The organism is Actinomadura syzygii (assembly GCF_008085905.1).
GTDB classification, from domain to species: domain Bacteria; phylum Actinomycetota; class Actinomycetes; order Streptosporangiales; family Streptosporangiaceae; genus Spirillospora; species Spirillospora syzygii.
This window is the reverse complement of sequence record NZ_VSFF01000001.1, coordinates 393031-448889: the sequence shown is the minus strand read 5'-3', so window position 1 is coordinate 448889 and position 55859 is coordinate 393031. Positions and strand designations below refer to the sequence as shown.

Sequence of the window (55859 nt, the reverse complement as noted above, 5' to 3'; positions counted from 1 at the left end):
TTCCGACGACGAGATCGACGCGCTGACGGAGCGCGGAATCGTCTGACCCACCGGGAGACGGCATGGGATATCGGCTAGGCGTCGACGTGGGCGGCACGTTCACTGACGTGCTGCTCGTGGACGAGGAGACCGGCGTCAGCCACCGGGCGAAGACGGCGTCGACCCCGGCGGACCAGTCCGAAGGCGTCCTCAACGGCATCCGCAAGGTGTGCCGGGACGCCGGGATCGGCCTGCCCGAGGTGGCGCACGTCCTGCACGGCACGACGGTCGCGACGAACGCGATCCTCCAGGGCAGGGGCGCGCGGGTCGGGCTGGTCACGACCGAGGGGTTCCGCCAGGTGCTCCAGATCGCGCGGTCGTTCGTGCCGGGCGGGCTCGCCGGATGGATCATCTGGCCGAAGCCGGAGCCGCTCGCGAAACTGGAGCACACCGTCGAGGTCCCCGGCCGGATCGGGGCGGACGGCGCGGAGGTCGCCCCGCTGGACGAGGACCGCGTCCGGGACGCCCTGCGCCGCCTCGCCGGGCAGGGCATCGAGGCCCTCACCATCTCGCTGATCAACTCGTACGCGAACGACGCGCACGAAAGACGGGTCGCGGAGCTGGCGGCCGACGAGCTGCCGGGGATCCCGGTGTCGCTGTCGAGCCGCGTCCTGCCGGAGATGCGGGAGTACGAGCGGACCGTCACGACCGTGGCGAACGGCTACGTGCAGCCCGAGGTATCCCGGTATGTACGCAACCTGGACCGTTCCCTCGTCGGCAGCGGGATCGAGGCGCCGCTGTCCGTGCTGCGCAGCGACGGCGGGCTGAGCCGCGCCGCGAAGGCGGCCGAGGACCCGGTGGCGCTGCTGCTCTCCGGTCCGGCGGGCGGCGTGACCGGCGCGGTGTGGTTCGCCGAGCAGGCCGGTTTCCGCGACTTCCTCACCTTCGACATGGGCGGGACGTCCACCGATGTCGCGCTCGTCCTCGGCGGGCGTCCGCGCATCGGCCGGGAGACGACGGTCGGCGACCTGACCGTGCGGGCGACGAGCGTGGACGTCCGCACGGTCGGCGCGGGCGGCGGGTCGATCGCGCACGTCCCGGAGCTGACGAAGGCGCTGCGCGTCGGACCGCAGTCGGCGGGCGCCGACCCGGGCCCCGCCGCGTACGGGACGGGCGGCACCGACCCGACCGTGACGGACGCGAACGTCGTCCTCGGCTACCTGCCGCGGGAGCTGGCGGGCGGCGAGATCGAACTCGACGTGGAGAGCGCCCGCAAGGCCGTCCGGACCGTCGCCGACGCGATGGGACTCCCCAGTGTCGAGGCGGCGGCGGCCGGGATCGTCGACATCGTCAACGAGAACATGCTCGGCGCGCTGCGGCTGATCAGCGTCCAGCAGGGCTTCGACCCGCGCGAGTTCGCGCTCGTGTCGTTCGGCGGCGCCGGGCCGCTGCACGCGAACGCGCTCGGCAGGCTGACCGGGTCGTGGCCGGTGATCGTGCCGCCGTCGCCCGGCGTCCTCTGCGCCTACGGCGACGCGACGACCTGCGCCCGCGACGAGAGCGCCCGCACGATGGTCCGCCGCTTCTCCACCCTGGACGACGCCGAACTGCGCACCGCGCTCCTCGAACTCGCCGACTCCGCCGCGCAGCGGCTGGAGGACGAGGGCGTCCCGCGCGCCGACCAGACCGAGACGTACCAGATCGACCTGCGCTATCACGGGCAGGGCTTCGAGATCCCCGTCGAGGTCGACCGCGAGGCCGTGGACGGCGACCTGCTCGCCGAGCTGGGCGCCGCGTTCGACGCCGAGCACGAGCGGCTGTTCTCGTTCCTGCTCGGCAACGAGCGGGAGGTCATCAACCTGCGGGTGACGGTGAGCGGGCCGCGTCCCGAGGTGGCGTGGCGGACGCTCCCCGAGGGAACGGGCGACCCGTCCGGCGCGCTTGTCCGCGAGACCGAGCTGTGGATGGACGGCGCCACCGCGCCCGCCCGCATCTACGACCGTTCCAAGCTGCTCGCCGGGGACGTCGTGACCGGCCCCGCCGTCGTGACCGAGATGGACTCCACGACGCTCGTGCTGCCGGGGCACGCCGCGACCGTCCACCCGAGCGGCAGCCTGCTGATCCGTCCGCTGACCGAGGAGGGCTGATGGCCGAGATCCTGCAGAGCGACGCCGAGCCGATCGGCCGGGTCGACATCGACCCGGTCACGCTCGACATCATCGAGAACGCGCTGCGCAACGCGCGCCACGAGATGGACGAGGTGCTGTTCCGCACCGCGCTGTCGCCGGGCATCCGCGAGCAGCACGACGAGTTCCCGCTGATCGCGGACCCGTCCGGGAAGATGGTCGTCGGGCAGTTCGGGCTGTCCGTCCCCGACTTCCTGGAGAACTTCGACGGGACGATCGGCGAGGGCGACATCCTCATGACGTCCGACCCGTACGCGTGCGGCGCGGCGATCAGCCACGCGAACGACTGGCTGCTCGTCGTCCCGATCTACCACGAGGGGCGGCTCGTCGGCTGGTCGTCGATGTTCGGGCACATGTCGGACGTCGGCGGCAAGACGCCGTGCTCGATGCCCGCCGACGCCCGCACCATCTACGAGGAGGGCGTGGTCGTCCCGCCGTTCAAGCTCTACGAGGGCGGCGAGCTGAACGAGGACGCGCTGCGCATCATCCTCAACCAGGTCCGCATGCCCGACTGGAACCGCGCCGACCTGAACGGCCTGGTCGCGGCGTGCACGACGGCGGCGCGGCGCGTCCGGGAGCTGTGCGACCGGTTCGGCGTGGAGACGTACCTGTCCGCGCTGGACGCCCTGCTCGACCGCAACTACCAGGCGATGAAGATCCTGCTCGCCGCCCTCTTCGAGGACGGGAGGACGCTGGAGTTCGCCGACTACATCTGCGACGACGGCTGCGGCTACGGCCCCTACGAGCTGAAGATCTCCCTCACCCGGCACGGCGAGAAGATCCACCTGGACTTCTCGCACGCCGCGCCGCAGGCCGTGGGCCCGGTCAACTACTTCATCAACGAGAACCTCGTCCGGATGTTCTTCGGGATCTACGTGATCACCGTGGCGGACCCGCAGATCCTGTGGAACGACGGCTTCTATCCGCTGATCGACGTCACGATCCCCGAGGACTCGTTCTGGAAGCCGCGCAAGCCCGCCGCGCTCAACGCCCGCAACCACGGCATCGGCCGCGTGTTCGACCTGTTCGGCGGGCTGCTCGGGCAGACCAACCCCGACATCCTGAACGCGGCCGGGTTCTCGTCGTCGCCGCACTTCATGTACTCGGGGCACTACACGTCCGGGGAACGGGCGGGCGAGTGGTTCCAGCTCTACTCGATCGGGTTCGGCGGCGTGCCGGGACGCCCGGTCGGCGACGGCCCGGACGGGCACTCGCTCTGGCCGTCGTTCGTCAACATCCCCTGCGAGTACCTGGAGTCGTACTACCCGCTGCGCGTCGAGCGGTGGGAGACGATCGCCGACTCCGGCGGCGCGGGACTGCACCGGGGCGGCAACGGCGTCGACGTCGCCTACCACTTCGAGGAGCCCGGCACGATCGCGATCCACGACGACCGCTGGCTCACCTACCCGTGGGGCGTGAACGGCGGGCGTCCCGGCGAGCGCGGGCGTAAGTGGATCGACCGCGCGGACGGGACGCGCGAGGTGCTGCCCAGCAAGATCCACGACGTCGCGGTCGCGCCGGGCGACGTGCTCCACTTCGTGACGTGGGGCGGCGGTGGATGGGGCGACCCGCTGGCCCGTCCGGCCGATCTGGTCGCGGTCGAGGTGCTGCGCGGGCTCGTCACCCCGGACGGCGCCCGCGACGGCTACGGCGTCGTCTGCTCCGAGGGCGGCGTGCTCGACGTGGCCGCGACCGAGGCGCTGCGCGCTCAGCGGGCGGCGGAGCGTACGGAGATTCCGGTGTTCGACATGGGCCCGCCGCTCCCGGAGATCCTCGCCAACTGCGAGGCCGAGACGGGCCTTCCCGCGCCGCGCCCGCCGGTCGACGTCCGGTCGGCGGAGGCGCTGCGGAGATGACCGATCTCGCGGCTGATTACCGGGAGTCCGGGTTCGCCGGGCGGCTCGGGTGCGGGCGGTTCCCGGCGGTGCTGGTGGTCGACCTCGTCCGCGCCTACCTGGTGGACGGCTCGCCGCTGCGCGCCCCCGTCGAGGACGCGGCCGCCGCGTCCGCGACGCTGATCGGCGCGGCGCGGGCGGCGGGCCTGCCGGTCCTGTTCACCCGCGTCGCGTACCAGCCGGGAGGCGCGGACGGCGGCCTGTTCCGCCGCAAGATCCCCGCGCTGCGCGTGTTCGAGGAGGGGAGCCCTCTCGGCGAGTTCGCCGAGGGGGCCGCCCCCGCCCCGGGCGACACCGTCGTCACCAAGCAGTACGCGAGCGCGTTCCACGGGACGTCCCTGTCGGCGACGCTGACCTCGTCCGGGATCGACACGCTGCTGATCTGCGGGCTGACGACGAGCGGATGCATCCGCGCGACGGCGACCGACGCGCTCCAGCACGGGTTCCGCCCGCTGGTCGTGGACGAAGCCTGCGGCGACCGCGACCGGCGCCTGCACGAGGCGAACCTCCTCGACCTGGAGGCCAAGTACGCCGACGTCCTGTCCCTGGACGAGGCGCTCACCACGATCAAGGAGGCGCCCGGCCGATAGGCTCCCTCGGATGGGGGACGAGGATGGGACGCTTCCGGCCGCGGGCGACATGGAGCCCCGGCGGGTCCACGCCGCGCTGACCCTCCTCGCGGACGGGAGCTGGTGGACGCTCGCGGACCTCGTCCGGGAGACCGCCGCGCCCCGCCGTTCCGTGGAGGCCCTGCTCGCCGCCCTGGAGCTGGAGCGTGCCGGTGACCGGTTCCGGCTGACGGGCGACGTCGGGGATCTGCTGCGGTACCGGCCGTTCACGCCCGCCGATCCGGTGGAGCACCTGCTGCCCGACCACGCCGCTGTGGTCAAGCGGATGGCCGAGCTGATCGCCGGTGCGCCGCGCGGGCGGCACGTCCTCGACCATGTCGCCGCGACGCCCGACACGGTGGTGCGGCGGGCGCTGCTGCTCGGTGCGCGGTTCTGGCTGCCCGGGACGCGCCTGCTCTGCGTCGGCGACCACGACCTGACCTCGCTCGCCGTCGGGCTCGTCCACCCGGAGGTCGAGACCTTGGTCGTGGACGTCGACGAGCGCATCCTCGCCTATATCGACGCCCGTGCTTCCGATCTGGGGTTGCGGGTGTCGACGCGCTGGGCCGATCTGCGGCTGGGGCTTCCGCCGTCGGCTTCCGAGTACGCGGACCTGGCGATCACCGACCCGCCCTACACGCCGGACGGTGTCGGGCTGTTCGTGGCGCGTGCCGTCCAAGGGCTGCGCGAGCAGGCGCGCGGGCGCGTCCTCCTCGCGTACGGGGCGAGCGACCGGACCCCGGCGCTGGCGCTGAAGGTGCAGAACGCGCTGAGCGACCTGAACCTGGTGTCCGAGGCCATCTACCCGGACTTCAACCGGTACCACGGCGCGGAGGCCATCGGTTCGGCCGCGGACCTGTACGTGCTGCGTCCCACGGCGAAGAGCCTGCCCGCCGCGTCCGCCCGCGCCGACCGGTTCGGTGCCGCCATCTACACGCAGGGCCCGCAGTCGGTCGAGTCGCGGGACCGGTTCGCGCCCTCGGTGGACGACCTGGCCGATCTCCGTCCGGACGTGCTGGTCGGCGACTGGCCGAAGCCGGTCCTGCCGGGCGTGCCGCGCGCCCGGCTGAGCACCTGGCTCGCCAAGCCCTACGCGGCGCGGACGCGCGGGGTCGCCGCCGCGCTGCCCGCCGGGATGGAGCGGGCGCTCGTCCGCGTCCTGCTGGCGGCGCGGGCCGAGCGGGTGCGGGTGGTGCTGGCCGAGCCGCCGGACATGACGGCGGTCGCCGCCGTGCTGGAGCCGGTGTTCGAGGTGACGGCGGACGGTTCCGTGGTGGAGGCCGTCCGCAGGTCGCCGGGCGACGACCCTGCGCGGCGCGTCGTGCGGGCGGTGCTGGAGCGGGCGCACGGCAAGGTCGCCAACACCTGGCGGGACGCGCTGATCGACGTCCGGCCGGGGCTGACCAAGCGTCAGGCCCGCGCCCTCGTCGCCGACGCCGCGCCCTGGGCGCACGACGTGACGCCGCTGGAACTGCCGCTGCACCGGCTGCGCGAACTGCCGGACGCCGTCCGCGCCTCGCTGGCCTAAAGCGCGGCCAGGGCGCGCAGGGTGCGTTCGCCGCACGGGTCGTCGTCCGTGCTGCACGGCAGGACGGTGATCTCGTCCACCGCGTAGGAGGCGAGCCGTTCGGCGACCTCGTCCGCCGGGCCGATCGCCGCGACGGCGTGCACCAGCTCGTCCGGGACGGCCGCGAGCAGCTCCGACGGGTGCGGGCGGGTCCGCGCGAGCGCGACCACGTCCCCGAACCCGGCCTCCTCGAACATCTCCGCGTAACCGGGCGCGCCGAGGTAGCCGACGACCGCGCGGCGGGCCTGTTCACGGGCCTGTTCACGGGCCCGCGCGCCGCCGTCCACGGCCACCGGCACCCAGGCCGCGACCGGTGGGGCCGCCGTGCCGAGCGCGGCGGACTCGTCCCGGAGCCGCGCGGTGAGCCGTCCCGCCGACACCGCCGTGACGAGGCTGACCACCATCCGGTCGGCGTGCCGGGCGGCGACCCGGATCGCGGCCGGGCCGAACGCGGCGATCGTGATCGGCGCGCGGGTCGCGGGCAGCCGCAACCGGTAGTCGTGGACGCGGACGACCTTCCCGTCGAGGTCGGCCCGGCCCCCGGCGAGCAGCGTCCGCACCGCGGCGGCGGACTCGGCCAGCGCGGCGGGCGGGTCGCGCCGCTCGCGGCCGTGCCAGCGCTCCACGACGTGCGGGCTGGAACTGCCGAGCGCCACGCCGACCGCGCGGCCGGTCAGGTCGGCGAGCGACGCCGTGCCCATCGCGATCATCACCGGGTCGCGGACGGCGACCGGCAGCGGCCCCGGCGTCAGCGCGATCGCGGACGTCCGCGCGGCGACGGCGGTCGCGAGCGCGAACGCGTCGTAGGTCGCCATCTCGCCGATCCACAGTTCCGGAAAGCCGAGCGCGTCGGCGTGGACGGCGGTACCGAGCGCCTCGCCCGGCGGCCGGTCCTGCCAGAACCCCAGCGACACCGACAGCTTCATTGCGTCCTGCCTTTCTCTGGACGGGGACGGGTGCCGCGGATTTCCAGGCCGCCGTCGCTCGGGAGGACGGCGCCCGTCATGAAGCGGGAGTCGCGCGGGTCGGCGAGGAGGGTGTAGAGCCCGGCGTGGTCGGCCGGGTCGCTGACGAAGCCGAGCGGGATGTGCCGGGCCAGGCCGTCCGGTTCGAGGCGGCGCGCGGCCGTGCCGAGGGCGGACAGGCCGCCGAGCGCCGTGCGGGTCGCGCCCGGCGCGACGCCGTTCACCCGGACGTCCGGCGCCAGCTCGTGCGCGAGCTGCCGGACCAGCCCGACGACCGCGTGCTTGGACGCCACGTAGAGCGCCCCGCCGCCGCCCGCGTAAAGGCCGCTGGACGACACCGTGAGAATGACCGTCCCGCCGCTGTGCCGCAATGCCGGAAGGGCGGCCCGCACGCCGAGCAGATAGCCGAGCACGTTCGTCTCGAACAGTTCCGTGAACCCGGACGCGATGCGTTCGGCGTCGAGATCCTCGAAACGGGCCGAGTAGTCGTAGACGCCCGCGTTGCCGACGTAGACGTCGAGCCGTCCGTGGACGTCGAGCGTGCGGGCCACCGACGCGGTGTGCGCGGCGGGCGTCCGGACGTCCCCGACCTCGACCGCCACCCGGTCGCCGTGGTCGCGGACGAGCGCGGCGGCCCGTTCCGCGTCGCGTTCCAGGACGCCGACCCGCGCCTCCTCCGCGACATAGCGGTCGACGACCGCGCGGCCGATGCCGCTTCCGCCGCCGGTCACCAGTGCGACCCGTCCGGCGAGCCGTCCTTCCGTCATCGCTTTTCCCTTAGAAGAAGGTGTTGATGTTCTTGGCGGGGAGCACGGCGTGCCGCAGGACGACGAGCCGCCGCGCGATGCGCAGCCCGCCGTCCGGGACGCGGCGCAGGACGTCCTCGCGCCGCCCGTACAGCGTCGCCGCGTCGACGTCCCCCTGGCCCCGGTAGTTCACGAAGACCGAGCGTACGAGCAGCTCACCGGCCGTTTCGCCGTCCTCGACCTCGATGTTCGACACGACGTGGAGGTGGCGGGTCGCCGGGTCCTCGGCCCAGGCGGTCGGCGCGGTGAAGCGGGTGACGCGGCGGCGAAGGTCGTCCAGGGTGTCGTCGAAATAGGCCATCCGGGACGGCGCGTACGTCCCCTCCTTGTCCGACCTTCCGCGGTTCTCGACGCCCGGCGCCCAGTAGTGCGCGTCCTCGGTGAAAAGGCCGAGCCATTCCGGATAGCGCTCCTCGTCGAGCAGCCGCGCCTCGTACGCGAGGAACGCCTGCACCTCGAAATGCGTTTCCAGCGACGTCATGACGGGACCTCGTCCCACGTTCCGGCGCGTAGCAGTTCCGACCAGCGCCGGTAGAACGCCCGCTGATTGGCGTCGTTCACCTGCCCGCGATGCACGTTGCCGGGCAGTTCCGGGTGCTCGATCGCCGTGTCGGAGCCGAGCCCGTAGTAGAGCCGCTGCCGCCGCGTCACCACGCCCTGGTTCGCGCGGGTCGCCAGTTCCCAGTTCTCGCCGTCGTCCATCTCGAAGACGCCGGACGGGGAGAACGTCATCATCGCGCCCTTCCGCCAGGCGTCCTTCACCTCCTCGGGCGCGTCGCGGTTCACCAGCACCCACGTGTGCAGTTCCGTCCGGTGCGGGCCTTTCGGCTGCCACGTCCGGAACGTGTTCTGGCCGGGCAGGAAGGAGAAGTTCGGGAACACGTTCACCGAGCTGATCGAGCCGACCATCTTCGCCCGCAGCGGCCCGAGCCGCTCGGTGAACCGCGCCTCGTTCGCGCGCAGGTAGTCGATGATCCGCCGGTCCCCGAGCGTCGCGGCGTTGCCGACGCCGTCGAGGTTGAACTCCCAGCAGTGGCCGTTGACGTTGACGTGGTAGCTCTCGGTGTCGTCCCCGCTGAGGCCGGCGACGCCGCGGCCGAGCATCGCCTCCGCGCCGGACGCGTGCGTCCACCCGGCGTGCAGCGCGTCCCCGGCGAAGTTCTCCGCCGCGATCTTCCAGTTGCAGTCCAGGACGGACGTGATCGAGCCTCCTGCGAACTCCGTCCCGCCCTCGTCGTTGTCCAGCATGACGTCGAGGTAGAAGGCGAAGTCACCGAGAAAGTCGCGCAGCGGTGGCGCGTCCGGGTCGAACGTCGCGAACACCAGACCCTTGTACGTGTCGAGCTGCGCAACGGGTGTGAGGCCCAGTTTCGAGCGGTCGAAGGTGGGTTCCCGTCCGAACGCGGCGGACTCGTGCACCCCGGCGAGCCGTCCGTCCAGGTCGAAGGACCAGCCGTGGTAGTTGCAGACGAACCCGCGCGCGGTGCCCGCCTCCGCCGTGCAGACGCGGTTGCCTCGGTGCGGGCAACTGTTCAGGTAGGCGCCGATGGAGCCGTCCCGCCGCCGGACGACGAGCACGTGGTCCTCGCCCATCCAGGTGGTGAGGAACGACCCGGGCTTCGGCAACTGCGACTCGTGCGCGACGAACAGCCAGCAGCGGGCGAAGATCCGCTCCAGCTCCAGTTCGTAGACGTCCCGGTCCCAGAAGACGCGGCGGTCGAGCCAGCCGTCGTCCAGGTCGCGGAGCGCCAGCAGGTCATCCTTCACGGGAACCCCTGATGTAGGCGACGACCTGGCCGTCCTCCACGGCCGCCGGGTGGACGGCGAGCGCCCTGGTCGCCGGGAAGCACAGCGCCGCGCCCGTCGCGAGGTCGAACTCCGCCCAGTGGACGGGGCACACCACCGTCCGTCCCTCCAGGTCGCCCTCGCTGAGCGACGCCTCGGCGTGGGTGCAGGTGTCGGCCGTGACGTGGAACGTTCCGTCGACGTTGGCGACGAGCAGCGGGCCCGCCTCCGGGACGACCACGCGCAGCATCCGGCCCGCCGGGACGTCGTCCGCCGCGCACAGGACGACGCGGCACCCCTTCAATTCAGCGGCGCTCGTCACGTCAGCGGACATCGGCGGCCTCCAGCGGGAGCAGCTCCGCGAACCCGAGGCCCGTGATCCACTCCGGGACGGCCTCGTATCCGATCACGTCGCCCCGGCACGGGCCGACCGCCGACATCGCGGCGACGAACGTCCGGACTTCGAGGGCGCCGTTCCCCGCCTCGGCGAGGATCTCCGCGTCGTCCAGCGCGGCCAGCGCCTCGGTGTCGCCCGCCGCGACGAGGTCGAGCACCTTCCGGTCGAAGCCCGTGTTGAGGCGGCCCATCTCGGCCGTCCCCACCCAGTGGCCGATGCCGCCGCTGCCGATCACCGCGACGCGCTCGTCCGGCCCGGCCGCTTCGACCGCATCCCGGACCGCCTCCCCGGCGCGGGCGGCGCGCGGCAGCGGCAGCAGCGGCTCCACCCCGCACGCCAGGTAGACGGGGATCAGCGGCAGCTCCAGCGGCGCCGCGACGAGCTGGTACGGCAGGACGACGGAATGGTCGGCGGTGAACGTCGGCGCCACCGCCCAGTCGACGCCGTTGCGGTGCCCGTGCGCGGCGATGTGCCGGGCGAGCGGCGCGTTGTCCGGCAGCGGGCCGCGGCGCAGGCCGGGCAGCCGCTCGACCGGGCCGTCCAGGTCGCCGGTCGCGATCAGCAGCTGCGGCAGGCAGCCCGGACCGAACAGGATGTAGTGGTCCGTCCCGAAGATCACGACGGTGGTCGGGTCGAGCGCCGCGAGCCGCCGCGCCACCTCCGCGTACGCCGCGTGGACGCGGTCGCGCACGTCGGCGGGCGGCGCGTCCGGATGCGTGAGCATCATCGGGTCGTGGGGCAGCACGAAGCCGCCGACGACGGTGCCCATGGTCAGTCCTCTCCCTTCGTGTCGTGCATCCGGGGCGTGTCGCTACGCATCCGGGCCAGGTAGGCCGGGGTGCCGCGCTCGCCCTCGGGCGGCAGCATCAGCCAGAACCCCCACACGAGCATCGGGTTCGCGCCTCGCGCGGCGAGGCCGCGTACGTCTCGCTCGGTCAGCAGGGCCAGTTCGTCCCCGGTCAGCCGGTAGCGCGCGGCGAACCGGTCGGGCTCTGCGGTGAACGCCTCCCGAGCCCGCCGATCGACGTTCAGGTCGTAAAGCGCCTTCTCAACGCCTTCCTTGCTCACGGCAGGCGCCTTGCGAAGTCGCTTACGAGAGATATGAAGGCGTCCGGGCGTTCTAGTTGGACCCAGTGGCCGCAGTTGCCGAAGACGTGGAGTTCGGCGTTCGGGATGGTGCGGGCGAGACGCCAGCCCAGGTCGACCGGGATGACCCTGTCCTCGCGTCCGTGGACGACGAGGGCGGGCTTCTCGATCGTGCGGAGCCGGTCCTCGGGGACGCCCTTGATCTGCGTGTCCGCCGGGCCGGGCTCGGGGATCAGCTTGCGGAAGGCGTCCTGCGCGCCGAGACGGGCGCTCGCCTCGTACCGCGCCTTCACCATCTCGTCCGTGACGAGGCTCTCGTCGTACGGGAACAGGCGCAGGATGCGGCGCATCTCGTCGAGGTCGGGCTCGTAGTGCCAGCCCGCGCGCAGGCCCTCCGTCATCGTGAACGTCCCGGCGGGCGTGCCGAGCAGGACGAGCCCGTCCACCCGGGACGGGTCGCGCAGCGTGGCCGCGAGCGCGAGCCCGCCGCCGAAGCTGTTGCCGACGAGCAGCGCGGACGGGACGTCCACGGCGTCCAGGAACTCGAACAGGTGCCGCACCCAGAGCTTGATCCCGTAGGTCGCGCCGTCGTGGGCGCGCGTCCCGCCGAACCCGGCGATGTCGGGGGCGAGGACCCGGTGCCCGGACGCGGCCAGCGCGGGCAGCGCGCCCGACCAGTTCGACCACGCCGACACGCCGGGGCCCGAACCGTGCAGCAGCACGACGGGCCGCCGGGAGCCGGCCTCGTGGTACGCGGTCTCGTGCCCGGCCGCGACGACCGTCCGGACCCGGGCGGCCTCGTCGAGGAGCCGACCGTCCACTGCGTCCCTCCTTATTCGTTCGATCGATCAATTGAATAATTGAGACGGACGCTAGCAGCCGGTCCGGCGCGCTGTAAAGCCGATCGATCGGCCGATCGGCCGGTCGGCTAGCATCGGGCCGTGACGCAGGAGAACACGGCGCCGCCCGCGGACAACCGCCGGCGGCCAGGACGCAGGCCCGGCAGCCGCAGCGGAGACTGGGAGGCGAAGCGCCGCCGGATCCTCGACGTCGCCGCCGACGTCTTCTTCGTCCGCGGCTACGAGCGGGGCACCACCAAGGAGATCGCCGAGCGGGCCGGGATGAGCCAGCCGACGATCTACCACTACGTGGGCTCCAAGGAAGTCCTCATGTCGGAGATCGCGCGCCAGGTCGACCGCGACTTCACCGCGGCCCTGGACGAGGCGCTCGGCGTCCCCGCCGACCCGGCGACGCAGCTCCGCCGGGTCATCGACGCGTTCGTCCGCTCCCTCGCGATCAACCAGCGCACGTTCGCCGTGTACTGGAAGGAGTTCCGCTCGCTGCCGAAGGACGTCGGACGCGAGGTCAGCGGGCACGAGCGCGACTTCGTCGTCCGGGTCGAGGAGGTCGTGCGGCGGGCGCAGGACGAGGGCGTGCTGCCCGCCGGGCACCCGACCCGCGTCGTCAGCGAGGGCATCCTCGGGATGATGAGCTGGATGCACTGGTGGTACAAGCCGGACGAGTTCGACGCCGACCAGGTGTCCAGCGCCTTCTGCGATCTGATCGGGCTGCCCGCCGCGTCCGAGTGACGCCGCGTGGCGGTTATGTGTGCGTGACGAGGATCTCCGGGCGCTCGACGCAGTCGGCGACGAAGCGCAGGAAGCCGCCCGCGACCGCCCCGTCGCACACGCGGTGGTCGAACGCGCAGGTGAGCTGCACGACCCGGCGGAGCCGGACCTCGCCCTCGAACGCCCACGGCCGCTCGACGATCCGGCCGACGCCGAGCATCCCGGCCTCGGGATGGTTGATGATCGGGTCGGCGCCGTCCACGCCGAAGACGCCGTAGTTGTTGAGGGTGAACGTCCCGCCGGTGAGGTCGGCGGGGGTGAGGCGGCCGTCGCGGGCCGCGTCCGTCCGCTCGCGCAGCTTCCCGGAGAGTTCGGCGAGGGTGAGGCGGTCCGCGTCCCGGACGACCGGCACGACGAGCCCGCGCTCGGTCTGCGCTGCGAACCCGAGGTGCACGTGCGGAAGCCGGACGATCTCCTCTCGTTCGACGTCCACGTAGGAGTTGAGCTCGGGGAACCGGCGCAGCCCGGCGACGCAGATCCGGGCGAGGAGGGCGAGCAGGCCGACCCGCGCGTCCGGGTCCGCCTCGTTGATGGACTCCTTGAGCTCGACCAGCCGAGTGGCGTCGGCGTCCACCCAGGTGCTCGCGTCGGGGATCTCGCGGCGGCTGCGGGACAGCTTCTCCGCCGCCGCGCGCAGCGGCCCCTTGAGCGGGACGCGCACCGCGCCGTCCTGCGGCACGGGTGGCGGCGCGGCAGGCGGTGTGGACGGCTGGGCGGCGGTGATGGCGGCTTCGACGTCGCGGCGGAGCACGACGCCGCCCGGTCCGGACGGCGGCACCGCGGCGATCTCGACGCCGTGTTCGCGTGCCAGGCGGCGGACCATCGGCGAGATGACCCGGGGGGCGTCCGGCCGCCCGCGCGGTACGGGGGTCCCCGCGGACGGCCGGACGTCGGTTCGGTGGGCCTCGTTCCGGCGGGAGTCGTTCCGGCGGGCGGCGGCGCGGCGGCGGCGTCCGGCCGGGCGGGACGGGCCCGTCCCGTAGCCGACCAGCACGTTCCCCGAGCCGCCCTCGTCGGAGCCCGCGTCCTCGGAACCCTCGACGGCGACCGCGATGAGCGGTTCGCCGACGGTGACGACCGTCCCGGCCTCGCCGTACAGGCGGGTGACCGTCCCCGCGATCGGGACGGGCACCTCGACGGCGGCCTTCGCGGTCTCCACCTCGACCACCGCCTGGTCGACGGTGACGACGTCGCCGACCGCGACCTTCCACTCGACGACCTCGGCCTCCGTCAGGCCCTCGCCGAGGTCGGGCAGCCGGAAGACCCGCTCCGCCAGGGTCGCGGTCACGCGGCACCGTCCAGGTCGAGGTAGCGGGTGTCGGGCTCGTCGTCGCGCTGGAGCCGGTCGAGCGCGTCCAGGATCCGGTCGACGCCGGGCAGGTGGTGGCGCTCCAGCATCGGCGGGGGATAGGGGATGTCGAAGCCGGTCACGCGCAGCACGGGCGCGGCCAGGCTGTGGAAGCAGCGCTCCTGGACGCGCGCCGCGACCTCCGCGCCGACGCCCGCGAACCCGGCCGCCTCGCTGATCACGACGCACCGCCCGGTCTTCCGGACGGACGCCGCGACGCCGCCGTCGTCGAACGGGACGACCGTCCGCAGGTCGACGACCTCCAGGTCCCAGCCCTCGGCGGCCGCGGCCTCCGCCGCCTCCAGCGCGACCGGCACGGACGGGCCGTAGGCGACGAGCGTCGCGTCCGCGCCGGGACGCCGCACCTCCGAGCGCCCGAACGGCGCCGTCCGCGCGGGGAGCGCGACGTCCTTCTTCGACCAGTACAGCTTCTTCGGCTCCATGAAGATGACGGGGTCGGGGTCGTCGATCGCCTCCCGCAGAAGGGAATAGGCGTCGTCGACGGTGGCGGGCGTGACGACCTTCAGACCCGGGGTGTGCGCGTAGTAGCCCTCGCTGGAGTCGCAGTGGTGCTCGACGCTGCCGATTCCGCCGCCGTAGGGGATGCGGATGACGATCGGCAGTTCGACCCGTCCGCGCGTCCGGTTGCGCATCTTCGCGACGTGCGACGCGATCTGCTCGAACGCCGGATAGGCGAAGGCGTCGAACTGCATCTCGATGACGGGACGGAACCCGCCCATCGCCATTCCGACCGCGAACCCGGTGATGCCCGCCTCGGCGAGCGGGGTGTCGAAGCACCGGTCGTCGCCGAACTTCGCGGCGAGCCCGTCGGTCACCCGGAACACGCCGCCGAGCGCGCCGACGTCCTCCCCGAAGACGAGGACGCGCTCGTCCGCCGAGATCGCGTCCCCGAGCGCCGCGTTGATCGCCTGCGCCATGGTGACCGACACAGGCTCGGGTCCCGTCATGACTGGACCTCCTCGGCTTCGAGTTCGTCCCGCAGGAAGGCGCGCTGCTCGTCCAACTGCGGGGTCGGCGTGCCGTAGACGTGCTCGAACAGGTCCAGCGGCGCGGGGTGGGGGTCGGCGTTCAGCGCCGCGCGCGTGCGGGCGGCGAGGTCCTCGGCCTCGGCGGCGGCCGCCGCGACGTCCTCGTCCGTGAGGTGGCCGCGCCGCCGCAGGTACGCCTCCAGCCGGGCGATCGGGTCGCGGCGCCGCCATTCCTCCGGCTCGGAATCGGCGCGGTACCGGGTCGCGTCGTCGGCGTTCGTGTGCGATTCGAGCCGGTACGTGTGCGCCTCGACGAGGAACGGCCCATTGCCGGAGCGCGCGTGCTCGACGGCGGCGGCCAGCACCGCGAGAACGGCGACCGGGTCGTTCCCGTCCACCCTTTCGGAACGGATTCCGTACCCGACGCCTTTGTACGCCAGCGAAGGGGCCGCGGTCTGCCGCTCCAGCGGGACGGAAATGGCGTACTCGTTGTTCTGCACGAAGAAGACGGCGGGAGCCTTGAACACCGCCGCGAAATTCAGGGCCTCGTGGAAGTCGCCCTCGCTCGTCCCGCCGTCGCCGACGCAGGCGAGGGCGACGCGCCCCGTCCCCTTGCGCTGCTCGGCGTAGGCGAGCCCGGCGGCGTGGACGGTCTGCGTCGCGAGCGGCGTGCACTGCGGCGCCACCCGGTAGCGGTGCGGGTCGTAGCCGCAGTGGGCGTCCCCGCGCAGCAGGGACAGGGCCTCGGCCGGGTCGATGCCGCGCGTCACCAGCGCCACCGACTCGCGGTAGGTGGGGAACAGCCAGTCGCCGTCGTCGAGGGCGAGCACCGCGCCGACCTGGCACGCCTCCTGCCCGTGGCTGGACGGGTACACCGCGAGCCTGCCCTGCTTGGTCAGCGCCGTGGCCTGCGCGTCGAACCGGCGTCCGACGACCATCGCGCGGTAGGCGCGGCGCAGCAGGTCGGGGCCGGGCGCCGGGTAGCGGGGCCGCGGCCGGGCCGCCGCCCCCGCGTCGGTGAGGAACCGGACGGGCCGCGCCGACGGGAGCAGCGCCCCGGGACCGCCATCGGACGCCCTGCCGTCGAGCCGGACGTCCGTCATCGCCGTACCTCCCTCATCAGCCCTGCCCTCCTCAACCAGACGGTGGTAGGAATATGAATCAGGATTGCCATAAGTCTCAATAGCTACACTGATTTGCGGACATCTGGTCGAAACAAGGGGTCAGGATGGACCAACTGTCGTTCGAGCCGCCGTCCGGCCTCGCTCCGGTCGGACGTTCGGCCGCGCCGCTGGACGACGTCGACCGCGCGATCCTGCGGGAGCTGGAGGCAGACGGGCGGCTCTCCATGCGGGGCCTCGCCGAGCGGGTCAGCGTCTCCCGCTCCAGCGTCTACGCGCGGGTGGAGCGGATGGTCGCGGACGGCGTGATCACCGGGTTCACCGCCCGCGTCGACCCCGTCCGGGCCGGGCTCGGCACGTCCGCGTACGTCCTGATCAGCATCGAGCAGCACTCCTGGCGCGAGGTGACCGAGCGGCTGCGCAAGGTCCCCTACATCCAGCATCTGGCGTTCGTCGGGGGCGACGTCGATGTGATCGTACTGGTCCGTACGCCCGACAACGGCACGCTGCGGGACGTCGTCCTCGCGCGGATCCACGCGGTGGAGGGCGTCCGCTCGACGCGCACCTGGCTCATCTTCGACGAGGCGGCGGGCGGCGGCGGGCTGCACTGATCCGGCCCCGGGGTGACGGTCGTCCGACCGTTCCGACCAGCGCTTCCTAACGTGTCAACGGGTTTCGGGTGAACAGATGTTGCCCACCGTTCCGCCATTCTCCAGAAGATGTTGACGATTTCCTTGGACGTTTTGGACCGGTTCGGCTTCCGGCCTGCGGTGGTCATATGCCATGGCGGCCGCCATTCGGAGGTGGAACGGCGCGCAAGCCTTGCCCGCGCCGCGGACTAAGGGTTAACGTTCGACTACCAGATAGGAAAGTTTCCTATCAGATGGAGTACGCATGCCCCGCTCCCCTCCATCGCCCGTGCCACGGCCGTGCCGTCCCCTGGAGCCGCGGCGCTCCCCGGCCCCGGCAGCAGCCGGGCCGTACCCGCCGCGGGCCGACCGGCCCGAACCACCCCGACCGCCCACGCACGGCCGAGCACCGCGAGAACGCGAGGAAATCGACCACCCCAGAACGCAAGGACCCCCCGCATGAAGAAATCAACGCGCAAACTCGCCGCCGTCACGGCCGGCGTCGGAATCGCACCGCTGGTCGCCGTCGTCCTCCCCGCCACGGCGGCCCTCGCGCACGGCTACGTCTCGGCGCCGCTGAGCCGCCAGGCGCAGTGCGCGCAGAAGATCGTCCAGTGCGGAGCGATCCAGTACGAGCCGCAGAGCGTCGAGGGCCCGAAGGGCCAGCGGACGTGCAGCGGCGGCAGCCGGTTCACCGAGCTGAACGACGACAGCAAGCCGTGGAAGGTCACCACCGTCGGCCGGTCCGTCAGCTTCACCTGGACGTTCACCGCCCGGCACCGCACCACCAACTACGAGTACTTCGTCGGCGGCCAGAAGGTCGCCACCGTCGACGGCGGGAACACCCAGCCCCCGTCCACCGTGACCCACTCGGTCAACCTCGGCAGCTTCAGCGGTCGGCAGAAGATCCTGGCGGTCTGGAACATCGCGGACACCGGGAACGCCTTCTACGCCTGCGTCGACGTCAACATCCAGTAATGCGCCGATTCCTGCCCCTGATCGGGGCCGTGCTGCTCACGGCGGGCACCGCGTCCGCCGTCCTGCCGATGACGTCCGCCTCCGCCGCGGACTGCTCCGCCGCATGGAACGCGTCCAGCGTCTATAACGGCGGCGCCAAGGTGTCCTATGGCGGGCACAACTGGTCGGCGAAATGGTGGACGCTGAACGAGAAGCCGGGAAGTGGCACGATCGTCTGGGCCGACCAGGGAACCTGCGGCCCCGTCGATCCCCCCGACGACCCCGGAGATCCCGGTGACCCCGGCAACTCCGCGGATTTCGTGGTGAGCGAAGCCCAGTTCAACCAGATGTTCCCGAGCCGGAATTCGTTCTACACCTACCAGGGGCTCACCGCGGCGATGGCCGCGTACCCCGCGTTCGCCAACACCGGAAGCGACACCGTCAAGAAACAGGAGGCGGCCGCTTTCCTGGCGAACGTGAACCACGAGACCGGCGGGCTGGTCTACATCGTGGAGCAGAACACGGGCAACTACCCGCATTACTGCGACGCGAGCCAGCCCTACGGCTGCCCCGCCGGGCAGGCGGCCTACTACGGCCGCGGGCCCATCCAGCTCAGCTGGAACTTCAACTACAAGGCCGCGGGCGACGCGCTCGGAATCGACCTGCTGCACAACCCGTGGCTGGTCGAACGGGACGCGGCCGTGTCGTGGAAGACCGCGCTGTGGTACTGGATGACCCAGAACGGGCCCGGCACCATGACCCCGCACAACGCGATGGTCAACCAGCGCGGTTTCGGTGAGACGATCCGCAGCATCAACGGCAGCCTGGAATGCAACGGCGGAAACCCGTCCCAGGTGCAGAGCAGGGTGAACGCCTACAAGAGGTTCACGGAACTTCTCGGCGTCCAACCTGGCGGCAACCTGACCTGCTGACCGGACGTCGCGGACGCGCCATCCGGACGCATCGCCGAAAAGGACCCGCGCACGGCCACCGCCGTGCGCGGGTCTTTCGCTTTTCGCGGCGATTCAGCCGCCGTCTGCGGGGACGTAGAGGCGGATGTCGTCGACGTAAGCCTCGCCCTCGTAGTAGTTGAGATGAGGGTCGCCGATGATGAACGAGTCCGGATAGGCCGAGCCCTTCGGCCATGCGTGCTCGGTGGTGTACGTCCCGGCAGGACCCTTGTGGACGAGCCGCCGGTCGAACCGCCCGTCGTACTCCTCCGGCGTCTGGTTGTAATGCCAGATCGGACGCCCGTTCTCGATGAAGTCGTGGTGGACGCGCAGCGTCGCCTGCCCGATGTTCCGGAACGGACCGCTCATTTCGAGCGTGTACCCGGTGCGGTCGCGTTCCACGGCGAACCGGTAGGCGGCCTCCGGCAGCAGTTCCGGCCGGATCTCGGCGCTGGTGAGGTGTCCCTCGAACCGGTTGCCCGGCCCGTACGGCTTGTCCATCGAGACGTTTCCGCACCTGGTCTTGATGTAGTACTCGTTGCTGATGTTGTTGTTCGCCGTCTCGCGGAACAGGTCGCCGCGCGGGAACAGCGCGTTCACGCCGTTGAACGTCCCGTCGAAGGTGCGGTAGATCCGGCCGGTCCTCGGGTCGCAGGTGCCCGCGTTCTTCCAGCGCGCGTCGTCGCTGTAGTAGCCGTCCATGATCACCTTGCGGCGGAAGTGGATGCCCGGGTTGCCGTGCGGCGCGGGGGTCGCGTAGTCGAGGATCGTCATGTAGTAGAAGCCGTTCTCGCGCGTCACGTCCGGGTAGTCGCAGCGCTTCCTGCCGGGCAGCGCGCCCTGGAACGTCCAGGGATAGCGGGTCTTGCACGGCTCCTTCGTGTAGCCGTTGTGGCGGCCTTTGTAGTCGAACGTGCCGTTCCGTTTCCCGCCGAAGTCGATGCCGCGCAGCGTCATCTCCACGCGGTAATGGCGGGGGAGCGGGCGGGTGGGGCGGATGAGGACGCCCGCGTCCCAGCTCGGCTCCGAGATCCGCCCGACCTTGCGTCCGTCCGGCAGGGTCTTGGCCGACAGCCCGGGACGCGAGTCGGGACGGCCGTCGCGGTCCTTGTCGACGGCGGCGACCTCGGCGGTCAGCCACCCGTTCCGGCCGAACGCGACGCGCTTGCGGAACACGTTCAGCGTCGCGAGCCGCCGCGCGAACAGCGGCCCGCTGATCTTCTTCCAGGCTTCGCCGTCGTCGTCGAACGCGTCCACGTTCCACGGGCTGCGCGGCCCCTGCGGGTCGAGGCGCCACGGCGCCCCGTCGACGCGCGGCGGACGGTCGAAGCCCTCCTCATCGACCAGCCTCCAGCCGTTCCGGGCGGGCCCGGACGGCGCCGTCCCGGTGGCGGTCCCGGTGGCCGCCGCGGGCCAGGCGGCGACGGCCGCCACGGCTGCCGTGCCCGCGACCACGGCGGTGATCTTCCAGCATCTCCCCATGTCAGCGGACTTTAGGAGGGCCGTGCCGGGGCGCGAGGCGACCGCTGGCACCCGGGCGGGAACTTGCCCGTCCCTTGGCCGACTCGGGGTGGGCGGGGCATGGAAAGGGCCCGGCCGGGGATCCTCCCGGGCCGGGCCCTCGTCATGGGGGCGCTGTCGCGTCAGAGGTTCTTCGGACGGTACGCCTTGTACTCGCTGCCCGCGTTCAGGCCGTAGTCGCGCGTCCGGTAGTCGGTGCCGTACCGGCCGCGCTGCTCGTACGCCCAGTAGGACGTGTGGTCGCCGTCCGCCCACTTCTCGAAGATGACGACGTGCCGGGTGGTGTTGGTGCCCTGGGCGTCCATCACGAGGTCGCCCTTCTTCAGCTCGGACATCGTGATGCGCTCGGTGTAGCGCGACGACGTCAGGCCGACGGTGTTCGGGCCGGGCTTCGCGAGCCCGAGCGTCATGGCGACGAATCCCGAGCAGTCGGTGCGGTAGCCCTGGTAGCTGTTGGTCTGGCTGTAGCGGACGCGCTCATCGGTGCCGGGGCGCCACGTCTTCGCCAGCTCGATGACCCTGTCCCGCTTGGACTTGGAGTCGGTGGCCCGGGTTTCGGACGTCCTGCTCTCGGACGCCCTGCTCTCGGACGTCTTGGAGTCGGACTTCTTCCGGTCCGCCTTCCCGCTGTGGGAGGACGTGCGGCCCGGCTCGTCGCCGTCGCCGCCGTTCGCCTTGCCGGGGACGGTCGCCACCGCGGCGGCCGACTGCGCGGACTCGGAGTCGAAGACCCCCGCCTGGGCGGTTCCCGCGATCACGCCGAAGGCGGCGAGACCGGCCACCGCGCCCACGACGCGGGGCGTCGTGTTCAGAGTGTCACGGACTTTGTGCAGGGGGTTACGGTACTTGCCGTGCTTGCCGTTCAAGGGGGCTCCTTCTTCCAATTCGCCTGCCGGGTTAGCTGACGGGTTCGGGCTTGGAAGTCGCCCTACGGCCTGCGGACAGGCCGACTCACCCCAGTGCGAGGATGTGGGTCCCCGGCTCCGCGCGAAGGCGGACTCGGCGAAGCCGCTGCGATCCACCGGGGCGCGATGGGGCCCCTACGCGGGACCCGGTGTCCCGCGTGCGAAAGAGCGGCGTTTGAGTTGTGGCCCGATGCGACCGGCCCGCCTCGGGGCCGTGCCGGATGGGGCCCGCGTGTCCGGTGGGACACGAGGGACAAGAGCGCCTGGGGGGCGCCTTGAGAGCGACAAGCTAACGCAAAGCCCCAAAAGAAGGCAAATTACGACAAAATCATTATCGACCCAGTTCAGAAGGGTCACGTCCCGGAACGCCGGTCGGGCCGGGCGTCAGCGGGCGGACGGCGCGTCCGGCAGGCCGGGCACCGGACGTGCCTCGCGCTCCTGCGTGCGCGGCGCGCTGACCGCGAGATGGAGCAGCAGGATCCCGGCGATCTGGGCGAGGTGGTAGGCCGACGTCGGGTCCAGGCCGACGCGGCCGGTGACGCCCGGGTCGATCGCCTTCGCCGCCGCCGCGGCGCCGCTCGCGGCCAGCGCGGCGATCATCGGACCGGCCATCGGATGGCGCCGGACGGCGGCCCGCCCCCACAGCGCGAGGATGCAGACCATCGTCAGGCTCTCGCAGGCCAGCAGCGCGGTGACGCCCGCGTGCCCGGTGACCGCGAGGACGGCGTAGGCGCCGATCCCGATCGAGCGCAGCAGCCAGAACGTCCGGCCGTGCCGGGGGCCGAGCACCTCGGCGACCGTCCCGGCCAGCAGGTAGGACACCGCGACGACGACCATCGCGCTGATCACGGCCCAGCTCGGCCCGTCCAGCGCGGCCGAGTGCTTCACGAACCCGTGGTGGACGAACCCGGCGAGCGCCGCCGCCCCCGCCCACCAGAACGACGTGCGCCAGTGCCGGTGCGCGCCGGTGCGCCCGAGCCGCGCCGCCAGCGCGACGGTGACCAGGCCGAGCGCGAGATCGGTGAGGGCCGGCGCCGGTTCGGCAAGCATGCCTGCACGGTACCCGGCGATCCGCGAGAGGTCCGCGCCAAATCTTGACTGATTCAAGAAAATGGTCCAGCCTGTCTGCGTGACCACGATCTCGGAGTACGAGCGGCTCCTGCGCGGGGCGGCTCTGCGGGTGACCCGTCCGCGGGTGGCGGTACTGAGAGCGGTCCACGCCCACCCGCACGCGGACACGGACTCGATCATCGGCGCCGTCCGGCACGACCTGCCGAAGGTGTCCCACCAGGCCGTCTACGACTCGCTGCACGCGCTCACGGCGGCGGGGCTGGTACGGCGGATCCAGCCGTCCGGCCATGTGGCCCGGTACGAGTCGCGGGTCGGGGACAACCACCACCACGTCGTCTGCCGGTCCTGCGGCGCCATCGCCGACGCCGACTGCGCGGTCGGCGAGGCGCCGTGCCTGACCGCGTCCGACGACAGCGGCTACGCGATCGACGAGGCCGAGGTCATCTACTGGGGCGTGTGCCCCATGTGCTCCGCAACCTAGAGAGTTCCTGCATCCACCCCCGCAGTGTCCTGGGAGGGAACCACACATGTCAGAGAACAAGGAAACGACCGCCTACGACACGAACGCGGCAGGCGAGGGCGGCTGCCCGGTCGTGCACACGCGGGCCCCGCATCCGACCCAGGGCGGCGGCAACCGCGGCTGGTGGCCGGACCGGCTCAACCTGAAGATCCTCGCGAAGGACCCCGCCGTGACGAACCCGCTCGGCGCGGACTTCGACTACCGGGCGGCGTTCCAGACGCTGGACCTGCCCGCCGTGAAGCGCGACATCGCCGAAGCGCTCACCACCTCGCAGGACTGGTGGCCCGCCGACTTCGGCAACTACGGCCCGTTCATCATCCGGATGGCGTGGCACAGCGCGGGCACCTACCGGGTCAGCGACGGGCGCGGCGGCGCCGGGTCCGGGCAGCAGCGCTTCGCGCCGCTGAACAGCTGGCCGGACAACGCGAGCCTCGACAAGGCCCGCCGCGTCCTGTGGCCGGTCAAGCAGAAGTACGGCCAGAAGATCTCCTGGGCCGACCTCCTCATCCTCGCCGGAAACGTCGCCCTGGAGTCGATGGGCTTCACGACCTTCGGCTACGCGGGCGGACGCGAGGACGCCTGGGAGGCCGACGAGGACGTGTTCTGGGGCCCCGAGTCGACCTGGCTCGGCGACGAGCGCTACACCGGCGACCGCAACCTGGAGAGCCCGCTCGGCGCGGTCCAGATGGGCCTGATCTACGTCAACCCGGAGGGCCCGAACGGCAACCCGGACCCGATCGCGGCGGCCCGCGACATCCGCGAGACGTTCGGCCGGATGGCGATGAACGACGAGGAGACCGTCGCGCTCATCGCGGGCGGCCACACGTTCGGCAAGACGCACGGCGCGGGCCCGGCCGACAACGTCGGCCCCGAGCCGGAGGGCGCCCCGCTCGAACAGCAGGGCCTCGGCTGGAAGAGCAGCTACGGCACCGGCAAGGGCGCCGACACGATCACCAGCGGCCTTGAGGGCATCTGGACGAACACTCCCACGACCTGGGACAACACCTTCTGGGACATCCTGTTCGGGTACGAGTGGGAGCTGTTCAAGAGCCCGGCGGGCGCGAACCAGTGGCGGCCGAAGGACGGCGCCGCCGCCGACCTCGTGCCGGACGCGCACGACCCGTCCAAGCGCACCCATCCGACGATGCTCACGACCGACCTGTCGCTGCGGTTCGACCCGATCTACGAGCCGATCTCGCGCCGGTTCTACGAGAACCCGGACCAGTTCGCGGACGCCTTCGCCCGCGCGTGGTTCAAGCTGACCCACCGCGACATGGGGCCGATCGTCCGCTACCTCGGCCCGGAGGTCCCGTCCGAGGTGCTGGTGTGGCAGGACCCCGTCCCGGCCGTCGACCACGAACTGGTCGACGCCGCGGACGTCGCCGACCTCAAGCGGCGGATCCTGGCGTCGGGGCCGACGATCGCGCAGCTCGTGTCGGTGGCGTGGTCGGCGGCGGCGACGTTCCGCGGCACCGACAAGCGCGGCGGCGCGAACGGCGCGCGGATCCGGCTGGAGCCGCAGAGCAGCTGGGAGATCCACGAGCCGGACGAGCTGGCGATCGTGCTGCGGGCGCTGGAGGGCGTCCAGGAGTCGTTCAACGCGGCGCAGACCGGCGGCAAGCGGGTGTCGCTCGCCGACCTGATCGTCCTCGGCGGGGTCGCCGCGGTCGAGCAGGCCGCGAAGGCGGCGGGCCACGACGTCGAGGTCCCGTTCACGCCGGGGCGCACCGACGCCTCGCAGGAGAACACCGACGTCGAGTCGTTCGCGCACATGGAGCCGGGCTCGGACGGGTTCCGCAACCACCTGGGCAAGGGCGAGCGGCTGCCCGCCGAGAACCTGCTCGTCGACCGGGCCAACCTGCTCACGCTGAGCGCGCCCGAGATGACGGTGCTGGTCGGCGGCCTCCGCGCGCTCGGCGCGAACCACGGCGGGTCGTCGCTCGGCGTCCTCACCGACCGTCCGGGAACGCTCACGAACGACTTCTTCGTCAACCTGCTCGACATGGGCACCACGTGGGCCCCGGCCGAGGACGGGACGTACGAGGGACGCGACGCGAGCGGCCAGGTCCGCTGGACGGGCAGCCGCGTCGACCTCCTCTTCGGCTCGAACTCGGAGCTGCGCGCCGTCGCCGAGGTCTACGGCAGCGACGACGCGAAGGAGAAGTTCGTGCGCGACTTCGTCGCGGCCTGGGACAAGGTCATGAACCTGGACCGCTTCGAACTGCGCTGATCCTGGCGTCCCGCCCGGGACGACGTGAACGTCCAGGCCGATCCGCGAGGGTCGGCCTGGACTTTCGTCTTTTCGGGAAAGCCCGTCCCGCGGGGCCCCGGCCCCCCGGGCGGCCCCGCCCTCTCGCCTGGGGACGGTCCGCGCGGGCGGGCGGGGCCGGTCACCCGCGGCACCGCTCCCAAGGCGCGGGGTGACCCCTCGGCGACGGCTGGGGAAGTCACCGCCGGTATCTACCTCAGCGCCGCCGCCCGCGAACGTGTCACAGGCGGGGCGTCCTGACTCGGCCAAATGTCGTGGTCATTCGGGTTCCTGGGGATATGACGGGTATCAGGGTGGATGGACCACTGGCAGCTGGGGGCGATCATGACCGTGGTCGGCACGTGGAACGTGGAGAACCTGTTCAAGCCGGGCGGCGAGTTCGGACCGAAGGACCAGGCCGCCTACGACGCCAAGCTCGCGGGCCTCGCCGCGACGATCCGCACGTCCGGGGCGGACGTCCTCGCCGTCGAGGAGGTCGGGGACCCGGACGCGCTCGCCGAGCTGGCGGGCCGCCTCGACGGGGAGTGGTCGCACACCACGTCCGCGATCTTCGACGAGAAGCATCCGATCCGCGTCGGGTTCCTGTCCCGGCTCCCGTTGGAGGTGATCGCGGACCGGGCCGCGTTCGCCCGTCCGCTGGCCCCGATCCAGGCGGGCGACGACGGCGGGACGGCCGACCGGATGGGACGCGGCGCGCTCGCCGTCCGCGTCACCGAAGCCGACGGCCGGGAGCTCGTCCTCGTCGCCGTCCACCTGAAGAGCAAGCTGCTGTCGTTCCCGCCGGGACCGGGCGGGCACTCCCGCTTCCAGCCGCGCGACGAGGGCGAGCGCGCCCGCGTCGCCGCCTACGCCCTCTACCGGCGGGCGGCCGAGGCCGTCACCGCGCGGGCCCTCGCCGACGAGTTGCTCGCGGGCGAGGGCCGGGCCCGGCAGGTGATCGTGATGGGCGACCTCAACGACGAGCCGGAGTCGGCGACGACGCAGATCCTGCTCGGCCCGCCCGGCTCCGAGCTCGGCACGCCGGGGGCGGACCGTCCCGACAAGGGCGACGGGAGCCGGCTCTGGAACCTCGCGCCGCGCATCCCCGAGGGCGAGCGGTTCTCCCGCGTGTTCCACCAGCGGCACGAGCTGATCGACCACCTGCTGGTGTCGCACGCGCTGCTCGGACGCACGCTCGACGTCCACACCCTGCGGGCGCAGGACGGCGGCCTCCCGTCGGTGACCGAGAATCCGGCGGCCCGCCGCGACGACCCGGCGTCCGACCACGCGATGGTCTTCACCCGCCTCACCGCCTGACCAGCCCAGTCCGCCCGACCCGCCGCCCTAGGCGAGCGAGTCGAGGTGGGCGGCGACGGCGGCGCGCATGGCGGCGGGCGTGGCGACGTCCGGACGCGTCGCCGCGTGCACGGCGAGCCCGTCGACCAGGGCGTGCAGCCGATCGGTCTCGGACTCCGCGTTCCGGGCGCCGAGCGCTTCGACGAGCCCGCGGCAGCCCGCCCGCAGGACGTCGTAGCCCTCGTTCCGCAGCGCGCGCAGCTCGGGATCGACCATCGACCTGGACGTGAACGCGAGCCACACCTCGTTCTCGGCGGCGCGCTCGGCGTCCATCGGCAGCAGTTCGGCGAGGACCAGCTCGGCCCGCCGCCGCGGGTCGGGCTCGGCGGGCAGCGCCGCGATCCGCCGCTCGATCCGCTCCATGATCATCCGTAGCGTGAAGACGAACAGCTCGGACTGGGTGGCGAAGTAGTGCCGGAGCGACCCGGCCGACAGCCCGGCCTCCCGGGCGACGTTGCGGACCGACGCCCGCTCCAGGCCGTCCCGCCGGACGACCCGCCAGACGGCCGCCGCCACCTCCAACCGGCGCTCCACCGGGTCCACGACTTTGGGCATGGACTTTTTATAGCACACTCGTGTTACCATCGGCGTGATAACACAGGTGTACTAAAAAGGGGGCGACCATGACGGCGCGACGACGACACGAGACCCGGACTCCGGCCTGGCGGCGGCCGCTCGCCGCGGCCGCCGCCTCGTCCGTCCTGCTGCTCGCGGGCGCGGGACTCGGCGCGGCCGGGGCGCTGCAGGCGTCCGAGGGCGGCTACTTCTCGACCTCGCCGCACCGGTTCGGGACGCCGACGGCGGCGCTCAAGTCCGACGAGATCGACGTGGGAACGGACCGGGCGCACGCGGCGGACCCGAACCCCGACATCGGCGAGGCGGCGCGCGTGCGGATCGTCGTCCGGCCGTCCGACCCGTCCGTGCCGGTGTTCGTGGGGATCGGGCCGAAGGCGCGGGTCGAGGCGTACCTGCGCGGGACGGCCTACGACGACTTCAGATCGGCCGACCTGAAACCGTTCCGCGCGACGTTCGCGCGCGTGCCGGGCGCCGCGCGGGCCCCGGCCCCGGCGGGGCGGCGGCTGTGGGTCGCCACCGCCCAGGGCGCCGGGACGCGCACCCTGACCTGGGACAAGACCGGCGGCGCCTGGTCCGTGGTGGTCATGAGGCTGGACGGCCGTCCCGGCGTGGACGTCACCGCCTCGATCGGGCTGCGCTTCGGCTTCCTGGTCCCGGCGGCCGCCGGCGCCCTGCTGACCGGGACCCTCCTTCTCGGCTACGCCCTGCGGGCCCGCCGCCGCCCCTAGCGACTCCGATTCCGACCGCCCCCGCCGCGCGGGCGATTCGGTTTTCAATATCTGCTCCCTACACACACGATGAAGCGCCGCCCGCGTATGGCGACCGCGTGCCGCGGAATTACCCGGCGCGATATGGCGGCGAATTATCGCCGCCAATCCCGGCCACGCCCGCGGCCGGGCCGAAGAAAGACGGCGGCGTTTTCGTCGCCGTCCCCTTCCCGGCGCCGAATGGTTCGGCCGGTGCCGTGACCCGGCCCGATTCGCCGGGCCGGTGACCTGCCGCCCGCCCGGCCGGGGGCCCCGACGCGGCGAGGGGCGGCGGCTCGCCGCGATCGGCGGCGTCTGGCGGGAGGTCGCCGCGCGCCGGGCCCATGCCCGTGGCCTGGCCGTCCTCGCCGAGGTGCTGCTCGCACACATCGCGTCAACTGATCTTTAGGCCGGAACGGGACACGTTCGACGCCCCCGTGCACATGCCTCGTCGAGGCCCTTTCCGGCTGCACACAACACCATTTACGGACGGCCCGCCGGGTCGTTTCAGAATGCCCCGGCATGTGATGGAACGGTCCTTGTCAAAAACGCCAGCATTGACGTTCGATAATCGATGATCATGTCGAACAGCCCGCCCCCTTTCGTCGATCGGTGGCGGCCGGGGAAAGTTAAAAGCTGCTGATTGACAACACTTGGGGGCAAAGTTACTCTCCGTTGAGATCCTGGATCTACGTCCATTGACGGGCGCCTGTTTAAATCCGGATTTCCGGCGCCCGCCTCTTCGATATTCGAAGAAAAAAATAGTTCCAGTCCCAGCGAAGAGGAATCGCATGCGTAAAGGGATCGCACTTATCGCCGCAGGCGCCTCGGCGCTCGCGTTGACCGCGGCGTCCGTCGCGCCGGCCGCCGCGGCCATGCCGCGCCTCGTCCGCGGCCCCGACGGGGTAACGATCGAGATCGCGACCGTCAACGGCTCCGGCTGTCCGATCGGGACCGCGGCGGTCGCCATCTCGGACGACAAGGAAGCCTTCACGGTCACCTACAGCGACTACATGGCGCAGATCGGCGGCTCGACCAAGCCGACCGACGCCCGCAAGAACTGCCAGATCGCGATGAAGGTGCACGTCCCGCAGGGCTTTACCTACGCCATCGCCCAGACGGACTACCGCGGCTACGCCTTCCTGAACCAAGGCGTCAAGGGCATTCAGCGGGTCACCTATTACTTCCAGGGCAACACGCAGACCGAATACCTCACGCACAACCTGACCGGCACCTACGACAACAACTTCCAGTTCACCGACAAGGTGCCGGTGTCCCAGCTCGTCTGGCGGACGTGCGGCGAAGAGCGCAACTTCAACATCAACACCGAACTGCGCCTCGACAAGGGCACCTCGGACGGGTCGAAGGTCAGCTTCATGGCCATGGACTCCACCGACGGCAGCATCAAGACGACCTACCACTTCGCCTGGAAGAAGTGCTAGTAGCCCCGCAACCCCCACCCTGAAGGAGAAACGACCAATGCGCAAAGCAGTGACCGCGTCGGCGGCATGCCTTTCGGCTCTCGCGCTGACCACGGGCATGGCCCAGGCCGCCGTGAACGACCCGCCGCCCCCCGGCAAGATCACGCTCGAAGTCCTCACGGTCAACGGCTCGGGCTGCCGCGCCGGGACGGCCGCGGTGGCGCCGGCGGCCGACAACACGGCCTTCACCGTCACCTACAGTGACTACCTGGCTCAGGCCGGCGGCAAGTCCAAGCCGACCGACATGCGGAAGAACTGCCAGCTCAGCCTCGGCGTGCACATCCCGCAGGGCTTCACCTACGCGATCGCCAGCGCCGACTACCGCGGCTACGCGAACCTGGCCGACGGCGCCTCCGGTCTGGAGCGCGCTAGCTACTACCACCAGGGCCAGTCCCAGACCGCCGCCGTCAGCCACACCATCAAGGGCAAGTACGAGGACAACTGGCAGTTCACCGACAGCACACCGGTGGGCGCCCTCGTGTGGAAGCCCTGTGGCGAGGACCGCAACTTCAACATCAACACTGAGCTGCGCGTCGACAAGGGAACCTCCGACCCCGACGAGACCAGCTTCCTCTCGTTCGACTCCGCCGACGGCGGCGTCAAGACGATCTACCACTTCGCTTGGAAGAAGTGCCCGGCACGACACTGATCCGAACAGGCCGGGCCGCGACCTCCCTGGGAAGGACGCGGCCCGGTCACCCCCGGCTCCCGCGCCGCCTTCCCAGGACGCGCCCTCCCCGGGGAGGGCGCGGCGGGCGGCGCGGACCACGCCCCACAGACGCCCTGCCGGCCGGCGCCACGCCCCACCGGCGCCGCGCCCGGCCGGGCGGACCGTCTGGCCCCGTCCCGCGCGAGCGAGCCCCCTAAGCGCCATCGCCGCTCGCGCGGTATGGCTCGCCCGGCGGAGACGGATCCAAGGTTTTCGCGTTGTTCGTCTTCTCGGACGATATGTGCGGTTAGAAGGTCGTACGGGACGGTCACCCTGTGTGCCGTGAAAGTCGCCATTGTGACCGAGTCGTTCCTCCCGCAGGTCAACGGTGTCACCGGCTCCGTCTGCCGCGTCCTCGAACAGCTCGCCGCGCGCGGGCACCAGGCGCTGGTCGTCGCGCCCCGTCCCGGCCCGGAGTCGTACGCGGGGGCGCGGGTGGAGCTCGTCCCCGGCGTCCGGCTGCCGTTCTACTCCTCGGTCGTCGTCGGGTTGCCGACGAGGCGCGTCACCTCGGTGCTGCGGGACTTCGCGCCCGACGTCGTCCATCTCGCCGCGCCGATGATGCTCGGCGTGTCCGGGCTGGCGGCGGCCGAGCGGCTGGACGTCCCGGCCGTGGCCGTCTTCCAGACCGACATCGCCGGGTTCGCCCGCCGCTACGGCCTGCGCGGCACCGACCCGACCGTGTGGTGGTGGCTGCGCCGCGTGCACGGGCGCGCCGACCGGACGCTGGCGCCGTCCACCCCCGTGCTCGCGGAGCTCGACCGGCGCGGCGTTCCGCGCCTGTCGCTGTGGGGACGCGGCGTGGACCGCCGCCGGTTCAACCCCGCGCACCGGTCTCCCGAGACACGGGCCGCGCTCGCGCCTGACGGCGAGGTCCTGGTCGGCTACGTCGGACGCCTCGCCGCCGAGAAGCGCCCGAAGATGCTCGCGACGCTCGCCGATCTGCCCGGCACGCGGCTCGTGATCGTCGGCGACGGTCCCGAGGAACGCCGCCTGCGCCGCCTCATGCCGGACGCCGTCTTCACCGGGTTCCAGACGGGGACCGAGTTGTCGCGGCTCATGGCGTCCCTGGACGTGTTCGTCCACACCGGCGCGGACGAGACGTTCTGCCAGGCGGTCCAGGAGGCGCTCGCCTGCGGGGTGCCGGTCGTGGCGGCCGCCGCGGGCGGGCCGCTCGACCTCGTCCGGCCCGGCGTGAACGGCCTGCTGTACGCGCCCGACGACGGCGACGGGCTCCGCGCGGCCGTCGCGGCGCTGGCCGCCGACCCCGACCTGCGGCGGCGGCTCGGCGCCGGGTCCCTCGCCTCCGTCGAGGGACGCGGCTGGGACGTCGTGTGCGAGCAGCTCATCGACCACTACCTCCAGGCGGCGGGCGGCGAGTGCGCGCGGGAGGCGGCCGTCCAGCGCGCGGACGACGCGGCATGAGCGGGTTCCCGTTCGTCGTGTCCGTGCACGACGTCGCGCCGGACACCGCGTCCGCCGCCCGGCGCTGGCTCACCGACCTCGACGAGCGCCGGGTGCCCGCCACGCTCCTTCTCATTCCCGGCCCCTTCGGCGACGGCCCGGCGCTGCCCGACGACGCCGACCTCGTCGAGTACCTGCACGCGGCGGCCGGACGCGGGCACGAGCTCGCCCTGCACGGATACCGGCACGAGGGCGTCCCCGGCGGCCCGCCCTGGCGGCGCGGCGTCAACCGCGTGCTGGTCAGAGGCGCAGGGGAGTTCTGGACGCTGACCGAGGAGCAGGCCGGGCAGCGGCTGCGCGCGGGCTTGGAGGCGCTCGCGGACGCGGGCATCGACGTCGTCGGGTTCACGCCGCCGGGCTGGCTCGCGTCCCCCGGCACCCGGCGCGCGCTGGCCGCGCTCGGCTTCGCCTACTGGACGAGCCACCTCGCCGTCCACCGCCTGCCCGGCGGGCCGATCCGCCGGATGCCCGCGCTGTCGCACCGGCCGGGCGGGACGGGGGAGCGGGCCGGGGCCCGCCTGATGGTCGACGCGGCCCGCACGTTCGCCCGGCTGCGCATGCCGTTCCGCATCGCGCTGCACCCCGCCGACCTGACCCGTCCCGGCCTGCGCCGCGCGGCACTCTCCGCCATCGACCTGACCGTCGCCGCGGGCGGCCGTCCGACCACCTACCAGGCGCTGGTCGAGGCATGAGGATCGTCCAGCTCGCGAACCTGTACAGCCCGGTGTCCGGCGGGCTGCGCACGGCCGTGGACATGCTCGGCGCGGGCTACGCCGCCGCCGGGCACCAGCGAGCCCTGGTCGTCCCCGGCCGCTCCCACACCCGGACGGAAAGCGAGAAAGGGCTGCTCATCACGGTTCCCGGCGCGTCGGTCGCGCCCGGATACCGGCTCGTCCTGGACCCGCGTCCGGTGCTGCGCGTCCTCGCCCGCCTGGAACCGGACGTGGTCGAGGTCTCCGACAAGGCCAGCCTCACCGTGGCGGCGCGCTGGGCCCGCCGCCACGGCGTGCGCGCCGTGCTGTTCTCCCACGAGCGGCTGGACGCGATCCTCGCGCCGCGCATGCCCGGCGGCCTGTCCGTCGCCCCGCTCACCGACCGCTGGAACCGGCGCCTCGCGACGATGTTCGACGCGGTCGTGGCGACCTCGGCGTTCGCCGCCGCCGAGTTCGCCCGCGTCGGGACGCCGCGGCTGCACCGCGTCCCGCTCGGCGTGGACCTGACCACCTTCCGCCCGTCCGAGCACGCGCCCGCCTCTGGAGCGTTCCGCCTGGTCCACCTGGGACGCCTCTCCCGCGAAAAGCGCCCCGACCTGGCCTTGAAGACGCTCCGGGAACTCCGCCGCCGGGGCGTCCCCGCCCACCTGGACGTCATCGGCAGCGGCCCGCTCCAAGCCCCGCTCCGCTCCTACGCCGCCCGCGAGTCGCTCCCGGTTCGCTTCCACGGCCACGTCCACCGCCGCGCCGACGTGGTCCGCCTTCTGGCGGCCGCCGACGTCGCCCTCTCGACCTGCCCCGTCGAATCGTTCGGCCTGGCGGTCCTGGAGGCCCTGGCATGCGGCGTGCCGGTGGTCACGGCCGACCGGGGCGCAGCCCAGGAACTCCTGACTCCCCACGCCGGAATCGCCGCCCCGCCGACCCCGGCCCACTTCGCGACCGCCGCCGAACACCTCTTGTCCCTCCCACGGGAAACCCGCCGCACCACCGCCCGAACCCACGCCGAGCACTACCCCTGGACCACCCCCACCGCCCAAATGCTGCAAATCCTGGGCGGGCGTGTTTGACAAAGTTCGCCGAGTGGGCGGTGCTTTGGCTGGAAGTTGTGACGAATATTCGGGTTCCGGGCGGCGGTCCGGTCTTTTACCTGGGGGGACATATTGGGGGTTGAGCGGACGGCGTGGAGCGGTCTTGCCGGGGAGGGGACACAGGGTTAACGTTCAACTACCTGATAGGAGAATTCCTATCGCTTGAGCGCTCATGTCCCGCCACCCCGCCACCGTCCCAGCGCAAGGACGCGCCGATCAAGCCGCACGGGCCCCTTTCGAGCGCCCGGCTCCCATGCCGCGAATGGCGTCCGTCCATGCGCGGCGGCGGTGGCCATGACGAAAGCCCGACGAAAGCCCCCTGCCCACCCCCGAAAACAGGGAAGTCCCGCATGAAGTCATCCAGGCGTAAGCTCGCCGCAGTCGCGGCGGGTGTGGGGATCGCACCGCTGGTCACCGTCGTCCTGCCCGCCACGGCGGCCCTCGCGCACGGGTACGTGTCCGCGCCGTCGAGCCGGCAGGCCCAGTGCGCGCAGCACGTCGTCCAGTGCGGAGAGATCCAGTGGGAGCCGCAGAGCGTCGAAGGGCCGAAGGGCCTGCAGAGCTGCAGCGGCGGAAACTCGCGGTTCGCCGATCTCGACGATGACAGCAAGGCATGGAAGCCCACCACGGTCGGCAATTCCGTGACGTTCAGCTGGACGTTCACCGCCAAGCACAGCACAAAGAGCTACGAGTACTTCCTCAACGGACGGCGCCTCGCGTCGTTCAACGGGCAAAGCTCGTCCCACACCGTCAACCTCGGCGGAGTGACCGGACGGCAGAAGGTCCTGGCGGTCTGGAACATCGCCGACACCGCGAACGCCTTCTACGCCTGCATTGACTTGCAGGTGCAGTAATACGCGGTAGGGGAATGGCGGTCGGGCGAAAGCCCGGCCGCCATTTTCAGTCGGTCACCCGGAGGACGCGGAGCTGGGTGGCGACCAGGCGGTAATAGCCGACGAGTGTGACGAGTTCGTACAGGCAGGTCAGGCCGAGGGCGTCGGTCGCCGAGGTGAAGGCGTCGTCGGTGAGGTCGCCGGTGGCGGCCAGTTCGCGGGCGGCGGCGAGGACGGCCGCCTCCGCCGGGTCGTCGAGGGGGCAGGCCGCGCCGGCGTGGACGGCGGCCAGCTCGTCCTCGGTGAAACCGGCCTGGAGCGCGGCGTGGCCGTGGACGGCCCACTCGTACTCCGACCGCTCGTGCGCCGCGACCGCCAGGATCGCCAGCTCCTTCTGGCGCGCGGTGAACCCCGTCCCGTAGCGGACGGCGGTGCCGAGCTCCTGCAGCGCGTCGCCGAGTCCCGGGCTGAGCAGCATGCCGTTGAACGGGCCGCGCAGGCGTCCCTCCTCGTCGGCGAGCGGGAACGGGCGGCTGCCGGTGGCGCGGGCGCTGGCGAGCAGGCGGTCGTAGAGCTCCCGCTGCTCGGCGGTCAGGTCGGCGGGCCGGAACGCGTCGACGCGAGCAGGCATGGAATCCCCCGGAGAGATGCGTTGGGTCAGCGTGCGGGCGCGCCGCTGGTCTGGAAGCTGTTGTGGTAGGCGAAGATGCGGCGCTCTTCGGCGGTGACGGTGCGCATGACCTCGGCGCGCCACGGCGTGTCCGTCGCGGCGCGGTAGGCGTCGGTGGCGAAGACGGCGGGATCGTCGATCTCGTGGAGGGCGAGGAAGCGGGGCGCGTCGCCGTCCCGGAGGACGTAGCGGCGGGTCCGGCGCCAGCCGGGCAGCGCGTGCAGGGCGGGGACGTGCTCCTCGGCGTACCAGGAGTGGAACGCGGGCTCGTGGCGAGGCGGGACGGTGATCGCGCGGGCGAGGAGGATCGGCGGGGCCGCGGCGGCGGGCGCGCCGTGGTCGTCCGGCAGGTGGTCGTCCGGCAGGTGGTCGTCCGGCAGGTGGTCGTCCGGCAGGTGGTCCTCCAGCAGCTCGTAGACGCGGCGGTCGAGGGACGCCAGGGCCGACATGACGGCGCTCTCCCGCGCGCTGCGCCGGTCGCGCAGCGCGCGGTACTCCGAAGTCTGGAGGACGCGCAGGTCAAGGTCGTACCATGCGAGCCAGGACGGCGCCGCGCCGTCGGCGGCCCGGTACCGGTGGCCCTGGCGGACGCCCGGCAGCGCGAGCCGCGCGGGGCCGTGCTCGGTGTCGTACCAGTCGTGGAACCCGTCCTCGTCGCCGTCGCGCGGTTGCGACAGGACGTAGAGCAGACCTTCCGTCACGATGGCCCTTCCGTCATGCCGCAGACTGGGAGCTGTCCGCGGAGTTCGTTCTACTGACGAACGTCCGTGCGTCGGTAGTTTACTTTGGAGTCGGGAGTCAAGGAATGTCAAGGCAGGACCCGGATGTGATCGACTCCGTCGAGAAGGCGTTCCGCGTGCTGGAGGCGTTCTCGGCGGACCACCCGACGCTGACCGTGAGCGAGGCCGCCGAGCTCACCGGCCTGTCCCGGGCGACCGCCCGGCGCATCCTGCTGACCTGCGTCCGGCTCGGGTTCGCGGAGGTCGACGACCGCCGGTTCCGGCTCCTGCCGCGCGTCCTGCGGCTCGGCTACGGATACCTCGCCTCGCTGCCGATCTGGGAGCGCGCCCAGCCGCACATGCGGCGGCTGGCCGAGGAGGTGCGCGAGTCGTGCTCGGCGGCCACGCTGGACGGCGAGGAGATCGTCTACGTCGCCCGCGTCCCCGCCAAGCGCAGCATGTCGATCGTGCTGAACGTGGGCTCGCGGCTGCCCGCCCACCCGACGTCCATGGGACGGGTCCTGCTGGCCGCCCTGCCGCCGGACGGCCTCCGCGAGAGGCTCGGCGCGATGCGGCTCGACCGGCTCACCCCGAACACCATCACCGACCCGGACGCGCTGGCGGCCGAGCTCGGACGTGTCCGCGACCAGGGCTACGCGGTCGTGGACGGCGAGCGCGAGGAGGGCGTCCGGTCGGCGGCCGCGCCGGTGCGCGACCGGTCGGGGGCCGTGATCGCGGCCATCAACGTGTCGGCCAACGCGGGACGCGTCTCGGTCGCCGAACTGCACGAGCGGTTCGTCCCGCTGGTCGTGCAGGCGGCCGACGCCATCTCCCGCGACATCGACTTCGTCCCTTCCGCCTAGGCCGCTCCGTCTAGGCCCCTCCGCCCAGGTCCCGTTCCGGCCCCGAGGGCCGCAAGCGTGGCGTGCCGGACTCTTGACCCGCGTCGGTACGTCGGTCACACTCGCTCTCTAACCGGCGTACAACTGTGCGTCCGACGAACAGAGGTGAGCGATGTCCGGTGCCACGTCCGTCCTGCGGACCGCCTTCACCACGAAGCTCTGGCTGACGGTCCTCGTCGCCCTGGCGCTCGGCGCCCTGCTCGGCCTCCTCGCGCCGGACGCGGGCGCCGCCATGCAGCCCCTCGGGGACGGCTTCATTTCCCTCATCCGGATGCTCGTCGGCCCGGTGATCTTCTGCACGATCGTGACCGGGATCGTCTCCGCCGGGGCGCTCGCGGGCATGGGCCGCGTCGGCGTCAAGGCCCTCGTCTACTTCGAGGCCATCACCACGATCGCGCTGATCATGGGCCTGGTGGTGATGGACGTCCTGCGCCCCGGCGACGGCGTCCACGCCGACCCGGCCGCGATCAAGCTCACCGGCAAGGCGTCCGAGTACGCCGCCGCGGGAGAGCACCAGCACTGGTACGACTTCCTCGTCAACATCATCCCGGAGAGCGTGGTCAGCGCCTTCGTGGACGGGAACGTCCTGCAGATCCTGCTCGTGTCGGTGCTGTTCGCCATCGCGCTGAAGATGATGGGCGAGCGGGCCGCCCCCATCGCGCGCGGCATCGAGCGGGTGGGCGAGGCGGTCTTCGGGATCGTCCGGCTGGTCATGTACCTGGCGCCGGTCGGCGCGTTCGGCGCGATGGCCTACACCACCGGCAAGTTCGGGCCCAAGACGCTGACCAGCCTCGGCGCGTTCGTCGGCCTGTTCTGGGCCACCGGCATCGTCTTCTGCCTGGTCGTGCTCGGCGTGGTCGCGCGGCTGTGCGGGATCCGCGTCGTCCCGCTGTACCGCTACTTCAAGGACGAACTGCTCATCACCCTCGGCACCGCCAACTACGAGGCCGTCATGCCGCAGCTCATCGAGAAGCTGGAGCGGCTCGGCTGCCCGCGTCCGATCGTGGGGCTCGTCGTCCCGTCCGGGTACGCGTTCAACTCCGACGGCGTCTGCCTCTACATGGGGTTCGCGGGCCTCTACATCGCGCAGGCGTTCGACATCCAGATGTCGCTGTGGCAGCAGCTCGGGTTGCTCGCCGTCTTCCTCATCACGTCCAAGGGCGGCGCGGGGATCGCGGGGGCGGGGTTCGTCCTGCTGGCCGCGAGCCTGTCCACGACGGGCGTCGTCCCGGTCGCCGGAATCATGCTGATCTTCGGCGTCGACCGGTTCCTGTCCATGATGCGCGGAATCGTGAGCCTGTGCGGGCAGATGCTCGCCAGCATCGTCGTCAGCACCTGGGAGGGCGTCTTCGACCGTGACCGCGCCCGCGAGGTCCTCGCCGGGCGCGTCCCCGCCGACGCGCCCGCGCCCGCCGAGCCCGTCCCGGCTCCCGCCGGAGGCCCCGCCTGACGCGCGGGTCAGGCGGGGAGGCGGAGGGCGAGGACGGCGACGTCGTCCTCGCCGCTCGGCTCGACGCGCTCCAGGAGCTTGTCGCACAGGTCGGGCAGCGGGAGCTGCGCCAGGTGCGAGGCGTGCCTGCGCAGGCTGGTGAGCCGGTCGGTGAGGTCGGTGCCGCGCCGCTCGATCAGGCCGTCGGTGTAGAGCAGCAGCGTGGACAGCGGCGGGAGGTCCCGCTCGCCGTCCGGCCGGGGCCCGCTGAGGTCGGGCTCGCCGAGGAGCAGGCCGTGCTCGTCCAGGAAATGGGTGCCGCCGTCACTCGTGATCAGCAGCGGCGGCGGGTGCCCGGCGTTGCACCAGCGCAGCCGCCACGGCCCGCCGGGACGCCGCTCGACCCGGCCGAACACGGCGGTGGCGAGGTCGGCGTCGCTGACGGCGGCCATCACGCCGTCCAGCCGGGCGAGGACGGCGCTCGGCGGCTGGGCCATGTCCCAGGCGAGCGCCCGCAGCATGTTGCGGACCTGGGCCATGTGGGCCGCCGCGGGGAGGTCGTGGCCGACGATGTCGCCGATGACGAGACCGGTGGCGCCGTCCGGGAGGGCGAAGGCGTCGTACCAGTCGCCGCCCACCCAGCTCACCTGCGTCGCGGGCACGTACCGGGCCTCAAGCCGCAGGTCGCCCGGCTGCGTCAGGGGCGCGAGCAGGTTGCGCTGCATCGCCTCGGACGTGTTGCGCTGCTCCGCGTACAGCCGGGCGTTCGCGAGGACGAGCCCGGTGCGGCGCGCGACGTCCTCCACGACGAGCCTGTCGTCCGGCCCGTACCCCTGGCCGGGACGGGAGTAGCCGAGCGTCAGCGCGCCGTAGGTCTCCCCGCGCGCGGCGAGCGGAGCGATGATCGCGCTCTGCGCGTCCATGACCTGGAACAGCTCGTACTGCGCGGCGCCGAGGGGCTCGTCGGAGCGCACGTCGGCGCCGCCGCCGACCACCACCGCCGTCCCGCCCCGCAGGACCTGCGCGAGCGGCCCGCGCGGCGCCCGGGGCAGCGGCGGCAGCGGCCCCTCCAGCGCGGCGATGTCGGCGGCGGACAGCTCGCGGTGCGTCGCGGCGACCCGCTCGACCCGGCCGTCCGGGACGAGGAGGTCGACCTCCGCCCAGTCGCCGAGCGCGGGCACCACCAGCCGGACGAGCCTGCGCAGCAGCTCCTCCTCGTTCAGCGTGGACGACAGCACCGTCGTGATCTCCGCGACGAGCCGCAGCCGCGCGTTCGCCCGCCGCTCCCGGACGAGCCGGTCGCGCCGCTCCCGCTCCACGGCGTCGCGCTCGGCGGCGTCCTGGAAGACGATCACCAGCCCGGCGACCGTCCCGCCGTCCTCCGCGGGGGAGCCGTAGATCGGCGCGGACGACCAGGAGCACGTGATCAGGCGCCCGTCCCGGTGGGCGAACCGCTGGCCGTCCCCGTGGTCGGGGACGCCCGTGTCGAGCACCCGCAGCAGGCGGCACTGCCGCTCCGGCGGGACGCGCCCCTCGGCGTCGCGGTGGAGGAACCGGTGCATGCCCTGGCCGAGCACCTCCTCGCGCGGGTAGCCGAGGAGCTGCTGCGCCCGCGGGTTCCACGCCGTGACGCGGCCCGCCTCGTCCGTCGCGAGGACGCCGGAGTTCATCGCCTCCACGAGACGGTCGTGGGACATGCCCGACGCCGTGCCCGACGGCGAATCCGGCGCCGTGCCCGACCGATCGTCCACCTGCCCGGTCATCCTCACCCCCTCTGGAGCGGACACCAGGCCCATTCCCGCCGTTTCACCCGGGACACTCCAGGTCAGGGGCGGGGCGGCGGCTACTGGTCGGCGGGGGCCGCCTCCGGTTGCCACCAGGTGAAGGAGTGGATGTACCAGCGGCCGTCGCGGGCGGGACGCCGGCCGTAGGTGAGGGCGACGATGCCGCGGCCCGGCCCCCGGTCCAGCGCGCGGTGCGCCGACTCCAGCGGGGTGGGGAACGCGTTGTAGATCTCACCGAGCAGCAGCCGCGCCGACGCCCGCAGCTCCAGTCTCAGGTGGATCGGCTCGCGGGCGCGGGTGGCGGTGCGGGCCAGGAACTCCTGGACGACCGCCGTCATGTGGTCGGTGAGGTCGCCCGCCGCCGGTCCGAGGCCCCACCTGCGCAGGGCGCCGTGGACCGTCCGGCGGGCCTGCGCGGTCGCGTCCCGCCCGGCCGGCAACTGCCATCGGCCGATGCGCAGCACCGGCCCCGGGTCGTCTTCGGCGGCAAGCTGTGCGGACGCGCTCACTGGGCTCTCCGATCAAGAAACAGTCCTGGACCGGGGAAGGGCCACACTGCCGATCTCACGGGACCAGGCGCGGTTCTGCCGTTGCTGCCGCGTTGGTTCCCACTGCGCGCCGGGGCATGCGAGGCCCGTTCCCGGTCGTCGCGGACCGGTTCCGATGTCGCCGGGGACGGCCGGCAGAGCGGCCCGCGCGGGGAACGGCCTCGGCATCGCGAGTGTACGTCACCGGACGCGGCGCGACCCTCCCCCCGGGGGTTCCGGGCGTACACTCGGGGCCGACGAGGGTTTCTCGATGCGGGCGGCCAAGCACGCGTCCCCTGGTTTCTCGACGCTCGGTCCTCCTCGGGCCGGTCGGGTCCGGCGCCCCGTCGCCGTCACGCCGTCCCGTCCCGGGTGCTGAGGTCACGAGGGGGAATGCGGGATGACGACATGACCGGCGACGATCTTGCGGTGACCCTGTGGGGTCCGCCGAACACGACCGGGAGCGCCGCCGACGGGCGGCGGCTCGCCGCGTCGTTCGACCTGATGAGGGCCGTCCTGGACGGGACCTCGCTGACCGGCCTGCTGACCCTCGTGGCCGAGCGCGCCCGCGCCATGGCCGACGTCCCGCTGGCGTTCGTCGCGCTGCCCGCCGAGGACGCCAACACCCTGCGGATCGCCGTCGCGGTCGGCGAGGGCGCGGGCCGGCTCCGCGGGCTGACGGTGCGGCGCGGCCGGTCGATGCTCGGCCGGGCGTTCAGCTCCCGCCGGGCGCTGTCCGCGCGGATCGCCGCCGACCAGACGCTCACCGAGCTCCCGCCTGGACCGATCCTGATCCTGCCGCTGGACACCGGGGAGGCGACGCGCGGGGTGCTCGCCGTCCTCGGCCGGCCCGGCGCGGGGCCGTTCAGCCCGGCCGCCGCGCGCCATCTGCTGCTGTTCGCCGACACCGCGGCCCGTCTCGTCCAGCTCGCGGAGGACAGGCGGGCGGCCGCTCGGCCGGACGAGCCCGCGCAGACGGGGATCGTCCCGCCGCCCGCCACCGTCCACGCGAACGTGACGCCGCCGGGCGGGGATCACGGCGGGTGATGTCACGGCTGCGGAACGACATTCCAGGAGCTGTCGGCCGTTGAAGTGACGGCCGTCGAGTCGGCCGCCGGTGAACCGGCGGTTACGAGACCCTCGGTCGGTGAACAGTGCCCGGCCGGTTGGGAAACATCAGGCCATTTCTCCGGGACGGACGCCGGTCCCGGAGTTTCCCGGACGTTCCGCGCGTGCCGGGCATCGACTCAGAGCTTGAAGAGCTTCGCGTACGGGGCCGGAATCCGGACCTTGCTGGAGCCGAAATCGACGACGACGGCGCCGCCGGCCTCGACCTCGACGACGCGTCCGAGGCCGTACTTGTCGTGGGTGACCTGGTCGCTCGGCTCGAACTGCTGGACCGGCGGAGCGGCTGACGGAGGCGGGAAAGGGCTGGTCGGCAGGTGCCGCCGCCGGGTGGGACGGGAGGAGTTCATAACCGCAGTATGCGCTGTGGACGGGAGCCGCGTAGGGTCACCCCGGCAGTTGACGCCGAATCGATCCCGCGTCGCGACCCGGCCGCCGTCCAGATCCCCCTGCCTGTGGTACCGTGCGGGAGTTGCGGTTCCCATAGACATGTTCATGCGCCTGTCGGATCTGACCTCAGGCGCATTTTTTGTTGTTCTGGATCTTCCGGATGGGCCATCGCGGCGTTTTCGCCCGCGCACGGTGTGCGGGCGAGACCGACCAGAAGGAGACGACATGGCCACCGGTACGGTCAAGTGGTTCAATTCCGAAAAGGGCTTCGGCTTCATCGAGCAGGACGGCGGCGGCGCCGACGTCTTCGCTCACTACTCGAACATCGCGACGCAGGGCTTCCGCGAGCTGCAGGAGGGCCAGAAGGTGACGTTCGACATCACCCAGGGCCAGAAGGGCCCGCAGGCGGAGAACATCGTCCCGTCTTGATCGTGTAGGCCGCGCGGCGGCCGGCTCCTCGGGGCCGTCCGCCGCGCGTGCCGTCCGTCCAGATTCGCCGCACGGCCCGCGGCTCGCATTCCGCCCGGCCGGCATCCGGTTCGTTCTTGAGAACCCTCCGCGCCCCGTGTGGCGCAGCGGAGCACTTCCTCGACACGCGCCGCTTCGAGGAAGGCTCGACCACCATGCCTGACGACTCCCGGCAGACTCCGCGAAAACGTTCGTCCGCGCCGCGCCAGCGTCCCGGACGCCGCCGCGCGGCGCGTCCCCGCGCCGACGCCGCCGCCCGCCCACGTGCCGAGGCGGCCCGTCCCGCCCCGTCCGTCGCCTCGCTGCCGCCCGTCGAGTCGTTCGCCGACCTGCGGATGCCCGCGCCGCTCCACACCGAGCTGGCCAGGCAGGGCGTGACGTCCCCGTTCCCGATCCAGGCGGCGGCGCTGCCGAACGCGCTCGCCGGACGGGACGTCCTCGGCCGCGGCCGCACCGGCTCCGGCAAGACCCTCGCCTTCGGCCTCGCCCTGCTCGCCCGCACCGCCGGGCACCGCGCCGAGTCCCGCGCGCCGCTCGCGCTCGTCCTCGTCCCCACCCGTGAACTCGCGCAGCAGGTCGCGGGCGCGCTGGAGCCGTACGCCGACGCCGTCGGCCTGCGGGTCGCGACGGTCGTCGGCGGCATGTCGCTCGTCCGGCAGGCGAACGCCCTCGCGCGCGGCGCGGACGTCCTGATCGCCACTCCCGGACGCCTCGCCGACCTCATCGAGCGCGGCGACTGCCGCCTCGACCGGGTCCGGACGACCGTCCTGGACGAGGCCGACCAGATGACCGACATGGGCTTCCTGCCGCAGGTCACCCGGCTTCTCGAGCAGACGCCCGGCGGCGGGCAGCGGATGCTGTTCTCCGCGACGCTGGACAAGAACGTCGACCAGCTCGTCCGCCGGTTCCTCAGCGACCCGGTCACCCACTCGGTCGACCCGCCCGCCGGGGCCGTCGGCACGATGGAGCACCACCTGCTGCACGTCACGGACGCCGACAAGCACGAGACCACCGTGCACATCGCCGCCCGCGACGAGCGCGTGATCATGTTCGTCGGCAAGAAGTACGCGGCGGACCGGCTCGTCCGCAAGCTCACGACCCGCGGCGTCCGCGCCGCGGCGCTGCACGGCGGCAAGACCCAGTCGCAGCGCAACCGCGCGCTGGACGGCTTCCACGCCGGGGACGTCACCGTGCTGGTCGCCACCAACGTCGCCGCCCGCGGCATCCACATCGACGACCTCGACCTCGTCGTCAACATCGACCCGCCGGACGACCACAAGGACTACCTCCACCGCGGCGGCCGCACCGCCCGCGCGGGCCGGACGGGAACCGTGGTCACGCTCGTCCTCCCCGACCAGCGGCGCGACGTGAACGACCTGATGGCGCAGGCCGGGATCCGGCCGAGCTCGACGGACGTCCACCCGGGCGCCCCGGAGCTGTCCCGCATCACCGGCGCCCGCGAGCCGTCCCGCCCCGCCCCCGCCGCCCGGGAGACCACCCGCAAGCCCGCCTCGGACGCCGGTCGCAAGGCCGCTCCGGGCACCAAGCGCAACGCCGCTTCGGACGCCGGGCGTAGGGCCGCTCCGGGCACTGGGCGCAAGGCCGCTTCGGACGCCGGACGCAAGCCCGCCTCGGACGCCAGGCGGAACGCCGCTTCGGACGCTGGGCGTAAAACTGCTCCGAACGCCGGTCGCAAGGCCGCTCCGGATGCCGGGCGCGACGCCGGGCAGGGCGGCACCGGGCGCGACAGCGGACGTCCGCGGAAGCGGCGTTCGGCCGCCGTGCAGGGCGGTCGTCCGCAGAACGCGCACGACGCGCCCAAGCGCAACCCTCGCCGCGCCCGCCGCCCGTCCTCCTACAACACCTGACCGACCCCGGAACCGCGTCATGGCAGGGTGTTCTTGTAGATCCGGCCGTCCTTGACGATGACCTTCAGGTTGGCGGCGGGATCGGCCAGGACGTTCAAGTCCTTGGTGGGATCGCCGTCGACCAGGAGGAGGTCGGCCCAGGCGCCCTCCGCGACGACGCCCAGCCGGGCCAGGTGCGGCGTGTCCCCGTACGCGGCGACGTCGGCGGCGGTCGGGACCTGATACGGGTCCCGGGCGCCGGACTCGCGGAACAGCTCGGCGTTCCCGGACGTCGCCATCCTCAGCCCCGCCACCGGACCGCCCGCAAGCCCGGCCAGCCGCGCGACCATCTCGCTCTGCGCGGTGCTCTTGGCCGGGTCCAGCATCAGGTCGGTGCCGAAGGCGAGCCGCACGCCGTGCCGCAGCGCCCATCCGAAGACGCGCTCCACGCCCTGGCACACCCGCCGGTTCTTCGCCGCCGAGGCCGGGTCGGCGTAGTGGTGGTCGCTCTCGGCGAACGGCTGGGTGCACAGCCAGACGCCGTGGTCGGCCATGAACCTGAGGTCGTCCTCCTCGGCGAGATGGCCGTGCTCGATCACCCGGACGCCCGCGTCGACCGCCCGCCGGATCCCGGCGCCGGTGTAGACGTGGACCGCGACGTAGGTGCCCCAGTCGGACGCGGCCCGCACCCCGGCGCGCAACTCGTCCGGGGTGTACTGGAGGACGTCCAGGTGGTCGTAGGCGGACGCGACCCCGCCGCCCGCCATCATCTTGACCTGCGAGGCGCCCTTCCTGAGCTGCTCGCGCACGCCCGCCAGCACCTGCGCCGTCCCGTCCGCGATCCGCATCAGCCCGAGCTGCTCCGCCCGCGCCGGAGTCCCGCCGAGGACGGTCGGGACGTCGTAGACCATGCCGAAGTCGCCGTGCCCGCCGGTCTGCGACAGCCCCGCCTGGCTGGAATAGATCCGCGGCCCCGGCAGGAGGCCCGCGTCGATCATCCGCTTGAGGTCCCCGGTGTCGCCCGCCATGTCCCGGACGGTGGTGAACCCGCGCATCAGCATCGCCTCGGCCTCGGCGGCGCCCTTCAGGTACCCGACGCCCGCGCCGCCGAGCATCAGCTCGCTCCGCGTCGCACCGGCCAGCAGGACGTGCGCGTGCGCGTCGCTGAGCCCGGGGACGAGCGTCCGCCCGCCTCCCTCGATGACCGTCGCCCCGGCCGGGACCTCCGTCGGCGGCCGGTCGCCCACGTGCTTGATCTTGGCGCCCTCGACGACCACGTGCCCGGGGCCGACGCGGTCGCGCACGCCGTCGAAGATCCGCACGTCGCGGATCACGATCCCGCCGTCCGGACGCCGCTCGCTCATCACCGAACGGTGCCCGCGCGGCGTCCCCCGGACCGGTGGTCACCGAACGCTTGCCCACCCGCGCCGAAACCTTTGCGCGGACACCGCCGCGAAGCCTCCGCGCGTCCGATCCCCTCGCCCTGCTGCGCCGGGTGACCGGCGGGACCCGCGCCGTCGGTCCCCGGCCGGTAGACCCGGACGGGGACCGCGTGCTCATGCCGAGGCGGGGTCGGTCGCGGGCTCGGCTGCCGGTTCCGCGTTCGTCCGCCGCAGGAAGGCGGCGACGAGGGCGGCGGCGGCGAGGCAGGCCAGGGCGTTGACGAGGATCGCCAGGCGGACGCCGCTCAGGACGGTGTCCGCCGTCTCGACGCCGCCGAGGGCGTGGACGCGGGCCGCGACGATCGTGCTCATGACGGGGATGCCCATCGTGATGCCGATCTGCTGGCTCATCGTCGCGAGGCCGCCCGCGAGGCCCTGCTCCTCGTCCGGCAGGCCGGACGTCGCGGTGACCATGAAGCCGACGATCGCCACCAGGTTCGCGACGCCGCCCGCGAACGTCGCGACCAGCAGCAGCGCCATCCACTTGGTGTCGGGGCCGAGCAGCGCCAGCGGCAGGGTCGCGGCCGTCTGCACAGCGAAGCCGAGCATGAGGGTCCGCTTCGTGCCGACCCGTCCGATGACCTTCGGCGCGAGCATGCCGCCGAGGACCGTCCCGAGGCCGAGGAGCGCGAACGACAGCCCGGCCGACAGCGGCGAGAACCCGAGCACCTTCTGCGTGTAGAGGGTCAGCAGGAAGACGAGCGAGGTCTCGGTCGCGAAGGCGAGCAGTCCGGCGACGTTGCCCCAGGCGATGCCGCGCCGCCGCAGCAGCGGCATCGGCACGAGCGGGGCGGCGACGCGGGTCTCGACCAGCCAGAACGCCGCCAGCAGCACGACCCCGCCAAGCAGCGCGGCGAGCACCAGCGAGTCGCCCCACGACTCCTCGCTCGCCCTGGTCAGCCCGTACACGATGGCGAGCAGCGCGAGCGTGACGGTGAGCGCGCCGAGGACGTCCAGCCGCGGCCGCCGGGACGGCCTGCTCTCCGCCAGCACCAGCGGCGTCACGACGAGCACCGCGACGGCGACCGGCACGTTGATGAAGAACGCCCAGCGCCAGCTCAGCTGGTCGGTCAGCACGCCGCCGAGGATCGCGCCCGTCGTGAACCCGGCCGCCATCAGCGCGCCGTTCAGCCCGAGCGCGCGGTCCCGCAGCGGACCGGACGGGAACGACGTCGTCAGCAGCGAGATGGCGGTCGGCGTCACGGCGGCGGTGGCGAGGCCCTGCGCCGCCCGCGCGGGCAGCAGCCATTCCGGGGATTCGGCGAGCCCGCCCACCAGCGAGGCGACGCCGAGGAGCGCCATCCCCGCCATGAAGACGCGGCGGCGGCCGAACAGGTCGCCGATCCGGCCGAAGAGGAGGGTGAATCCGGCGGCGCACAGGGCGAACACGGTCGCGACCCATTGCAGGTTCGCGAGGCCGAGACCGACGCCCGCGCCGATGTCGGGAAGGGCGACGTTGAGGATGGAGAAGTCCACGGCGAGCGTGAAGCTCGCGCTGAGTAGGACGAGCAGGACGATCCGCTGCGCGCGGCTCATCCCGGCGGCCTCCCGCTCGGTGCCCGTCCGTTGATCGATGCTGGTCATGCGCCCTTTCCTTCAGTCCAGGAGCGTTTCCCGGAGCACGCTAGGCATGATCGCGGGCGCCAACCAGAAACTGGACTTCCTGGCACTGACAGGGATAGGTAGGGCCGCCGCGCCCGTGCATAGGCTGGGCGCATGGCCGAGAGTGAAAAGCAGACCCCGCTGGGCGAGTTCCTGCGCAGCCGCAGGGCAGCCCTGAAACCGGACGACGCGGGCGTCGTCTCGTACGGGGCCCGCCGGGTCCCGGGCCTGCGCCGGGAGGAGCTCGCCCAGCTCGCGGGCGTCAGCGCCACCTACTACACGCGGCTGGAGCAGGGGCACAGCGTCAACGCCTCGCCGGCGGTGATCGACGCCCTCGCCCGGGCGCTGAACCTGGACGCCGACGAGCGGGCGCACCTGCACGAGCTGGCCAGGCCCACGCCGGGGAAGCGGCGGCGGCCGTCCCGTCCCGCGACGGCCCGGCCGGGGGCGCGGCAGCTCATCGACGCCATGGGCGGCGACGTCCCGGCGGTCGTCCTCGGCCGCCGCACCGAGGTGCTCGCCTGGAACGATCTCGGGCACCTGCTCCTGGCCGGGCACTGCGCCGCCGACGCGCCGGACCGTCCGGCCGACCGTCCGAACCTCACCCGGATGCTGTTCCTGGACGCCCACCACCGCGACCTCTACACCCGCTGGCAGGAGGAGGCCACGCGCGCGGTCGCGTCCCTGCGGGTGGTGGCCGGACGCTTCCAGGACGACCGCGACCTCGCCGAGCTGATCGGGGAGCTGTCGATGCGCAGCCCGGAGTTCGCGTCGCTGTGGTCGAAGCACCCGGTCGCGACCTGCGCGTCGGGCACCAAGTACTTCCGCCATCCCGAGGTCGGCGAGCTGGCGCTCCAGTTCGAGGCGCTGCACCTGCCGGACGACTCGGGCCACCGGATCCTCATGTACAGTGCCGCGCCCGGCTCACCGTCCGAGGCCGCCCTCCACCTCCTCCGCGCGAAGGTCACCGAGACCTCCGTGCCCGTCCGGACCAGGTGAGACGAGATGGATCTGCTGCTGTCGGGAAAGGTCTTCATCGTCACCGGCGCCTCGGCGGGGATCGGCGAGGCCACCGTGCGCGTGCTGGCCGAGGAGGGCGCGAGCGTGCTCGGCGTCGCGCGCAAACCGCCGGAGGAGTGGGGCGACCGCGTCTCCGGCCTCGCCGCCGACGTCACCGACCCGGAGGCCGCGCGGACGATCGTCCGTACCGCGGTCGAGCGCTACGGACGGCTCGACGGGCTGGTCAACAACGCCGGAGGCGTGACGACGCGGTCGAGTTTCCTGGACGTCTCCGACGATGACTGGCGCGACACGTTCGACCTCAACCTGTTCTCCGCCGTCCGGTTGAGCCGCGCCGCGATCCCCGAGCTGCTCGCGCACGGCGGCGCGTTGGTGCACGTCGCCAGCGAGGCGGCCCGCTTCCCGGACGCCTCGCTCGTCGACTACGCGGCGGCCAAGACGGCGTTGCTCTCGATCTCCAAGTCCCTCGCGGGGGAGTACGGCGGGCGCGGCATTCGCTCCATGATCGTCACGCCCGGCCCGACCCGCACGCGGCTCTGGGACGAGCCGGGCGGGTTCGCCGACCAGTTGGCCGAGCGGTACGGCAAACCGGTGGAGCAGGCCATCGAGCATTTCATCGGCACCGTGCGAGACCTGCCGACCGGCCGCCTCGGCACGGCCGACGACGTCGCCCGGGTCATCGCCTACCTGCTGTCGCCGCTGGCCGTCCAGGTGACGGGCGCCGAGTGGGCGATCGACGGAGGCGCTCTCCGCCAGCTCTGATCGGGGGACGGGTCGGACGGGTTAGCTGGGGCGGACGGGTCAGACGCCGAAGGCGGCCGGGTAGCGGATGGTGCCGGACGGGACGGGCTCGGAGGCGTCCAGGACGAGGGCCATCAGGTTCTCGTCCGGCACCTCGAAGGACGTGCGGATGCCGAACTCCGAGGCGCGGCGGAAGCCGAACCTCGGGTAGTACTCGGCGTGGCCGAGCACGACTACCAGGTTCTCGCCCATCCGGCGGGCGGCCTCCAGCGCGGCGCGGATCGCCGCCGACCCGGCGCCCGTCCGCTGGTGGGACGGGGTGACCGCGCAGGGCCCGAGGGCGAGCGCCGGGGCGTCCCCGACCCGGCAGCGGGTCAGCAGGGCGTAGCCCGCGGGCGTGCCGTCGTCGGCCTTCTCGGTGATCAGCGAGAGGCCGTCGATCCAGGCGTCCGGGTCGGCGCGCAGCGCCTCGACCAGGTCGGCCTCCTCGGCGGTGGGGAACGCGGCGAGGTTGATGTCCCGGATCGCGGCGACGTCGTCCGGCCCCTCGGCGTGCGTGCGCCAGCCGGGTGCGTGGGCGAGCCAGTGGCGGCGGAGGTGGGGGACGAGGTCGTCCGGACGCTCGTCCGGGAAGAACAGCTGCGCGCCCGGAACCTCGACGACGCCGGTCGCGCCGGGGATCGCGTCCTTGAGCCAGTGGGCCCAGCGGACGTCGAAGAACGGGTCGCCCGTCCCCCAGACGACGAGCGTGGGCGCCTGGAGGGACCGCAGTGCCGGTTCGGCGGCGAGCAGGTCGTCCGGCGTCAGGGCGAGGAGGAACCGCTCGAACTCGCGGGCGTTCTCCGGGGTGCCGAGGACGGGTTCGAGGTAGGCGCGGAAATCGGCCTCGGCGACGTCCTCGGGCCGCTCGAACCCGGTGCCGAGCGCCCCGCGCAACAGCGCGGGATCGGCGAGCACGGCCGCCGCCGACCGCGACAGCGCGCCGGACGCGGCCAGCTCCACGGTCGGCTTGAACGCCTCGGGCGGGACGTTGTCGTGGACGTCGCAATTGGTGAGCGTCAGCGTCCTGACCTGCTCGGGGTTGCGGGCCGCGAAGATCTGCGCGACGGCGCCGCCGGTGTCGTTGGCGACGAGGTCGACCGCGTCCAGCCCGAGCGCTTCGCAGAAGTCCTCGACAACTTGGGCCAGCGCGCCGAGCGAGAAGTCCTGCCCGGGACGCGCTGGGCTGCCCCCATGCAACGGGAGATCCAACGCAACACACCGCCGCAGATCAGCAACCTGCGGAACGACCTTGCGCCACAGATGGCTGTTGGTGCCGACTCCATGCACGAACAGGGCCACCGGCCCGGACCCGGTGTCGGTGTAGGCGATCGTCCCGGAAGGGGTGGTGACGGTCTGGTGCTCGGTCACGGACGCCTCCTGGCCTTCGTACGCGAAACCGACCGATGGTCGGTTTCGATACACTAACCGACCGACGGTCGGTTCGGCAATCCGGGAGGCTGACGATGGACGGACACCAGTCCCCGCGCGGACGGGCGACCCGCGACCAGCTCATCGCGATCGCCACCCGCCTGTTCGCCGAGCGCGGCTACGAGGGCGCCTCGATCGGGGCCGTCCTGGACGAGTCCGGCATGAGCAAGGGCGCGCTCTACCACCACTTCGACGGCAAGGACGCGCTGTTCGCCGCCGTCCTGGAGTCGGTGGAGGCCGACATCTCCCGCAAACTGGCCCGCGCGGCGGCTGGTGCCCCCGACCCTCGGGCCGCTCTGCACGCCGGCTGCCTGGCCTGGGTACGGCTGGCCGGAGACCCGGTGGTGCGGCGGATCGTCCTGATCGACGCCCCGTCCGTCCTGGGCTGGCAACGCTGGCGCGAGATCGAGGAGCGCTACGGCTTCGGCATGGTCAAGACGGCACTCCGCGCGGTGGCCGACCAGGGCGCCCTGCCCGCTGACCTGGTGGACCCGTTCGCCCACATGCTCCTGGCGGCCTTGAACGAAACCGCCCTGACCGTAGCCCGCTCCACCGACCGTCCGGCCACCACCAAGACCGCCGAGTCCGCCCTGACCGAATTCCTGACCCGCCTCCTCCCACCCCCTTGATCGCTCGCCCCGAGCACCCGCAAGGGGCCGCCTTTGGGGTGGCCCCTTGCGGTGTCGGTTCGGATCAGGTCAGTGGTTCGTTGTCCGGGTCGTCAGGCGAGCGCGCGTGGGAGGAAATCGCGGATGAGGTCGGCGATCTCGCGTCCGTGGGTGTCCAGGGCGAAGTGACCGGCGTCCAGGAGGTGGATCTCAGCGTCGGGCAGGTCACGGGCGTACGCCTTGGCGCCCTCGGGTCCGAAGATCTCGTCGTTGCGCCCCCAGGCGATCAGGGTGGGCGGCCGGTGGGTGCGGAAGTATTCCTGGAAGGCCGGATAGCCGTCGAGGTTGAACTGGTAGTCCCAGAACAACTGAAGCTGGATCTCCTTGTTGCCGGGCCGGTCGAGGTATGCCTGGTCGAGCGTCCAGGTGTCAGGTGACACCAGCTCCAGGCGGTCGATGGGCACACCGTGGGTGTACTGCCATTTCGTGGCCTCGGGCTCCAGCAGCTTGCGGACGTCGGCCTCGTTCGCCTGCCGGTCCTTCGCATGGGCGAACAGCACGTCCCAGAAGGGCGTGAAGCCCTCCATGTAGGCGTTGCCGCTCTGGCTGATGATGGCGGTGACCCGATCGGGGGCGCGGCTGGCGATGCGCAACCCGATCGGTGCGCCGTAGTCCTGGATGTAGAGCGCGAACCGGTCCAGCCCCAGCGTGTCGAGCAGGGCGAGCGTGATCTCCGTAAGTTTCTCGAAGCTGTAGTCGAACTCGTCGACGGCGGGCATCGCCGACTGGCCGAAGCCGATGTGGTCAGGGGCGATGAGGTGGTAGTCGTCGGACAGATCGCGCAGCAGCTCCCGGAACATGGCCGAACTGGTGGGGAAGCCGTGCAACAGAACCAGGGTCGGCTTGGCCGGATCGCCCGCCTCCCGGTAGAAGACGTCGAGCCCCTGGATCTGGACGGTGTGGTGACGGACGTTCATCGTGCGTGTTCCTTTCGATGGTTCCGAAGATGACCGCGGCGGCGATCAGGGAGGCGGAACGGGAGCGAGGAAGATCCCGGCCGAGAAGTTGAGCCCGAACGACACCACCTGCACCCCGACCGCCACCCCGACAGCCCGTCTCCGCTTCATCAGGGATCCTTCTAACTGATCAAACGACTTACAACGGTTAGAGTTATGCCAGCAGAGACCTAACTTGTCAACCACACTTAGTCAGTTAGGGCGAACCTGCGTGGCGCAGACACCGACGGATGAACCCCTGCCGCGCCCCCGGGGCATGGCGGCGCACCCATCCAAACGATCTCTGGTACGACTGGGCGGATGTCCGCGAATGCCCCGCAAGGGCCCACCGAATCCGAGCTCCGCGCCGCCGCTGAGACGGGAGACCCGCAGGCCGGTGTGGAATACGCCAGGTTCCTGATGGCCGGTCCGGCCAAGGACGTGGACGGGGCCATGCCGTGGCTGGAGCCCGCCGCACTCGCGGGCGACGCGTTCGCCGCCCGAACTCTCGCCATCATGATGCGCGACAGGGGCGAGTACGAACGGGCGGAGCGCTGGTATCGCGCCGCCGCAGACCATGACGGCGGCTGCGCGTTCGGCCTGGCGACCTTGCTGGAAAAATCCGGAGATCTTGCCGGAGCGGCCGAGTGGTACGACCGGGGCGCCGCCCTGGGCAGCCTGGAGTGCGAGACCAACGGCGCGGTCCTGCTGGCTGGTCAGCACCGGAAGGACGAAGCCGTGGCACGGCTGGAGGAGGCGGAGCGGAAGGGCGATCACGTCGCCGGGGACGCGCTGAGCCAGATGCACGGCCTCTTCGCCGACATCCAGGAGTGCGACGACCTCCTCGACCAAGCCGAACAGGACGAGGACGATCTGGACTGGGCGTTGGACTCTGTTCGCGATCTGCGTGACCGGGCCAAGGACTTCAGGAGGTATCCCTGGTACCTCGATGACGCGCTGTCGGTGTACGACAAGGCCGCCGAAGTGGCGCAGGACGACGCTCCTCTGGTCTGGAAGGCGCTGCTGTTGGTCAAGCTCGACCGTTGGAACGATGCACAGAGCGCTCTGGAGAAGGCGGCGGAGCGTTTCCCGGAGTCGGGCTTCGCGCCGTACGTCCACGGACTCATGCAGCGTGAGCACGGTGACCTGGACAAGGCCGAGAACTGGCTGCGGCGCGCGGTGGATCTCGGCCAGCCCGAGGCGATGTGGAACCTGGCCGTCCTCTGCCTGAATCAGCGGCGACTCGACGAGGCAGAGCGCTGGTACACGGCCTACGGCGAACGAGCGGACGATGAGAACGACAAGGACTACGAGGCCGGGCTGGAGCGCGTCGAGGAGTATCGCCGCCAGCCCGACAACCTGCTCGACGAGGCGGACGAGGCGCGGCTTCCGGACCTGCGCACCGCCGCGGAGACCGGCGACCTCTCGGCGGCCGCCGAACTGGCCCGGCTGCTCCGGCACAAGCGGGCGCTGCCAGAGGCCGTGAAATGGTTCCGCGTGGCGGCCGAGGACCTCGACCCGCAGACGAAGCTGGAACTGGGCGAGCTCCTGTACGACGTCTGCGGCGCCGACGCGGAGCAAGTGATCGAGTGGTTCCTGCCCGCCGCCGAGGTTGCCCATGAACGTGCTGGTGCCGCTCCGGTAGCCGATCCCGCGGATGTGGACCTGATCGAACAGGTCGGACGGTTCTACCTGGACGCCGCGGATCAGTTCAAGGCCGAGAAGTGGCTGCGGCGCGCCGCCCGGCTCGGTCACGGCAAGGCCGCCTGGTGGGCCGGGTCGCGTTCGGACGAGTACGGCGACCGGCAGGAGGCCGAGCGCATGTGGGCGCTCGCGGCCCAGGGAGGTGTCGCCTGGTGCGGCTGGCTCGCCGGGCGAAGCATGGTCCGGCGCGGGGCGTACGCCGAAGCCGAGCCGCTGCTGCGGATCGCGTGGGACGGCCGCGAGGAGCAGGAGCCGCTACACGAGGCGGCGTACTGGTTGGGCCTGTCTCTGCGCGGCCAGGAACGGTTGGACGAAGCCTCCGACTGGCTGCGCACGGCGGTCGAGGTGCATCCGTCGGTGCGGAGGGGCTACAGCGGTTTCATGGCGACTTCGCTGTTCGACCCGCGCTCGGACCTGGCCGAACTTCTCTGCGACCTGGAACTCGACGACGAGGCGACCGCTCTGGCGGACGCCCTCCTCCAGCAGCATCCCAAACACCGCGTCGCGCACCGCGTCGCCGCGCGGATCGCCGCACGACGCGGCGACCCGGAGGCGGCCCGCGCCCACCTGGAACATGTCGTGGACGCCCCGTCCGAACTCCGAGAGGGCGTCACCGCCGAAGAACTCAAAAGACTCTTCAACGCCGTCCACCCTCGGTAACGACTACCCGCCCGCCCCGCGAGGGCCGGAAGCCGTCATTGGCGTCAGTGCGCCGTCCCGCACTCTGCGTTTCCCAATGCGACTTCACCGCAGGTCGGGCAGGAAAGGTAGAGCTAGGTCTACCGGAGATCTAGAGGAAAGGCTCCTGTGCCCGTGTGCCGGTCCCGGCGACTGTAGAGGCAGTCGATTCAACGAGACGGGAGCCGTCATGGACACAGATCGGAAGCGGCACACGCGGAAAAGGTCGCTGGCCGTTATTGGCGGTCTCGCCCTGATAGGGCTCGGGGTGGCAGGCCCCGGCGAGACCGGGCTCGGCGGGATCGCGCTGGCGGCCAGTCCGGTGCCCGGTGGTGACGGTTCGCTGGTGGTCACCGACAAAGGCCCGGTGCGGGGCAACGTCAGCGCGGACCACCGGGAATTCCTCGGCGTCCCGTACGCGGCACCGCCCGTCCGGTGGGGCTCGCCGCGTCCGGCGAAGCCCTGGAAATCACCGCGGGACGCGACGAAGCCCGGCAACGCGTGCGCCCAGAACGAGGGGTTTTTCGGCGAGAAGGCGAGCGACAGCGAGGACTGCCTCTACCTGAACGTGACCACGCCACGCCGACCCGCTGCCAACGGCAAGCGGCTGCCGGTAATGGTATGGATCCACGGCAGCGGATTCCGGAATGGTTCCGGCGCCCTGTACCGCCCCAAGGAAATGGCCGTGCGCGGCGACGTAATCGTCGTGACCGTGAACTACAGGCTCGGGATCTTCGGCTTCCTCGACCACCCGTCGCTGGACGGCGGCCCGGCCAGGAACCGTTCTGGGAACTTCGGCCTGGAGGACCAGCAGGCCGCCCTCCGTTGGGTGCGCGACAACGCGGCGGCGTTCGGAGGCGACGCCCGCAACGTCACTGTGTTCGGCGAGTCGGCGGGCGGGGTGAGCACGTGTTCGCAGCTCACAGCCCCGGGTGCTGCGGGCCTCTTCCAGCGGGCGATCGTCCAGAGCGGCCCGTGCACGGTCGAGAACTGGCCCGACTGGGACGGGACGCTCGAACCGTCCGGCGCTTGGCTGCCGCGTGCGCGGAGCAAGGCCGAGCGCCAGGGCCAGACGGTGGCCGCCAGACTCGGCTGCCCCACTCCCGCCACGGCCGCCGCATGCCTACGCGCGCTACCGACGTCGAAACTGCTGAAAGAGTCGGAGTACGGCTTCGCGCCGGTGTACGGCGGCGGAGGCGTGCTCCCGTACTCGCCGAAGGAAGCGCTGCGCGAAGGGAATTTCGCGAAGGTCCCGGTCATGTACGGCATGACGCGCGATGAATACCGGACGTTCGAGGCCGCGCAGCAGCTAATGGGCGTCCCCCCGCTGGCGGACCAGGCGGATTACGCCGCCCGCGTACGCGCCTACGTCGGCGCGGAGAAAGCACCGAAGGTGCTGGCCCAGTATCCGCTCCGGAACTACGGTTCGCCGAGCGAGGCATGGTCCGCTCTCGTCACGGACGCCACGTTCGCCCGCTCGGTGACGGACCTCGGCCAATCCATCGCAAGGCGCGTGCCCGCATACGCCTACGAATTCGCCGACAGCAAGGCACCGTGGGTCACGGACGTGGGAACCCCCGGCTTCCCAACCGGCGCCTTCCACGCCGCCGA

The 55859-nt window shown here is 72.2% G+C and carries 54 protein-coding genes, 1 pseudogene and 1 riboswitch (2 of these 56 only partly in view); of the genes and pseudogenes, 30 read left to right on the top strand and 25 right to left on the bottom strand.

What is annotated here, in order from left to right; translation table 11 throughout:
• The 5 genes in view from FXF65_RS02260 to FXF65_RS02240 are tightly spaced (at most 16 nt apart) and all read left to right on the top strand, a layout consistent with a single transcriptional unit that may run on beyond the window.
• Window positions 1-46, top strand: partial view of a CaiB/BaiF CoA transferase family protein gene (locus FXF65_RS02260; protein ID WP_148347957.1) — the 3' portion only. 1160 nt of this gene lie to the left of the window's left edge; the window shows 46 of its 1206 coding nt (coding positions 1161-1206); the start codon falls outside the window, past its left edge; it ends in the stop codon at window positions 44-46.
• Between the two features lie 16 nt (window positions 47-62).
• Entirely contained in the window at window positions 63-2126 is a 2064-nt protein-coding gene (locus FXF65_RS02255) for a hydantoinase/oxoprolinase family protein (protein WP_148347955.1), read from the top strand.
• On the top strand, window positions 2126-4021 hold the full coding sequence (locus FXF65_RS02250) for a hydantoinase B/oxoprolinase family protein (protein ID WP_148347953.1): 1896 nt from the start codon (window positions 2126-2128) through the stop codon (window positions 4019-4021). Before FXF65_RS02255 ends, FXF65_RS02250 begins: the two co-directional genes overlap by 1 nt.
• Window positions 4018-4650: an isochorismatase family protein gene (locus FXF65_RS02245; protein WP_148347951.1), complete on the top strand. Its 633-nt coding sequence runs from the start codon at window positions 4018-4020 to the stop codon at window positions 4648-4650. Before FXF65_RS02250 ends, FXF65_RS02245 begins: the two co-directional genes overlap by 4 nt.
• 10 nt (window positions 4651-4660) lie before the next feature.
• On the top strand, window positions 4661-6196 hold the full coding sequence (locus FXF65_RS02240; RefSeq protein ID WP_148347949.1) for a bis-aminopropyl spermidine synthase family protein: 1536 nt from the start codon (window positions 4661-4663) through the stop codon (window positions 6194-6196).
• Here the strand turns inward: FXF65_RS02240 and FXF65_RS02235 are convergent.
• Genes FXF65_RS02235 through FXF65_RS02200 form a run of 8 tightly spaced genes read right to left on the bottom strand, consistent with a single transcriptional unit; the run spans window position 6193 to window position 12095 of the window.
• Entirely contained in the window at window positions 6193-7161 is a 969-nt protein-coding gene (locus FXF65_RS02235; protein ID WP_148347948.1) for an LLM class F420-dependent oxidoreductase, read from the bottom strand. The two genes, FXF65_RS02240 and FXF65_RS02235, sit on opposite strands and share 4 nt — an antisense overlap.
• A complete protein-coding gene (gene hcaB / locus FXF65_RS02230) occupies window positions 7158-7967 on the bottom strand; it encodes a 3-(cis-5,6-dihydroxycyclohexa-1,3-dien-1-yl)propanoate dehydrogenase (RefSeq protein ID WP_148347946.1) in 810 nt (269 codons plus the stop codon). Before hcaB ends, FXF65_RS02235 begins: the two co-directional genes overlap by 4 nt.
• 10 nt (window positions 7968-7977) lie before the next feature.
• Entirely contained in the window at window positions 7978-8487 is a 510-nt protein-coding gene (locus tag FXF65_RS02225) for a 3-phenylpropionate/cinnamic acid dioxygenase subunit beta (RefSeq protein WP_148347944.1), read from the bottom strand.
• Window positions 8484-9773, bottom strand: coding sequence for an aromatic ring-hydroxylating oxygenase subunit alpha (locus tag FXF65_RS02220; RefSeq protein WP_148347943.1), 1290 nt, complete (start codon window positions 9771-9773; stop codon window positions 8484-8486). The genes FXF65_RS02225 and FXF65_RS02220 overlap by 4 nt, the downstream gene beginning before the upstream one ends.
• Window positions 9763-10125 (bottom strand): non-heme iron oxygenase ferredoxin subunit, encoded by a 363-nt coding sequence (locus FXF65_RS02215; RefSeq protein ID WP_148347941.1) that lies wholly within the window; start codon window positions 10123-10125, stop codon window positions 9763-9765. Before FXF65_RS02215 ends, FXF65_RS02220 begins: the two co-directional genes overlap by 11 nt.
• Window positions 10115-10957, bottom strand: a complete 843-nt coding sequence (locus FXF65_RS02210; protein WP_148347939.1) for a DODA-type extradiol aromatic ring-opening family dioxygenase — start codon at window positions 10955-10957, stop codon at window positions 10115-10117. Before FXF65_RS02210 ends, FXF65_RS02215 begins: the two co-directional genes overlap by 11 nt.
• Before the next feature lie 2 nt (window positions 10958-10959).
• Window positions 10960-11256: a hypothetical protein gene (locus tag FXF65_RS02205; RefSeq protein WP_187412035.1), complete on the bottom strand. Its 297-nt coding sequence runs from the start codon at window positions 11254-11256 to the stop codon at window positions 10960-10962.
• Window positions 11253-12095, bottom strand: coding sequence for an alpha/beta fold hydrolase (locus FXF65_RS02200; RefSeq protein ID WP_148347937.1), 843 nt, complete (start codon window positions 12093-12095; stop codon window positions 11253-11255). The genes FXF65_RS02205 and FXF65_RS02200 overlap by 4 nt, the downstream gene beginning before the upstream one ends.
• A 120-nt stretch (window positions 12096-12215) precedes the next feature.
• Between FXF65_RS02200 and FXF65_RS02195 the strand changes: the two genes are divergently transcribed.
• Complete coding sequence (locus FXF65_RS02195; protein WP_148347935.1) at window positions 12216-12863, top strand: TetR/AcrR family transcriptional regulator; 648 nt, start codon at window positions 12216-12218, stop codon at window positions 12861-12863.
• 13 nt (window positions 12864-12876) lie between these two features.
• On the opposite strand, the gene FXF65_RS02190 is transcribed toward FXF65_RS02195, so the two are convergent.
• Genes FXF65_RS02190 through pdhA form a run of 3 tightly spaced genes read right to left on the bottom strand, consistent with a single transcriptional unit; the run spans window position 12877 to window position 16342 of the window.
• A complete protein-coding gene (locus tag FXF65_RS02190; protein ID WP_246198302.1) occupies window positions 12877-14190 on the bottom strand; it encodes a dihydrolipoamide acetyltransferase family protein in 1314 nt (437 codons plus the stop codon).
• Window positions 14187-15218, bottom strand: coding sequence for an alpha-ketoacid dehydrogenase subunit beta (locus FXF65_RS02185; protein WP_148347933.1), 1032 nt, complete (start codon window positions 15216-15218; stop codon window positions 14187-14189). Before FXF65_RS02185 ends, FXF65_RS02190 begins: the two co-directional genes overlap by 4 nt.
• Window positions 15215-16342 (bottom strand): pyruvate dehydrogenase (acetyl-transferring) E1 component subunit alpha, encoded by a 1128-nt coding sequence (pdhA, locus tag FXF65_RS02180; RefSeq protein WP_148347931.1) that lies wholly within the window; start codon window positions 16340-16342, stop codon window positions 15215-15217. The genes FXF65_RS02185 and pdhA overlap by 4 nt, the downstream gene beginning before the upstream one ends.
• A 125-nt stretch (window positions 16343-16467) precedes the next feature.
• On the opposite strand from pdhA, the gene FXF65_RS02175 reads away from it, so the two are divergent.
• The 3 genes from FXF65_RS02175 to FXF65_RS02165 all read left to right on the top strand — a co-directional run bounded on the left by FXF65_RS02175 (window position 16468) and on the right by FXF65_RS02165 (window position 18878).
• A complete protein-coding gene (locus FXF65_RS02175) occupies window positions 16468-16971 on the top strand; it encodes an Lrp/AsnC family transcriptional regulator (protein WP_148347929.1) in 504 nt (167 codons plus the stop codon).
• 477 nt (window positions 16972-17448) lie between these two features.
• Complete coding sequence (locus tag FXF65_RS02170; RefSeq protein WP_148347927.1) at window positions 17449-17967, top strand: lytic polysaccharide monooxygenase auxiliary activity family 9 protein; 519 nt, start codon at window positions 17449-17451, stop codon at window positions 17965-17967.
• Window positions 17967-18878: a glycoside hydrolase family 19 protein gene (locus FXF65_RS02165; protein ID WP_148347925.1), complete on the top strand. Its 912-nt coding sequence runs from the start codon at window positions 17967-17969 to the stop codon at window positions 18876-18878. Before FXF65_RS02170 ends, FXF65_RS02165 begins: the two co-directional genes overlap by 1 nt.
• Before the next feature lie 93 nt (window positions 18879-18971).
• Here the strand turns inward: FXF65_RS02165 and FXF65_RS02160 are convergent, their stop codons facing one another.
• The 3 genes from FXF65_RS02160 to FXF65_RS02150 form a co-directional block, all read right to left on the bottom strand.
• A complete protein-coding gene (locus tag FXF65_RS02160) occupies window positions 18972-20378 on the bottom strand; it encodes a hypothetical protein (protein ID WP_148347924.1) in 1407 nt (468 codons plus the stop codon).
• A 161-nt stretch (window positions 20379-20539) separates the two neighbouring features.
• Complete coding sequence (locus FXF65_RS02155; protein ID WP_148347923.1) at window positions 20540-21283, bottom strand: NlpC/P60 family protein; 744 nt, start codon at window positions 21281-21283, stop codon at window positions 20540-20542.
• A gap of 6 nt (window positions 21284-21289) precedes the next feature.
• Window positions 21290-21432: riboswitch (cyclic di-AMP (ydaO/yuaA leader) on the bottom strand.
• 274 nt (window positions 21433-21706) lie between these two features.
• Window positions 21707-22372 (bottom strand): DUF6962 family protein, encoded by a 666-nt coding sequence (locus tag FXF65_RS02150; RefSeq protein ID WP_148347921.1) that lies wholly within the window; start codon window positions 22370-22372, stop codon window positions 21707-21709.
• A gap of 79 nt (window positions 22373-22451) precedes the next feature.
• On the opposite strand from FXF65_RS02150, the gene FXF65_RS02145 reads away from it, so the two are divergent.
• From FXF65_RS02145 to FXF65_RS02135, 3 genes are all read left to right on the top strand, one after another.
• Window positions 22452-22874 (top strand): Fur family transcriptional regulator, encoded by a 423-nt coding sequence (locus FXF65_RS02145; RefSeq protein WP_187412034.1) that lies wholly within the window; start codon window positions 22452-22454, stop codon window positions 22872-22874.
• A 46-nt stretch (window positions 22875-22920) separates the two neighbouring features.
• Complete coding sequence (gene katG / locus FXF65_RS02140; RefSeq protein WP_148347917.1) at window positions 22921-25143, top strand: catalase/peroxidase HPI; 2223 nt, start codon at window positions 22921-22923, stop codon at window positions 25141-25143.
• Window positions 25144-25479: 336 nt separating this feature from the next.
• Complete coding sequence (locus FXF65_RS02135; protein ID WP_222868325.1) at window positions 25480-26478, top strand: endonuclease/exonuclease/phosphatase family protein; 999 nt, start codon at window positions 25480-25482, stop codon at window positions 26476-26478.
• Between the two features lie 27 nt (window positions 26479-26505).
• Here FXF65_RS02135 and FXF65_RS02130 read toward each other — a convergent pair whose 3' ends face one another.
• Window positions 26506-27072, bottom strand: coding sequence for a TetR/AcrR family transcriptional regulator (locus FXF65_RS02130; protein ID WP_148347915.1), 567 nt, complete (start codon window positions 27070-27072; stop codon window positions 26506-26508).
• Window positions 27073-27140: 68 nt separating this feature from the next.
• Between FXF65_RS02130 and FXF65_RS02125 the strand changes: the two genes are divergently transcribed.
• The 8 genes from FXF65_RS02125 (at window position 27141) to FXF65_RS02095 (ending at window position 34148) form a co-directional block, all read left to right on the top strand.
• Window positions 27141-27821 (top strand): hypothetical protein, encoded by a 681-nt coding sequence (locus FXF65_RS02125; RefSeq protein ID WP_148347914.1) that lies wholly within the window; start codon window positions 27141-27143, stop codon window positions 27819-27821.
• Window positions 27822-28083: 262 nt separating this feature from the next.
• Complete coding sequence (locus tag FXF65_RS43435) at window positions 28084-28248, top strand: hypothetical protein (protein WP_187412033.1); 165 nt, start codon at window positions 28084-28086, stop codon at window positions 28246-28248.
• A gap of 382 nt (window positions 28249-28630) precedes the next feature.
• Window positions 28631-29281: a DUF4360 domain-containing protein gene (locus tag FXF65_RS02120; protein WP_148347913.1), complete on the top strand. Its 651-nt coding sequence runs from the start codon at window positions 28631-28633 to the stop codon at window positions 29279-29281.
• Window positions 29282-29318: 37 nt separating this feature from the next.
• On the top strand, window positions 29319-29969 hold the full coding sequence (locus FXF65_RS02115; RefSeq protein ID WP_148347911.1) for a DUF4360 domain-containing protein: 651 nt from the start codon (window positions 29319-29321) through the stop codon (window positions 29967-29969).
• 342 nt (window positions 29970-30311) lie between these two features.
• Window positions 30312-31454, top strand: a complete 1143-nt coding sequence (locus tag FXF65_RS02110) for a glycosyltransferase family 4 protein (RefSeq protein ID WP_222868324.1) — start codon at window positions 30312-30314, stop codon at window positions 31452-31454.
• Entirely contained in the window at window positions 31451-32185 is a 735-nt protein-coding gene (locus FXF65_RS02105) for a DUF2334 domain-containing protein (protein WP_148347907.1), read from the top strand. The genes FXF65_RS02110 and FXF65_RS02105 overlap by 4 nt, the downstream gene beginning before the upstream one ends.
• Window positions 32182-33273 (top strand): glycosyltransferase, encoded by a 1092-nt coding sequence (locus FXF65_RS02100; protein WP_148347906.1) that lies wholly within the window; start codon window positions 32182-32184, stop codon window positions 33271-33273. Before FXF65_RS02105 ends, FXF65_RS02100 begins: the two co-directional genes overlap by 4 nt.
• A gap of 371 nt (window positions 33274-33644) precedes the next feature.
• Entirely contained in the window at window positions 33645-34148 is a 504-nt protein-coding gene (locus FXF65_RS02095) for a lytic polysaccharide monooxygenase auxiliary activity family 9 protein (RefSeq protein ID WP_148347904.1), read from the top strand.
• 46 nt (window positions 34149-34194) lie between these two features.
• Here the strand turns inward: FXF65_RS02095 and FXF65_RS02090 are convergent, their stop codons facing one another.
• Together FXF65_RS02090 and FXF65_RS02085 are read right to left on the bottom strand one after the other, a co-directional pair.
• Complete coding sequence (locus FXF65_RS02090; RefSeq protein ID WP_148347902.1) at window positions 34195-34758, bottom strand: carboxymuconolactone decarboxylase family protein; 564 nt, start codon at window positions 34756-34758, stop codon at window positions 34195-34197.
• Between the two features lie 26 nt (window positions 34759-34784).
• The gene (locus tag FXF65_RS02085; protein ID WP_148347900.1) at window positions 34785-35498 is read right to left on the bottom strand and encodes a DUF4286 family protein; all 714 of its coding nucleotides are present in this window, start codon (window positions 35496-35498) and stop codon (window positions 34785-34787) included.
• A gap of 104 nt (window positions 35499-35602) precedes the next feature.
• On the opposite strand from FXF65_RS02085, the gene FXF65_RS02080 reads away from it, so the two are divergent.
• Window positions 35603-36379 (top strand): IclR family transcriptional regulator domain-containing protein, encoded by a 777-nt coding sequence (locus FXF65_RS02080; protein WP_148347898.1) that lies wholly within the window; start codon window positions 35603-35605, stop codon window positions 36377-36379.
• Between the two features lie 151 nt (window positions 36380-36530).
• Entirely contained in the window at window positions 36531-37868 is a 1338-nt protein-coding gene (locus FXF65_RS02075) for a cation:dicarboxylate symporter family transporter (protein ID WP_148347896.1), read from the top strand.
• Between the two features lie 8 nt (window positions 37869-37876).
• Here the strand turns inward: FXF65_RS02075 and FXF65_RS02070 are convergent, their stop codons facing one another.
• Window positions 37877-39610, bottom strand: coding sequence for a SpoIIE family protein phosphatase (locus tag FXF65_RS02070; protein WP_187412032.1), 1734 nt, complete (start codon window positions 39608-39610; stop codon window positions 37877-37879).
• Window positions 39611-39690: 80 nt separating this feature from the next.
• Window positions 39691-40140 (bottom strand): hypothetical protein, encoded by a 450-nt coding sequence (locus tag FXF65_RS02065; protein WP_148347892.1) that lies wholly within the window; start codon window positions 40138-40140, stop codon window positions 39691-39693.
• Window positions 40141-40551: 411 nt separating this feature from the next.
• Between FXF65_RS02065 and FXF65_RS02060 the strand changes: the two genes are divergently transcribed.
• Window positions 40552-41205, top strand: a complete 654-nt coding sequence (locus FXF65_RS02060) for a GAF domain-containing protein (RefSeq protein WP_148347891.1) — start codon at window positions 40552-40554, stop codon at window positions 41203-41205.
• 200 nt (window positions 41206-41405) lie between these two features.
• Here FXF65_RS02060 and FXF65_RS02055 read toward each other — a convergent pair whose 3' ends face one another.
• On the bottom strand, window positions 41406-41633 hold the full coding sequence (locus FXF65_RS02055; protein ID WP_148347890.1) for a hypothetical protein: 228 nt from the start codon (window positions 41631-41633) through the stop codon (window positions 41406-41408).
• Between the two features lie 265 nt (window positions 41634-41898).
• Here FXF65_RS02055 and FXF65_RS02050 point away from each other — a divergent pair, with 265 nt between their 5' ends.
• Window positions 41899-42102 carry a cold-shock protein gene (locus FXF65_RS02050; RefSeq protein ID WP_067900481.1) on the top strand — a complete coding sequence of 68 codons (204 nt, stop codon included), beginning with the start codon at window positions 41899-41901 and terminating at the stop codon, window positions 42100-42102.
• A gap of 194 nt (window positions 42103-42296) precedes the next feature.
• Complete coding sequence (locus FXF65_RS02045) at window positions 42297-44009, top strand: DEAD/DEAH box helicase (protein ID WP_148347888.1); 1713 nt, start codon at window positions 42297-42299, stop codon at window positions 44007-44009.
• Between the two features lie 17 nt (window positions 44010-44026).
• On the opposite strand, the gene FXF65_RS02040 is transcribed toward FXF65_RS02045, so the two are convergent.
• Both FXF65_RS02040 and FXF65_RS02035 read right to left on the bottom strand, forming a co-directional pair.
• Window positions 44027-45352, bottom strand: a complete 1326-nt coding sequence (locus FXF65_RS02040; protein ID WP_148347886.1) for a metal-dependent hydrolase family protein — start codon at window positions 45350-45352, stop codon at window positions 44027-44029.
• A 192-nt stretch (window positions 45353-45544) separates the two neighbouring features.
• Window positions 45545-47014 carry an MFS transporter gene (locus FXF65_RS02035; protein ID WP_222868323.1) on the bottom strand — a complete coding sequence of 490 codons (1470 nt, stop codon included), beginning with the start codon at window positions 47012-47014 and terminating at the stop codon, window positions 45545-45547.
• Window positions 47015-47146: 132 nt separating this feature from the next.
• On the opposite strand from FXF65_RS02035, the gene FXF65_RS02030 reads away from it, so the two are divergent.
• Both FXF65_RS02030 and FXF65_RS02025 read left to right on the top strand, forming a co-directional pair.
• On the top strand, window positions 47147-48031 hold the full coding sequence (locus FXF65_RS02030; RefSeq protein WP_148347883.1) for a helix-turn-helix domain-containing protein: 885 nt from the start codon (window positions 47147-47149) through the stop codon (window positions 48029-48031).
• A gap of 6 nt (window positions 48032-48037) precedes the next feature.
• Entirely contained in the window at window positions 48038-48814 is a 777-nt protein-coding gene (locus FXF65_RS02025; RefSeq protein ID WP_148347881.1) for an SDR family NAD(P)-dependent oxidoreductase, read from the top strand.
• 39 nt (window positions 48815-48853) lie between these two features.
• On the opposite strand, the gene FXF65_RS45025 is transcribed toward FXF65_RS02025, so the two are convergent.
• A complete protein-coding gene (locus tag FXF65_RS45025; protein WP_246198342.1) occupies window positions 48854-49318 on the bottom strand; it encodes a GNAT family N-acetyltransferase in 465 nt (154 codons plus the stop codon).
• A gap of 519 nt (window positions 49319-49837) precedes the next feature.
• A pseudogene (locus FXF65_RS46090) lies at window positions 49838-50122 on the bottom strand (alpha/beta fold hydrolase); the annotation flags it as partial.
• A 176-nt stretch (window positions 50123-50298) separates the two neighbouring features.
• On the opposite strand from FXF65_RS46090, the gene FXF65_RS02015 reads away from it, so the two are divergent.
• On the top strand, window positions 50299-50892 hold the full coding sequence (locus tag FXF65_RS02015; protein WP_148347879.1) for a TetR/AcrR family transcriptional regulator: 594 nt from the start codon (window positions 50299-50301) through the stop codon (window positions 50890-50892).
• A 92-nt stretch (window positions 50893-50984) separates the two neighbouring features.
• Here the strand turns inward: FXF65_RS02015 and FXF65_RS02010 are convergent, their stop codons facing one another.
• Window positions 50985-51848 carry an alpha/beta fold hydrolase gene (locus FXF65_RS02010; protein WP_148347877.1) on the bottom strand — a complete coding sequence of 288 codons (864 nt, stop codon included), beginning with the start codon at window positions 51846-51848 and terminating at the stop codon, window positions 50985-50987.
• A 339-nt stretch (window positions 51849-52187) separates the two neighbouring features.
• On the opposite strand from FXF65_RS02010, the gene FXF65_RS02005 reads away from it, so the two are divergent.
• Entirely contained in the window at window positions 52188-54230 is a 2043-nt protein-coding gene (locus tag FXF65_RS02005; protein ID WP_148347875.1) for a tetratricopeptide repeat protein, read from the top strand.
• Between the two features lie 208 nt (window positions 54231-54438).
• Window positions 54439-55859, top strand: partial view of a carboxylesterase/lipase family protein gene (locus FXF65_RS02000; protein ID WP_148347873.1) — the 5' portion only. It continues 244 nt past the right edge of the window; only the first 1421 of its 1665 coding nucleotides appear in the window; the start codon lies at window positions 54439-54441; its stop codon lies beyond the right edge, outside the window.

Bases quoted from the DNA above. Each gene is read 5' to 3' on its own strand.
- FXF65_RS02255 (WP_148347955.1), top strand. From the start codon at position 63: ATGGGATATCGGCTAGGCGTCGACGTGGGCGGCACGTTCACTGACGTG.
- FXF65_RS02250 (WP_148347953.1), top strand. From the start codon at position 2,126: ATGGCCGAGATCCTGCAGAGCGACGCCGAGCCGATCGGCCGGGTCGAC.
- FXF65_RS02245 (WP_148347951.1), top strand. From the start codon at position 4,018: ATGACCGATCTCGCGGCTGATTACCGGGAGTCCGGGTTCGCCGGGCGG.
- FXF65_RS02240 (WP_148347949.1), top strand. From the start codon at position 4,661: ATGGGGGACGAGGATGGGACGCTTCCGGCCGCGGGCGACATGGAGCCC.
- FXF65_RS02235 (WP_148347948.1), bottom strand. From the start codon at position 7,161: ATGAAGCTGTCGGTGTCGCTGGGGTTCTGGCAGGACCGGCCGCCGGGC.
- hcaB (WP_148347946.1), bottom strand. From the start codon at position 7,967: ATGACGGAAGGACGGCTCGCCGGACGGGTCGCACTGGTGACCGGCGGC.
- FXF65_RS02225 (WP_148347944.1), bottom strand. From the start codon at position 8,487: ATGACGTCGCTGGAAACGCATTTCGAGGTGCAGGCGTTCCTCGCGTAC.
- FXF65_RS02215 (WP_148347941.1), bottom strand. From the start codon at position 10,125: ATGTCCGCTGACGTGACGAGCGCCGCTGAATTGAAGGGGTGCCGCGTC.
- FXF65_RS02210 (WP_148347939.1), bottom strand. From the start codon at position 10,957: ATGGGCACCGTCGTCGGCGGCTTCGTGCTGCCCCACGACCCGATGATG.
- FXF65_RS02185 (WP_148347933.1), bottom strand. From the start codon at position 15,218: ATGACGGGACCCGAGCCTGTGTCGGTCACCATGGCGCAGGCGATCAAC.
- pdhA (WP_148347931.1), bottom strand. From the start codon at position 16,342: ATGACGGACGTCCGGCTCGACGGCAGGGCGTCCGATGGCGGTCCCGGG.
- FXF65_RS02175 (WP_148347929.1), top strand. From the start codon at position 16,468: ATGGACCAACTGTCGTTCGAGCCGCCGTCCGGCCTCGCTCCGGTCGGA.
- FXF65_RS02170 (WP_148347927.1), top strand. From the start codon at position 17,449: ATGAAGAAATCAACGCGCAAACTCGCCGCCGTCACGGCCGGCGTCGGA.
- FXF65_RS02165 (WP_148347925.1), top strand. From the start codon at position 17,967: ATGCGCCGATTCCTGCCCCTGATCGGGGCCGTGCTGCTCACGGCGGGC.
- FXF65_RS02160 (WP_148347924.1), bottom strand. From the start codon at position 20,378: ATGGGGAGATGCTGGAAGATCACCGCCGTGGTCGCGGGCACGGCAGCC.
- FXF65_RS02150 (WP_148347921.1), bottom strand. From the start codon at position 22,372: ATGCTTGCCGAACCGGCGCCGGCCCTCACCGATCTCGCGCTCGGCCTG.
- katG (WP_148347917.1), top strand. From the start codon at position 22,921: ATGTCAGAGAACAAGGAAACGACCGCCTACGACACGAACGCGGCAGGC.
- FXF65_RS02135 (WP_222868325.1), top strand. From the start codon at position 25,480: ATGGACCACTGGCAGCTGGGGGCGATCATGACCGTGGTCGGCACGTGG.
- FXF65_RS02130 (WP_148347915.1), bottom strand. From the start codon at position 27,072: ATGCCCAAAGTCGTGGACCCGGTGGAGCGCCGGTTGGAGGTGGCGGCG.
- FXF65_RS02125 (WP_148347914.1), top strand. From the start codon at position 27,141: ATGACGGCGCGACGACGACACGAGACCCGGACTCCGGCCTGGCGGCGG.
- FXF65_RS02120 (WP_148347913.1), top strand. From the start codon at position 28,631: ATGCGTAAAGGGATCGCACTTATCGCCGCAGGCGCCTCGGCGCTCGCG.
- FXF65_RS02115 (WP_148347911.1), top strand. From the start codon at position 29,319: ATGCGCAAAGCAGTGACCGCGTCGGCGGCATGCCTTTCGGCTCTCGCG.
- FXF65_RS02105 (WP_148347907.1), top strand. From the start codon at position 31,451: ATGAGCGGGTTCCCGTTCGTCGTGTCCGTGCACGACGTCGCGCCGGAC.
- FXF65_RS02100 (WP_148347906.1), top strand. From the start codon at position 32,182: ATGAGGATCGTCCAGCTCGCGAACCTGTACAGCCCGGTGTCCGGCGGG.
- FXF65_RS02095 (WP_148347904.1), top strand. From the start codon at position 33,645: ATGAAGTCATCCAGGCGTAAGCTCGCCGCAGTCGCGGCGGGTGTGGGG.
- FXF65_RS02090 (WP_148347902.1), bottom strand. From the start codon at position 34,758: ATGCCTGCTCGCGTCGACGCGTTCCGGCCCGCCGACCTGACCGCCGAG.
- FXF65_RS02080 (WP_148347898.1), top strand. From the start codon at position 35,603: ATGTCAAGGCAGGACCCGGATGTGATCGACTCCGTCGAGAAGGCGTTC.
- FXF65_RS02075 (WP_148347896.1), top strand. From the start codon at position 36,531: ATGTCCGGTGCCACGTCCGTCCTGCGGACCGCCTTCACCACGAAGCTC.
- FXF65_RS02070 (WP_187412032.1), bottom strand. From the start codon at position 39,610: ATGACCGGGCAGGTGGACGATCGGTCGGGCACGGCGCCGGATTCGCCG.
- FXF65_RS02060 (WP_148347891.1), top strand. From the start codon at position 40,552: ATGCGGGATGACGACATGACCGGCGACGATCTTGCGGTGACCCTGTGG.
- FXF65_RS02055 (WP_148347890.1), bottom strand. From the start codon at position 41,633: ATGAACTCCTCCCGTCCCACCCGGCGGCGGCACCTGCCGACCAGCCCT.
- FXF65_RS02050 (WP_067900481.1), top strand. From the start codon at position 41,899: ATGGCCACCGGTACGGTCAAGTGGTTCAATTCCGAAAAGGGCTTCGGC.
- FXF65_RS02045 (WP_148347888.1), top strand. From the start codon at position 42,297: ATGCCTGACGACTCCCGGCAGACTCCGCGAAAACGTTCGTCCGCGCCG.
- FXF65_RS02040 (WP_148347886.1), bottom strand. From the start codon at position 45,352: ATGAGCGAGCGGCGTCCGGACGGCGGGATCGTGATCCGCGACGTGCGG.
- FXF65_RS02035 (WP_222868323.1), bottom strand. From the start codon at position 47,014: ATGACCAGCATCGATCAACGGACGGGCACCGAGCGGGAGGCCGCCGGG.
- FXF65_RS02030 (WP_148347883.1), top strand. From the start codon at position 47,147: ATGGCCGAGAGTGAAAAGCAGACCCCGCTGGGCGAGTTCCTGCGCAGC.
- FXF65_RS02025 (WP_148347881.1), top strand. From the start codon at position 48,038: ATGGATCTGCTGCTGTCGGGAAAGGTCTTCATCGTCACCGGCGCCTCG.
- FXF65_RS02015 (WP_148347879.1), top strand. From the start codon at position 50,299: ATGGACGGACACCAGTCCCCGCGCGGACGGGCGACCCGCGACCAGCTC.
- FXF65_RS02010 (WP_148347877.1), bottom strand. From the start codon at position 51,848: ATGAACGTCCGTCACCACACCGTCCAGATCCAGGGGCTCGACGTCTTC.
- FXF65_RS02005 (WP_148347875.1), top strand. From the start codon at position 52,188: ATGTCCGCGAATGCCCCGCAAGGGCCCACCGAATCCGAGCTCCGCGCC.